Genomic DNA, 57,671 nt, shown 5'->3' with positions numbered 1-57,671 from the left:
GCCTTCAACCACGTAAATCACGTATTCGGCGATGTTTTTCGCATGGTCGCCGATCCGTTCGATGGCCTTGGCCACCCACAGGGTGTCGAGCGCCGCCGAAATCGTGCGCGGGTCTTCCATCATAAAGGTAATCAGGTTGCGCATGATAGACCGAAACTCATGGTCGATGATGGCATCTTGCGCAATTAATTGTAATGCCTGTTTGCCATCGTTGCGCGCGAATGCGTCGAGCGCGTCGTGCAGCATGTCGGTGGCCGTATTGGCAATGCCGCGCACCATCTCGTAGTGATTGACGACGCCGTTGCCCCGCTTGTGCAGATTCTTCGCCACGCGGGCGATTTTCGTCGCCTCGTCGCCTACGCGCTCGAGGTCGGTGATCACCTTGATGGTGGCCATGATGGTGCGCAAATCGTTGGCGGCCGGCTGGCGGCGCACGATCAGATGGCTGCACGCGTCGTCCAGCGACACTTCCAGCTGGTTGACGACGTCGTCTTCGCGCATCACGCGGTCGGCGCGTTCCGGATTGCCGATGCGAAAGCATGTCATCGCGTCGAGGAACTGGGTTTCAACGATGCCGCCCATCAGGAGCACTTTCGAGCGGATCGCTTCGAGTTCGTTGTCGTATTGCTTGGATGAATGTTCGCCTATCATGCTGTCTCTCCGTATTCAGTTGTCTTGTATATCGTTATTCCGGGCGGATCAGCCGAAGCGGCCCGTGATGTAATCCTGCGTTTCCTTGCGGGCCGGATTCATGAAGATCTGGTCCGTTTCGCCGAATTCCACCAGTTCGCCCAAATACATATACGCCGTGTAGTCGGAGCAGCGCGCCGCCTGCTGCATATTGTGCGTCACGATGGCGATCGTGTAATCCTGTTTCAGTTCGCTGATCAGCTCTTCCACCTTCGACGTCGAGATCGGGTCCAGCGCCGAGGTCGGCTCATCGAGCAGCAAGACGTCCGGTTTCACGGCCACGCCGCGCGCGATGCACAAACGCTGCTGCTGGCCGCCCGACAACGACAGGCCGCTCTTGGTCAGCTTGTCCTTGACTTCGCCCCACAGCGCGGCCTTTTTCAGGGCCCACTCGACGCGCTCGTCCATCTCGCCCTTCGACAGGTCTTCATACAGGCGCACGCCGAAGGCGATGTTGTCGTAGACGGACATGGGGAACGGCGTCGGCTTCTGGAACACCATGCCGACCTTGGCGCGCAGCATGTTGACGTCCTGGTCCGCGTCGAGCACGTTGCGGCCGCGGTACAGGATCGAGCCTTCCGCGCGCTGGCCCGGGTACAGGTCGTACATGCGGTTCAGGGTGCGCAGCAGGGTCGACTTGCCGCAACCGGACGGGCCGATGAAGGCCGTGACCTTCTTCTCGTGGATGTCCAGGTTGACGTTATGCAAGCTTTGCGTTTTGCCGTAAAAAAAGTTCAGGCCCGAAATCTCGATGGTTTTTTTCTTTGGTGCCAGGTCTTGTGCTGGATGCATTTGCGTATTCATATGGGTTCGCTTCGCTCGGTATCTGTTTAATTAGGGACTTTTTGGCTGAACACGGTGCGCGACAGGATATTCAAGGCCAGCACGCTGAAGGTGATCAGCAGTGCGCCGCCCCAGGCCAGCGAGCGCCAGTTGTCGTACGGGCTCATCGCAAACGATGCGATGACGGACGGCAAGTTGGCCATCGGCGCATTCATGTTGAAGCTTTGGAACTGGTTATTCAGGGCCGTGAACAGCAGCGGCGCCGTTTCGCCGGCGATGCGGGCCAATGCCAGCAGTACGCCGGTGATCACGCCAGCTTTCACGGCGCGCAAGCGCACGAGGGTGGCGACTTTCCAGCGCGGCGCGCCGAGGGCAAACGCGGCTTCCAGCAGACTGTTCGGCACCAGACGCAGCATATTGTCCGTCGTGCGCACGACCACGGGCACGGCGATCAGCGACAGCGCGATGGCGCCCGCATAACCGGAGAAGTGTTTCACATGCGCCACGTACAGCGCATACACGAACAGGCCGATGACGATCGATGGCGCCGACAGCATGATGTCGGTGACGAAACGCGTCACTTGCGCCAGCTTGTTTTCTTCACCGTATTCGGCCAGGTAGATGCCGGCCAGGATGCCGATCGGGGTGCTGACGACAGTCGCCAGGCCCACCATCAGGGCGCTGCCGACGATGGCGTTGATCAAGCCGCCGCCTTCGCTGCCGGGAGCCGGCGTCGTTTGCGTGAACAGGTCGATGGACAAGGCGCCAAAGCCCTTGATCACCAGGGTGAACAGAATCCACACGAGCACGGCCAGGCCCAGGGCCATGGCGGCCACCGACAGGGCGATGCCGACACGGTGCATCAGCAAGCGCTTGCGGTAGACGGGGTTCATGGCCGGCTTGGCCGGAACGTCGAGAGTGCTTACTTGGCTCATTTCGTGCCTTCCTTGCGGGACATGCCAGCCAGCATCAGCTTGGCGGCGGATAAGACGATAAAGGTGATGACGAACAGGATCAGGGCCAGCGAGAACAGCGAGGACACGTGCAGCGCCGATTGCGCTTCGCCAAATTCATTCGCCAGCAAGGAGGTGATGCTGTTACCGGCGGCAAACAGCGACCACGACAGTTTATTCGCGTTGCCGATGACGAAGGTCACGGCCATGGTTTCGCCCAGCGCGCGGCCCAGGCCCAGCATGACGCCGCCGACGACGCCGGTCTTGGTGTATGGCAAGACGATCTTGCGCACCACTTCCCAGCGCGTGCAGCCCAGGCCGTATGCGGATTCCTTCAGCACGGCAGGAACGATCTCGAACACGTCGCGCATCACGGAAGCGATGAAGGGGATGATCATGATGGCCAGCACCAGGCCGGCCGTCAGCAGGCCGATGCCCATCATGGGGCCGCTGAACAGCTGGCCGATGACGGGCACGTTGCCCAGGGTGGCTTTCAGGATGGGCTGGACGTGGTCCGCAAACAGGGGCGCGAACACGAACAGACCCCAGATGCCGTAGATGATCGATGGCACGCCGGCCAGCAGCTCGACAGCCGTGCCCAGCGGGCGGCGCAGCCAGGCCGGGCAGATTTCCGTGAGGAACAGGGCGATGCCGAAGCTGACGGGAAAGGCGATCAGCAAGGCGATGATCGACGTCACCAGGGTACCGATGATGGGGATCAGGGCGCCGTACTGGTCATTGACGGGATCCCATTCCGCGGACACGATGAAATGCAGGCCGAAAGTCTTGAAGGCCGGTATCGATTCCATGATCAGCGAAATGATGATGCCGACGAGGACGATCAGCACCGACAGGGCGAACAGCATCGTCACCTTGTGGAACATGAAATCCTGGAAGCGCTGCTTGCGCATGGTGGAAAGCATTTGCGCGTGACTGATGGAATCGGTCATGGTGCCGCCTGGCATGGGGATCGTGGAGGAGGTAGATTGTGCGCTCATAGTGTGCCATATGGGTGGTACTGCAGGTACTGCTATTTTTATCGTGCTCTTTTAGCCGGGAACGCCTGCAAGGGCTTGCGGGCGGTCCTGGCTAACTCCCTGCCCCGCCGTGCTGCTGGCGGGGCAAGGATGTCAGGTACTTACATGGTCAAGCTATCGAATTAATAGATGGCTTTGCCCGATGCGTCTTTCAGATTGGCTTTCCACGACTCTTGCACCAGTTTCACGACCGATGCCGGCATTGGCACGTAGTCCAGTTCAACGGCAGCGGCGCCACCGTTTTTGTAGGCCCAGTCGAAGAATTTCAGGACTTCTTTGGCCTTGGCTGCGTCAGCCTGGACTTTGTGCATCAGGATGAACGACACGCCGGTGATAGGCCAGCTGTTCTTGCCAGCCTGGTCGGTCAGGACCACGCCGAAGCCCGGGGTTTGCGTCCAAGGTGCCGAAGCGGCTGCCGCCTTGAAGTTTTCGTCGTCAGGTTGCAGGAAGTTGCCGTCCTTGTTTTGCAGCTGGGTGTGCGACATCTTGTTTTTCTTGGCGTAAGCCCACTCGACGTAGCCGATCGAACCTTTGATACGCTGCACATTGGCGGCGACGCCTTCGTTACCCTTGCCGCCCACGCCCACGGCCCATTTCACAGCCGAGCCAGCGCCGATTTTCGATTTGAATTCCGGATTGGTTTTCGACAGGAAGTCGGTGAACAGGAACGACGTGCCCGAACCGTCGGCGCGGTGCACCACGGTGATTTCCGAGTCAGGCAGCTTGACGCCACTGTTCAGTGCGGCGATTTCAGGCGCGCTCCACTTGGTGATCTTGCCCAGATAGATGTCGGCAACGACTTTACCCGTCATTTTCAGCTGGCCTGGGGCCACGCCGTCCAGGTTGACGATGGTGACCACGCCGCCCATGATGGCCGGGAACTGCATCAGGCCCGCTTCTTCCAGCTCTTCCGCCTTCAAAGGCATGTCCGAAGCGCCGAATTCAACAGTTTTGGCCTTGATTTGCTTGATGCCAGCGCCGGAACCGACGGACTGGTAGTTCAGGCCATTGCCCGTGTTGGCTTTGTACGTTTCAGCCCATTTGGCGTAGATCGGGTACGGGAAGGTTGCACCAGCACCTGTCATATCTGCCGCCATGACGGAAGCGGAAGAAAATGCCATCGCTGCCGAAGCACCCACGACGATAAATTTGAACATTTGCTTCATTTGCATATCAAGTCCTCAGGGTTGTTAGGGCTCAAAGTCCCGGTTGAATGCTGCGCAGTCTAGCAAGCGAATATGACAGCTTTATGACATGGGTAAAAAATCCTGAAATAATTGCCTACGCCCCGGGGATTGCCATTTTCGGCGCGAAAAATGACAGCGTGGGCGACGCTTTATGACAGCTTATGTCACGCTTACGTCATATTTCATGATTACACTCACAACGCGTCATACATGATGAAATACGGCTAGAATTAACTATCTGCAAAGACAAAAGAATATGAAACCTGAACTGCACACGGAAGTGACCAAATCGGGCATCCTGCTTGACCGCGAGCTGTCGCAACTGACTTTCAACCGGCGCGTGATGGCCCAGGCGGAAGACCCGAACATTCCGCTGCTCGAGCGCCTGCGCTACCTGTGCATCGTCAGCAGTAATATGGATGAGTTCTTCGAAGTGCGCGTGGCCAGCCTGCTGGCGGCCGGCAGCATTGGCGGCTCCCTGGCCGGCCACCCTGCCCTGGCGGCCAATCTGGAGCGCATCGGCAAGGAATGCCATGCGCTGGTGGAACGCCAGTACGAGATATTAAATAGCGAAGTCTTGCCGGCCCTGCGCGAAGCGGGCGTGCATTTGCTGCGCGACAGCGACCGCAACGAGGCGCAGCGCGCCTGGGTCAAGCAGTATTTCGACCGCGAAGTACGCCCCCTGCTGACGCCCATCGGCCTCGACCCGGCCCACCCATTCCCGCAGGTGGTCAATAAAAGTCTCAATTTCATCGTCTCGCTGAGCGGCAAGGATGCGTTCGGGCGCGGCACGGCGATCGCCATCGTCAAGGCGCCACGCGTCTTGCCGCGTGTCATCAAGTTGCCGGACGAGATTTCCGGCGATGGCGTGTCCTTCTGTTTATTGTCGTCCGTCATCCATGCGCACATTTCCGACCTGTTCGCCGGGCGCGAAGTGATTGCCTATTCGCAATTCCGCGTCACGCGCGACAGCGACCTGTGGGTGGACGAGGATGAAGTCAAGAATCTGCGCCAAGCCCTGAAAGGCGAGCTGGTCGGCCGCCAGTTCGGCACTTCCGTACGCCTGGAAGTGGCCCGCAATTGCCCGCCAGAATTATCGCAATTCCTGCTCGACCAGTTCAGCCTGGATCAAAGCCGGCTGTACCGTGTCAACGGCCCCGTCAATCTGGTGCGCCTGTCGGAAATGATCGACCACGTCAAGCAGCCCGAGCTGCGCTTCCCGCCGTTCTTCCCCGGCCTCGCCCATAAAGCCATCGGCAACGACATCTTTGCCGCGCTGAGCAAGCACGACATCCTGCTGCACCACCCGTACCAGTCGTTCCAGACGGTGATCGACTTCATCCGCAGCGCCGCCTACGATCCGTCCGTCGTCGCCATCAAGCAGACGATCTACCGCACGGGCATGAACTCGGACCTGATGGAGTCGCTGATCACGGCGGCCAAGATGGGCAAGGAAGTAACCGTCATCGTTGAATTGATGGCGCGTTTCGACGAAGAAGCCAATATCAACTGGGCCGACAAGCTGGAACAGGCGGGCGCACAAGTCGTGTACGGCGTCGTGGGATTGAAAACCCATGCCAAGGTGGCGCTCGTCATCCGCCGCGAAGAAGGCGCGCTGCGCTTCTATGCCCACTTGGGCACCGGCAACTATCACCCGACGACGACCAAGCTCTACACGGACTTCGGTTTGCTGACGGCCAACCAGGACCTGGCCGTGGAAGTCAATGAAGTCTTCATCCACCTGACGAGCCTGACCAAGCCGCACAACCTGAACCACTTGTGGCTGGCGCCGTTCGGCCTGCAAAGCGAGATCATCAAGGCCATCCGCAACGAGGCGAAGATCGCCCGTTCAGGCCGGCGCGGACGCATCATCGTGAAAGTCAACGCGCTGGTCGATGAATCCGTGATCCGCGCCCTGTATGCGGCCTCGACCGATGGAGTGAAGATCGACCTGATCGTGCGCGGCGCCTGCACCCTGAAGCCGGGCGTGCCTGGCCTGTCGGAAAACATCAAGGTGCGCTCCGTGATCGGCCGCTTCCTCGAGCACAGCCGCATTTACTACTTCCGCAACGACCTGGCGCACGATGTCTACCTGGCCAGCGCCGACTGGATGAGCCGTAATCTGTTCCGCAGGGTGGAAGTGGCGTTCCCCGTGCTGGACCGGGCGCTGAAACGGCGCGTGATCGCCGAGGGCTTGAATCCGTATTTGAAGGATAATACAAATGCATGGGAACTGGAGCCGACCGGCCATTACGCGCGCCGCAAGCCGCGCGGCAAGCAAACACCGTTCAGCGCCCAGCAATACCTGATGCACACACTGGGCACGCCGGGCGCGGAGGTCGGCGAATAGGCAATTCTACACAGAGGAGTACAGCATGGATCTCATCTTGTGGCGACACGCAGAAGCCGAGCCGGGCGTCCCCGACCTCGAACGCGCCCTGACCGTCAAAGGCCAGAAGCAGGCGCGCCGCATGGGGGAATGGCTGGCCTCGCAACTACCGGAAAATTGCCGCATCCTCGTCAGCCCCGCCCTGCGCACCCTGCAAACGGCGGAAGCGCTGGGGCGCAAGTTCAAGCTGATGCCGGAACTGGCGCCCGGCGCCGAGGCGGAAGACATCCTGAAGGCGGCCAACTGGCCCGGCGGCAAGGAAACCGTGCTCATCGTCGGTCACCAGCCGACCTTGGGCCAGGCCGCCGCGCTGCTGCTGACGGGCGAGGAACAGGAATGGGAAATGCGCAAGGCCAGCGCCTGGTGGTTTTCGCAGCGCGAGCCAGGCGACCCCGTCAGCGTTTATTTAAAAGCCGTGATGGCGCATGATTTGGTCGTGAAATAGGCCACGGGGTCAGACCCGCCGGGTCTGACCCCGGATTGAAATGCGCAAAAAGTGCGCTGGGACAAATACTAGTGGCGTTCGCAACTCAGCAGCCTTGTAAAGCGCTGCCGATCTGCTAGAGTTTAATTGCATCAACTACGTGCAAGAGCCCTGCTCCCGCACATTGAGCAACCCAGCGGACAGCCGTCCAACGGCGGCTGAAAGACCATGTTAATCACCTTCCTCGTTTTTCTCTTCATCGCCATCTTCGCCGCCATCATCGGCTTTGTCGCCTTTGAACTGGTCGAAGAAATGCGCGGCAGCCACCATAAGCTGATGGACCGCTATCACGAGTAGCGCTCACCCCGGCACTATCGCATGGCGCCAGCGACGGTCAAACAGGCCCGTCCCTCGCGCCATCATCGTTTTTATACTCCCGTTTTGAACTTCGTATAGATGCGCGTCATCAGCCGGCGGATATCGGCCGTGGTCGCTTCTGGCGCGGCCATGCGCTGCTTGTCCGCGTCCGACAGGAAGATGGCCTTGTTCTCGCCGATGTCCTTGCGCACATATTTGATGCTGGCCAGATTCGGATTCGCATAAAACACCTTGTTGCTCAGGCTGGCATGCACTTGCGGACGCAAAATGTAGTTGATGAACAGGTGCGCATTGTTCGGATGCGGTGCGTCGGCCGGGATGGCCATGGTGTCGAACATCAGCGCGGCCGTCTTCGGCACCAGCACCTGGATCACATTGCCGTTCTTCGCGTCGATGGCGCGCTGGCGCGCGATATTGATGTCGCCCGACCAGCCCAGCGCCACGCAGACGGAACCGTTGGCCATGTCATTGATGTAGCCTGAGGAGCTGAACAGCGTCACGTAGGGACGGATCGCCTGCAGCACCTTGCCCGCTTCCTGGTAATCGGCGGCCGTTTTCGAGTACGCGGGCTTGCCCAGGTATTGCAGGGCGGCCGGCAGCACTTCCGACGGCGAGTCGAGGAAGGACACGCCGCACGATTTCAGCTTGGCTGCATATTTCGGGTCGAAGATCAGTTCCCACGCGTTGTCGGGCATGGGCATGCCGCCCAGCGCGGCCTTGACCTTGTTGACGTTGATACCCACCGTCGTGTAGCCCCACAGCCAGTCGACCAGGTAATCGTTGTTCGGGTCGATCTTTGACAGCTTCGCCTGCAGGTTCGGGTCCAGGTTGCCCAGGTTCGTCAGCTTGCTCTTGTCGAGCTTGCGCAGCAGGCCCGCATCGATCTGCAGCCGCGCCCACTGGGCCGTCGGCACGACGATGTCGTAGCCGGACTTGCCCGCCACCAGTTTCGCATTGAGGATTTCGTTGTTGTCGAAAACGTCGTAGCGTACCTTGATGCCCGTTTCCTTCTCAAAATTCTTGATCGTATCGTCGGCGATATAGTCCGACCAGTTATAGATGTTCAGGACCTTCTCTTCCTGGGCCTGAGCCTGGGCAGACAAGGCCAGCATGGCCGCAGCCAAGGTCAGTCCCAGTCCAATGCGCCGTCCTGCTTGCCATGTGTTTGCCATCGTACCGCCTCCGGAATTAGTCAGAAAATAGTGACGATGATAGCAAGAAGGGCGCGATCAGGTCTAGCCCGATCGCGCCCTGCTTTCACCGCTGGGGTCAGACCCCCAATACCGCCAACGCAAAGTTCAGCGCTAACAATAACGAGGGTCTGACCCCGGCCTTTGCCAACATTACACCTTGTCCAGCCCCACTTGCGCACCCGTAAACACCAGGTTGCCGTTCTGGGCGTCGATGCGGATCTCGTCTTTCGGACCGAAGCGGCCTTCGAGGATCAGCTTCGACAGCGGATTTTCGATCTGCTGCTGGATCGCCCGCTTCAAAGGACGGGCGCCATACACCGGGTCGTAGCCCGCTTCGGCGATTTGCTGCAAGGCCGCGTCCGTCAGGCTCAGCTGCATGTCCATGCGCGCCAGGCGTTCTTCGAGAATCTTCAGCTGGATCTTCGCGATCGCGCCGATGTTTTTCTCGTCGAGGCCGTGGAACACGACGATTTCGTCGATGCGGTTGACGAACTCGGGACGGAAGTGCGAGCGTACTTCGGCCATCACGGCCAGCTTCACGACACCGGGATCATCGCTTTCCATCGCCTGGATTTTATGCGAGCCCAGGTTCGAGGTCATGATGATGACGGTATTCTTGAAGTCCACCGTGCGGCCCTGGCCATCCGTCATGCGTCCGTCGTCGAGCACCTGCAGCAGCACGTTGAAAACGTCGGCATGCGCCTTTTCCACTTCGTCCAGCAGAATCACGCTGTACGGCTTGCGGCGCACGGCTTCCGTCAGGTAGCCGCCCTCGTCGTAGCCCACGTAGCCCGGTGGCGCGCCGATCAGACGGGCCACGGAATGCTTCTCCATGAACTCGCTCATGTCGATGCGGATCATCGATTCTTCCGTATCGAACAGGAAGGTCGCCAGCGCCTTGCTCAGCTCCGTCTTGCCGACACCGGTCGGCCCCAGGAACATGAAGGAGCCATATGGACGGTTCGGATCGCTCAAGCCGGCGCGCGAGCGGCGGATGGCGTCGGCGACGGCCGTGATCGCTTCATCCTGGCCCACGACGCGCTCATGCAGCTTCTCTTCGATGTGCAGCAGCTTGTCGCGTTCGCCCTGCATCATGCGCGACACGGGTATGCCCGTCGCGCGCGACACCACTTCGGCGATTTCCTCGGCGCCCACTTCCGTGCGCAGCAGCTTCGGCTGATCGGGGTCGAGTTTCGGCATGCCGCTGTCAGCCTGCTTGAGCTGGGCTTCCAGCTGCGGCAGCTTGCCATACTGCAGCTCCGACACTTTCTGCCAGTTGCTCTCGCGCGTGGCCTGCTCCATCTGCAGCTTGACGTTCTCGATCTCTTCCTTGATGTGCGTGCTGCCCTGCACCACGGCTTTTTCCGCCTTCAGGATTTCCTCGAAGTCATTGTATTCGCGCTGCAGCTTGACGATCTCTTCCTCGATCAGGCCCAGGCGGCGCAACGATGCTTCGTCCTTTTCCTTCTTGACGGCTTCGCGCTCGATCTTGAGCTGGATCAGACGGCGTTCCAGCTTGTCCATCACTTCCGGCTTCGAATCGATCTCGATCTTGATCTTCGCCGCCGCCTCGTCGATCAGATCGATCGCCTTGTCGGGCAGGAAGCGGTCCGTGATGTAGCGGTGCGACAATTCCGCCGCGGCAATGATGGCCGCGTCCGTGATTTCCACCTTGTGGTGCAGCGCGTATTTATCCTGCAAACCGCGCAGGATGGCGATCGTCGCCTCCACGGTCGGTTCGTCGACGAGCACTTTCTGGAAGCGGCGTTCCAGCGCGGCATCCTTCTCGATGTACTTGCGGTACTCGTCGAGCGTGGTCGCGCCCACGCAGTGCAGCTCGCCGCGCGCCAGCGCGGGTTTCAGCATATTGCCCGCATCCATCGCGCCGTCGGCCTTGCCCGCGCCCACCATGGTGTGCATCTCGTCGATGAAGACGATGGTTTGCCCTTCATCCATGGCCAGTTCCTTCAGCACGGATTTCAGGCGCTCTTCGAACTCGCCGCGGAATTTCGCGCCGGCAACCAGGGCGGCCATGTCCAGCGCCAGCACGCGCTTGCCTTTCAGGGACTCGGGCACTTCGCCATTGACGATGCGCTGCGCCAGGCCTTCGACGATGGCCGTCTTGCCCACGCCCGGCTCGCCGATCAGCACGGGATTGTTCTTGCTGCGGCGCTGCAGGATCTGGATGGTGCGGCGGATTTCATCGTCGCGGCCGATCACGGGGTCGAGCTTGCCCTTGCGCGCCCGCTCCGTCAGGTCCAAGGTGTATTTTTTCAAGGCTTCGCGCTGGCCTTCGGCCTCTTGCGAATCGACCTTGTTGCCGCCGCGCACGGCGTCGATGGCCGCTTCCAGGGCCTTGCGGGTCAGGCCGTTTTCGCGCGCCAGCTTGCCGCAGTCGGACTTGTCGTCCGTCATCGCCAGCAAGACCATTTCGCTGGAGACGAACTGGTCGCCCGCCTTTTGCGATTCCTTGTCTGCCAGGTTCAGCAAGGCCACGAATTCGCGGCTGACCTGCACGTCGCCGCCCGTGCCCGATACCTTGGGCAAGCGTTCGATCGAGGCGCCCAGGGCTTTCGACAGGCCGCCCACGTTGACGCCGGCACGCTGCAACAGCGAGCGGGCGCCGCCGTCGTCCTGGTTCAACAGGGCCGTCAGCAAATGGACTGGTTCGATATAGGGGTTGTCATTGCCCACGGCCAAGCTTTGCGCATCGGCCAGGGCTTCCTGTAATTTGGTAGTGAGTTTGTCTTGTCGCATGAAAAGCGCTCCCGGTTAATTAGTTGTTAACCAAATTGGGGTGAGAGAGTACTTTTCAAGCATACACAAAGCAGAAAACCGATGCATTTGGGCAAAAGCTACGGTGCGGGGCAGGCACGCTTCAAATGGCGCTTGCTTTTGCGGCCCACTTGTTTAACGCCGTCTCATCGCTGTCGCGCGCATCGACCCAGCGCGCCCCTTCGGGCGTGTCTTCCTTCTTCCAGAATGGCGCTTCCGTCTTCAGGTAGTCGATGATGAACTCGCAGGCGGCGAAGGCCTCGCCCCTGTGGGCGGCCGAGACCGCCACCAGCACGATCTGCTCCTGCGGCAGCAGGGGGCCTACACGGTGGATCACCAGCGCGCCGGACAGGGGCCAGCGGCCCCGCGCCTGCTCGACGATGGCTACAATGGACTTTTCCGTCATGCCCGGATAGTGCTCGAGCTCCATGGCCGCCACGTCCAGTCCTTCGTTCATGTCGCGCACCGTGCCGACGAAGCCGACGACGGCGCCCACCTTGGGGTTGCCTGCACGCAATTGTGCGATTTCTTGACTCAAGTCAAAATCAGCTTGCTGGACGCGCACGGTGGTACTCATTTGACGTTGCCTCCGATACGGCGCAGCAAGGTTTCGATGCGGCTGGCCGTGCGCGCATCGGTGGCGGCCGCGATCGCGCACAGCTGCATCAGCTGCGACACTTGCGTGAGCGGCTTCTGGCCTGATTTCAGCGACGATTGCAGCACCTCCACCTGCATTTTCAGGCGGTCGCGGGCAAACTCGGCGCCGCTGTCGACGCCGGCGACGATTTCCAGGCGCAACACTTCGTCGAGCAAGCGCTCCTGGTTTGCCTGCAATTGCCGCACGTAGGCGGCGCTGCCCTCGCCCAGCGCGGCCTGGGCGGCGGCAAAGCGCTGCTGCAGGCTGCGTTCGTACTGGGTGTCGAGCGGCGGCAAGGCGCTCCAGCGCTCGCTCCATGCTTGCGCATCGGTGCCAGCGCCATCGGCCAGTGAACCTTCCAGCGATTGCACCAATCGCAGCTTGTCGCGCAGTGCATTGGCCTGAGCGGCGCCGGCCCGTTCGGCGATGGCGTCCGCCTGCGCCTGCACGCCGGCGACGGCCGCCTGGTAACGCTGCTCGATCTTCGCTTCGCTAGCGCGCGGCACGGGACCCGTGGCGTTCCAGGCGGCGCGCGTGTCGCGCAGCAAGTGGTTGATGAAGGTGGTGCGGCTCTTGTCGTCGCCCTCGGGCACGATGGCCGTTTCCAGCGCGGCGCACAGCGCTTCGCGCGCATGCAGGTGTTCGCGGCGCTCGTGGTCGGCCGCGTGGGCCGTTTCCTTGCGCTTGGCGAAGATGTCGTCGCAGGCGGCGCGGAAACGCTGCCACAACGCCTGTTCCGCGCGGCGTTCGAGCGGCAAGGCTTTCGCCAGTTCCTGCCATTTATCCTGCAAGGCTTTCAGCATGTCGACCGTGTTGCGCTCTGACGGCTTGAGCAAGCCCACTTCGACGATCAATTGTTCGCGGCGCGCCGTCTCGATCTGGCGCTGCGTATCGAGCGGCTTCGACAGGGCATCCAGCGCGGCGCCAAATTCCGCATCCAGACGTTTCTTTTCCTTGCGGTCGATGGTGCCCAGGCGCGTCCACGCCTGGCGCAAGCGCTGCGAGGCGGATGCGACGTGTTTCCAGTCGGTGCTCTCCTCGGCCGCCAGGGCCGCCGTTTCCGCGATCAATTCCTGGGCCTTGGCCGCATTGCCGTGGCGCTCTTCGGCCAGTTGCTTGAAATGCTGGGCCGCCGGCGCATAGGCCACGCTGCAGGCCGCGTCGAAACGTTCCCACAGGGACTTCGGTGCGGGGCCGGACAGGGTGTCGAGCGACTTCCAGCGCTCGCGCAAGCTGCCCACTTTCTTGGCCAGCTCGGCCATTGGGAGTTGCTGCGCCGGCAATTCCTCGCCCGCCTTGACCAGTTCCTCGCGCGACACGTTGCCGCCCCAGCGCGCCCAGTCGGCCAGGCGCTTGAACTCTGCGCGCACATGGGCCAGGCGGTCCGCTTGCGCCGGCGTCAAACGGCCGTGCTTGGTGTCGCGCAAAGTCTTGTCGTGTTCGGACGCCACGTGCAGCAAGCCATCCTGCAGGGCCGCTTCCATGGCGTCGAGCGTCTTGAAGAATTGCTCCGTCGCTTCTTTCGACACGGGCGCGTGTTCCTGGCGCGGCTTGCGTAATACAGGTATAGATACAGGCTCGGCATGGGCCGCTGCGGCCTCCGTCGTCGCTTGCACGGGCGCCGGCGCGCTGGCCAGCACGGCCGCAAATTGCTGCTGCAAGCTGTCGGACAATGGCGACTCGGGCAGGCGCGGCAAGGCTTGCCATGCGCGTTTCAAGACATCCACGTCGAGGGTGGCGGCGTCCTGCGCCTGCCATTCGGCCAGCGCGGCCTGGCGCGCGTCGAACACGGCCTGGTGCTGCTGCAGCGCCTGCAAGGCGGACTGCGCCTGCTCGCGCGCCTGCGTGAAATCGGTTTCCAGGTGTTTCGGCAAGGAGGCGCGCTCGGGCGATTGCGCATGCTGCGCATGTTCCGCGTCCAGGCGGGCCAGCGCCTGCGCCAGCTCGCCGGCGGACTGGCCGCTGGCAGCCAAGGCGCGCGCGGCGGCGACGGCGTCGATCACGGCACGCTGCAGCCCCACTTGCGCTTCCAGGCGGGCGGCCAGCGCGGCGCGCGCGGCGGCAAACGCCGTCGCCAGCTCGGGCGTGGCCTTGATGACTTGCCATTGGCGGTCCAGCTCGGCCACCTGGTTCGGGCTCAGTTTTTCATCGTTCAACAGGCGCTGGGCCGTGGCGATGCTGGCCTGGGCGCGTTGCGTCTCGGCTGCCTGGTGGCGGATCAAGTCGATGCGGCCCTGCATCAGTTTGGCAACGCGGCGGTCCGTGTTGCGCATGGCGTGGTGGACTTTTTCCAGCAAGGGCAAGGCGTGGACGTGTTCGGCCGCGATCAGACGGGCATCGGCAAATTCGCTGGACATGATGAAATCGGCAGCGGCGGCTTCGTCGCCGGCCACAGCATGGGCACGCGCAACCTGTTCGGCGCGGCGCGATGCGCTCTGCGCCGAGGCGGCGGCCTGTTCTGCCACGACAGGATCGGGTGCGGCAGTCTTGCTGGCAGAACGCTTGAAGAGAAATTCGAACATGACGGGTTTCGCGTGGATCAAAACCACCATCATAACAAAGCCCGGGGTATTGCATCGGACAGGTATGTACAAGTTACCAAATCAGTAACATAGTGAGCAAGCTGGCATTTCTCCTATGAGAGCGCCAGTGCAAAACCAGGGACGCGGCCCCGGCGCAAACGGGCGAACGGGGTGTGCGCTCGCTCCCCGTTCAAGCCTGTGCGCGCAGCGGCTGCGGTGGCACGGGCGACGCGGACTCTGTGCCATCCGCCATCGTTTCGGCGCTGCCGCCGGCTGCCGGCAAAACAAAGGGCAGCACCTGCGCCTTGCCACGGCGCGCTTCCTGCGCGCGCGCGTCATGGGCGAGGAACTGGTAGGCGATGGCAAACCACGTTTCACCGACGATGACCTTGCGCGCCAGCGCGAACAGTTCGCGCTCTTCTTTTTCCAGGCGCTGCAGCAAGGCCGCACAAAAGGCGTCGATGGCCGCGCACAGCTGCTCGGCCTGCGATTCGGAATGGTCGATGGCGGCGCCCGCGCGCTGCTGCACGACGTTGATGCTTTCCAGCGCCGCATGGTTCAAGCCGCTGAGCTCATTGAGCAAACCGTCCGCATGCGGCGCGGCCTGGCGGATGGCGGGGATCAGATACATCTCCACCTTGCGCCAGTAGCCCCCTTGGTACAGCCGGCTCAGCCAGTCGCCCGCATACTGCAACTGGGCCAGATTGAGCCTGCTCTGGTGGCGCAGCTGCACATGCATGTATTTCTGAAAAGCCAGCAGACTCATGCGGATGCTGGCCTGTTCCACCGACAGGGAAACCAATATATATGTTGCCGTAAGCATGCACTCACTCCCGAAAATGGGCTGGATGTCTGATCCTGGAAGTGAAAGTGTAAAGACTACCGACAGCGGCCGGTTTGATCCTGCACAAACCCGCGGCGGGCCAGCCGCGCTTTCTTTTACGGCGCGCGCAAGCCGATATGCAGATTGACAACGCCAGGCTCTTCCGATGGCGTGACGTCCCCGCCAAAGCTTTTCACCAGCCGCTGCATGCCCTTGTTGCGCGCCATGGCCTCGCCCACCAGCGCTTCCGTGCCACGGCTGCGGAAGTAGTCGACGAGCTTCTCAAACAGGATGTGGCCCAGTCCCTTGCCTTTCAGGGCCGAGCGCACGGCGATGGCGAAGTCGGCGTGGATGTTGTCCGGGTCGGCCACGGCGCGCACCACGCCCAGGGTTTCCGGCTTGCCGTCCGGGCCCGTGTGCGTGGCGATGAAGGCCATGGCGCGGTCGTAATCGATCTGCGTCAGGCGCGCCAGCTGCGACACGGGCAGCTCGCGCATGGACGTAAAGAAGCGCAGGCGCACGTCGTCCGGGTCCAGCGCGTGGAACAGGTCCAGGTGCTGCGGCGCGTCTTCGGGGCGGATGGGGCGCAGCAAAATCGGCTGGTCCATCCACGTCACCTGCTCTTCCAGTTCCTGCGGATACGGGCGGATGGCCAGACGGTCGCGCTGCTGGCCCGGTTGCAAGCGGATGCGCGCGTCGAGGGCGATCACGCCATCGGCGTCGGCCACCAGCGGGTTGATATCGAGTTCGGCCAGCTCGCCGATGTCGGCCACCAGTTCGGCCACCTGGATCAGGGTGTAGCAGATGGCGTCGATGTCGGCCGGCGGCTGGTTGCGGTAGCCGGCCAGCAGTTTCGACACGCGCGTGCGCGCCAGCATGTCGCGCGCCAGCACCATGTTCAGCGGCGGCAGGCCGATGGCGTGATCGGCCGTCACTTCCACGGCGATGCCGCCCTGCCCCACGAGGATCACGGGGCCGAAGGCGGCGTCGGTCGTCACGCCGACGATCAGTTCATGCGATTGCGGCCGGCGCGCCATCTGCTGCACCGTGAAGCCGTCGATCAGCGCGTCGGGCCGCATGCGGCGCACGCGCTTGAGCATGGCGGCGGCGGCCGTGCGCAGGATGTCGGGCGTGTCGAGGTCGAGCGCCACGCCGCCCACGTCGGATTTGTGGGCGATGTCGGGCGAATGGATCTTCAGCGCGACGGGATAGCCGATGTCGGCCGCCACGGCCAGCGCCTCTTCCACGTCGGCCGCCATGCGCGTGGTGGCGACGGGAATGCCGTAGGCGGCCAAAATCTCTTTCGAGCGGCATTCGCCGAGCACCGTCTGGCCGGCCGCCAGCGCGGCGGCGACGATTTCGCGCACGCGCGCGCGGCGCGGCGTGGCCGACATGGGCAACTGCGCCGGCACCTGCATCAGGGTTTCCTGGTTGCGCCGGTACTGCACGATCTGCATGAAGCCATGCACGGCCTTTTCCGGCGTGTCGTAGGTGGGAATGCCGGCCCGGTTGAAGACCTGGCGCGCGGGCGCCACGGTGGTGCCGCCCAGCAGGCATGACAGCACCGTGCGCGAGGTGGCCTTGATCAGCGGCGTGACGGCTTCGGCGATGTCGATCGACGAGACCATGGCCGTGGGCGCGTGCAGCAGCAGCAAGGCGTCCGCCTGCGGCTCGTCGAGCAGCGGCTTGATGGCGTCGGCATAGCGCTGCACGGCCGCGTCGCCGGGCAAGCCCACGGGGTTGTCGTGCGACCAGCCGCGTGGCAGCGCCTTTTCCAGCGCGATCACGGTGTCGGGCGACAGCTCGGCCAGCTTGCCGCCGCCGCTCACCAGCGCATCGGTCGCCATCACGCCCAGGCCGCCGCCGTTGCACAGGATCGCCAGGCGCTCGCCGCGCTGCGAGCGGATGTGCGTGAGGGTTTCCACGGCGTCGAACAGTTCTTCGGCCGAATACACGCGCAGCATGCCGGCGCGGCGGATGGCCGCGTCGTACACGGCGTCGGAACCCGCCAGCGCGCCCGTATGCCAGGCCGCCATGGCCGCGCCTTCCGCCTCGCGCCCCGCTTTCAGGACGATCACGGGTTTGCTGCGCGCGGCCGCCCGCGCGGCGGACATGAATTTGCGCGCCGCCTGGATATCTTCCATGTACAGCAGGATGGCGGCCGTGTCGATGTCGCCGGCCAGGTAGTCGAGCAGGTCGCCGAAATCGATGTCGTAGCTGGCGCCGAGCGAAATGAACTTGGAAAAGCCCACGCCGTGCGCGTTGGCCCAGTCAAGCACGCCCGACACGAGCGCGCCCGACTGCGACACGAAGGCGATCTTGCCGTTCGTCGCGCCGACATGGGCGAAGCTGGCGTTCAAGCCCAGTTTCGGCACCAGCAGCCCCATGCTGTTGGGCCCCAGGATGCGCAGCAAATGCGGTTTTGCCGCCTTCAGCATGGCCAGGCGCAGCGACTGCTCGCGCACGGGGTCGAGGCCCGACGTCATGACGATGGCCGCGCGCGTGCCCAGCGCGCCCAGTTCGCGGATCAGCGCCGTGATGGTGGCGGGCGGCGTGCAGATGATGGCCAGGTCCGGCGCCTTCGGCAAGTGCGCCAGCTTGCGGTAGCATTTCAGGCCCATCAGTTCGTCGTACTTGGGATTGACGGGCCAAAGATCACCTTTGTACTGCGCGCCTTGGTCGCCGCCGCCCAGCAGGTTGTACAGGGCGATGGCGCCCAGCTTGCGCTCGCGCGCCGTGGCGCCGATCAGGGCCACCGAGGCCGGCTTGAACAGCTTGTCGAGATTACGGATACTCATGTTCTGGCCTCATGGTTTGCCGGAGCGGCTTGGTCACGTCCCAGTGTATAGGATGCGTTGCCAAAAAAACTTGACCTTGTCGCGCGTTTCGCAAAAAATCACGCGCTTACCAGCGCGAGCGGTGGCTTTCCGTCACGCCCGCCAGCTGCGCCACGATGCGCTTGGGAGACTCCGCGCTGGTGCGCACCCAGCCGCTGAACGTGCCGATGGGCTGGATGTAGCGGCTGGCGGCGATCCACAGGTTTTTGTCTTCGCGCCGCGCGCCTTCCGGCTTGAAGTGCAGGTCGAGCAAATCGTCGTCCGTCCACACATGCCAGGGCGCCAGCGGATTGTCGGGATTGAAATCGAAATGCGCGCGGCCCAGCGGATACAGCTGGCCATCGAGCCACAGCGCGTTTTCATGCGCGCCGAAATAGCCGGCCTGCAGATTGAATCCGAGGTCCAGGCTGTGCGCCGAAGCCCAGCGCCATTCCGTCTCGCGCGCCAGCAGTCCGTTCGAATAATCGAAGCTGGCCACGCCATCGTCCAAACTGTAGCCGACGGCGCCGCAGCGCACGGTGCCCCACAAGGGCAGACCGCCCGACTTTTGCGTCGCGTGCACGCTGCCGCCCTCGCCCACGGGACCGATGGCCAGCAAGGTGGGCGCCACGGGCGGGCCCCATTCCGCATCGATGCCGAAATGGCCGCAATTGAGCCGCAAACGGTAGCGCTGCTGCGGCTGGGCCTCGATGCTGATTTTTTGCGACAAGAAACGGAAACGGCTGCTGGCGCCCGCATGCGGCGCCACCGATGCGCACAGGCCGGGGATGCCATCCTGCGAAAAGGTCGCCACGATCTTGCCCTTGTGGCGGTCGAAGGCATACGCGAAGGCCGTGCTGGTCCAGCCCAGGTCGACGATGGCCACGCCGCAAAATACGGCTGGTGTCGACAGGGCCACATAATGCCAGCGCTTGTGGTGGAACAAGCGCCAGAGGCCGCCGCGCGCATAGGGCGGCGCCAGCGCGGCCCAGTCGAAAGCGTCCAGCTGGCCCGTATAGCGGCCAAAACATGGCTGACCACCGGCGTCGAGCAGGTGGGAAGGAGCCGGCGGCAGCATCATGCGGCCCGCCTTGCGGCGGCGCCGCCGTCGTGCAGCGCCTCGGCCAGCAGCGCACCGAAGGCTGCCGGCTGCGCCTGGGCTATCTCAATATCCGGGCAGGCATGCCAGAGCGCCAGGCGCCGCACGGCGCCCGCCACGTCCTGCACCAGGCGGGGGCTGACGCGCACGCCGTCTTCCAGCGCCAGCGACTTGATTTCGAAGCGCCCCTGCGCGCGGTGCGCCTTGGCGTCCAGCCGTCCCACGAGCGCGCCACGGCGCAAGATCGGCAAGGTGAAGTAGCCGTAGCGGCGTTTTTCAGCGGGCGTATAGCATTCCAGCCGGTAGTCAAAGCCGAACAATTCCAGCGCGCGGCGCCGGTCCCAGACGACGGGATCGAACGGCGACAATATCGTCGTCAGGGTGGGCGCCAGCTTGCCGGCGGCGGCGGCGTGCGCCAATTCCGCGTGGTCGGCATGCACGTAAACCGCATCGTCCCAGCCAGCTACCGTGCAGCGCAGCAGCGCCCCCTCGTCCACCAGCGCCTGCAAATCGTGCGCCAGGCTGGCGCGCGGCTGTTTGGTGCGGAAGTAGTCGCTGATCCAGCTGGCGCGCGCCAGGCCCAGCGCCTTCACGCTGGCCAGCAGCAGGCGCCGGCGCACCTGTTCTTCGGGCGGCAGCAAGCCGTCGTGCCAGCCCGGCAGCACCCGTTCGGCCAGGTCGTAATAGCGCTGGAACTGATGGCGCTTGGCGATCATCAGCACGCCCGAGGTAAACAAGACTTCGAGCGAGCGCTTTTCCGGCTTCCAGCTCCACCAGCCGCCCGCCTGGCCATCCGTGCGCTCAAAATCGGCCGAACGCGCGGCGCCGTTGGCGCGGATATGTTCGAGCACCGAAGCGACGGCCTCGCCCTGCTCGGCCATCCATTTGACGGAATACTTCCAGCCCATGGCGGCCGGGTCCAGCATGCGGTGGCGGTACAAGCCATAGTCTTCGATGGGCACGAAGCACGCTTCATGCGCCCAGTATTCGAACAGCGCGCCCTCGGCCAGCAATTGCTCGAGCCACGGCTGCGGATAGTCGCCCAGCCGGCTCCACAGCACCAGGTAGGGACTGCGCGCCACCACGTGGATGGTGTCGATCTGCAGCACGCCCATCTGGCGCACGGCGGCCAGCACGTCGGCCTTCACGGCTTTCTTGCGGCGCGCCTGCAGCAAGCCCTGCGCGGCCAGGTGCAAGGCGCGCGCGGCGGCCAGGGAGAGCGGAGGGAGGTCGGAAGGCGGGTGCTTGTCTGGTCTGTGCATAACAGAAAGATACCGCATTCTGCCCGCGCATTGTGCGTTTTATCGCTATCGGATCGCGCAGCCGGCAGCCACGCTACGCGGCGGGAAGAGCAAGGTCACGGCCAGCCCCCTGCCCTGCAGCCCGGCGCCCAGGACAATGTCCGCGCCATGCCGTTCGGCGATGCGGCGCACGATGGACAGGCCCAGGCCGCTGCCGGGCAGCTGCGCGCCGCCCAGACGCACAAAACGCTCGAACACCCGCTCATGCAATTCCTGCGCGATGCCCGGCCCCGTATCGGCCACGCGCAGGTAGCTGCGCCCCGCCTCCACGCCGCAGCTGACGGCCACAACGCCCGGCGCAGGCGTGTAGCGCAGCGCATTCTCGACCAGGTTGCGCAGCAGCATGTGCAAGCTGTCCGCATGCAGCGCGCACGGCGCCGGCGCCATGTTCACGTTCAGCGACAACCGATACGGCGCGGCCAGCGCCTGCCATTGCCCGCCCTGCTGCGCCAGCAGGTGCGCCAGGTCGCCCGGCGCCAGCGCCAGTACAGTATCGTGCGCCTGCGACTGCGGATCGAGCCGCGCCAGCGCCAGCAACTGGTTGACGAGGCGCGTGGCGCGCTCCACGCTGGCGCCCAGGGCGGCGATGAATTCCTCGCGTTCGTCCGCGCTGCGGGCCCGCTGCAGCACTTGCAGATTGGTCTTGATGGCGGCCAGCGGCGTGCGCAATTCGTGCGCCGCATCGGCCGTAAAGCGCTGCTCGTTGTCGCGGCTTTGACGCACCCTGCCGAACAGGCGGTTAATTTCCAGCAGCAGCGGGTGCAGCTCGGCAGGGGCGCCAGCGAGCCTGACGTCGGCCAGTTCATCGGGTGTGCGCGCCGACACTTCATCGGCCGACGCCTGCAACACGCGAAACACGCGGTGGATGCTCCACCAGATGGCAATCGTGGCCAGCGCCACCAGCAACAGGCCGAACAGCGCGATACGGTAAAAAAAGCCGCGGCTGATGTCGTCGCGGTGGCTGGTCGGCTCGGCCACCAGCAGCTGCAGGCTGCGCTGCGGGTCCCACAGCGAAAACAGACGCCAGCGCTGGCCGGCTATGCTGGTCCAGGACAGGCCGTCCGGCGCGCTGCGCGACAGGGCGATGTCGGTCGCCGCGTCATTGCGGTACAGCACGCGCTGCTGCGCGTCGCGCACCTTGAACAGCAAATACTGGTGGGGATTCGGATGGCCTCGCAGCGGCACGTCGATGGGACCCGTCAAGCCGTGTTTGCGTGCATCCTTTTCCACCAGCGACAGCAGCAAATGGCCCGTCTCGATCAGCGACTGGTCGAACAATTCCTGGCTTTCACGGCGCGCTTCCACGTACACGATGGCGGCGCTGCCCACCCACAGGGCCAGGGTCAGGCCCAGCAGCACGGCCAGCAGGGTGCGCCGCAAGGACCAGGTTTTCACGCCACCGCCAGCCGTTAAGAATCTCTTAAGAACTTCTGCGCAAGATCCGGAGCGAAATATTTTTTGGGTAGCCATGGGCGCAATTGTAAATGATTCTTATTGCGTCAATGATTCCCATTAGCCGACACCAGCAACATACGCCAATAACTCATCCACCCTCAGGAGTTTGCATGTCCAACAGCACCCGCCGCGCGCGCCTGCCGCGTCCCACCACCCTGGCCCTGGCCGTGGCCGCCCTGTCCTGCCTGCCGGCGCACGCCCAGACGGGCGCGCCTGCCAGCATGCCGGAAGTGGTGGTCTCCGCCTCCGGTTTCGAGCAGGATATCAAGCAGGCGCCCGCCTCGATCACGGTGCTGACGCGCCAGGAACTGTCGAAGGAGCGCTTCGGCAACCTGACGCAGGCGCTGGAAAGCGTGGAAGGCATCGACGTGGGTGCGGCGGGCGACAAGACGGGCGGCATGAATATCAGCATCCGCGGCATGCCCAGCGACTACACCTTGGTGCTGATTGACGGACGGCGCCAGAACGCGGCCGGCAATGTCACGCCGAACGGCTTCGGTGGCACGCAAACGAGTTTCATGCCGCCGCTGGCCGCCATCGAGCGCATCGAGATCATCCGCGGCCCCATGTCGACCCTGTACGGCTCGGACGCCATGGGCGGCGTGATCAACATCATCACGCGCAAGGTGGGCAAGCAGTGGATGGGCTCCGTCTCGGCCGACTACACCGTGCAGCAGGAATCGGACTTCGGCGACGTGAAAAGCGGCCGCTTCTACCTGAGCGGTCCCATCGCCACCGACCTGCTGGGCCTGTCCCTGCGCGGCAGCAAGCAGCGCCGCGATGCGGCCGATATCCGCTCCCCGAATGCGGCCGGCGGGAGTACGGCAGCCAGCATGGGCGCCAACCCCGTGCGTGCGGACATTGAAAACTTTGGCGCGCGCCTGGCCTTTACGCCGAACCGCTACCACACCGTTATCCTCGACGCGGACGCGGGACGCCAGACCTACGACAATTCGAACGGCCAGCTCGGCACCAAGACCGTGCAAGGCGGCTACGGCCCGGAACAAAAATATAACCGCGACCAGTGGACCCTGTCGCACACGGGCCGCTTCGGCTTCGGCACCCTGGACAGCAGCTACATGGTGAACAAGACGGAAACCCTGGGCCGCACGATTCCGCCAGGCACGCCCGGCGCCGTCGCCGGCAGCGCGCGCACGCTGGAAGTGGAAAGCCAGGTGTTCGACACCAAGCTGGTCATGCCTTTGGGCAAGCACATGGCGACCGTCGGCGCGCAATGGTGGAAGGCGGAAATGACGGATGGCGTGGCACCGAAAAAATTCGAATTCACGCAAAAAGCCCTGTTCGTGGAAGACGAATGGCAAGTGCTGGAAAACGTCGCGTTGACCTTTGGCGCCCGTTATGACGACCACAGCATCTTCGGCGGCCAGACCAGCCCCCGCGCGTATGCCGTGTGGAACGCGACGCCGAGCTGGACCGTCAAAGGCGGCATCAGCAAGGGCTACAAGACGCCGCGCGTGGAGCAACTGTCGCCCGGCATCAACGGTTTCGGCGGCCAGGGCACGATCCCCCTCGTCGGCAGCCCGGACTTGAAGCCGGAAACGAGCACGACCACGGAAATCGGCGCGTATTTCGACAACCTGGCCGGCTGGACGGCCAGCGGCTCCCTGTTCAACAACGAATTCAAGGACAAGATCACGACGGGCACCGGCCTCGTCAACTGCGACTACCGTCCGTCGCCGAACCGTCCCGGCTGCGTCAGCTTCGGCAACTGGCCCAACGTCGACGCGTTTGGCCAGTCCGTCAACGTGGATGAGGCCGTCACACGCGGCGTCGAGCTGAACACGCGCTTCCCGCTGGGCAAGACCTTGTCGGCCAGCGCCAACTACACGTACACGGAAAGCGAACAGAAGAGTGGCAGCAACGCGGGCAAGCCCTTGAGCGACACGCCCAAGCACGCTGTCAATGCGCGCCTCTCGTGGGATATCTCGCGCGAATGGAACGGCTGGCTGCGCGCCGAGTACCGCAGCGAGCGCTTCCGCGATCCGGGCACCTCGGCTTCCACGCGCGCCGCCAAGGCTGCGCTGGGCGACTACAAGGGCTACACCATGCTGCACCTGGGCACCAGTTACCAGCTGAACAAGCGCGTGACCCTGAACGCGGCCGTGTACAACCTGCTCAACAAGGACTTCATCGACTACCAGCCGTACCGCGCACCGGCATTGACCTACGCCAACCGCTATGTCAACAGCCTGGACGGACGCCGTCTGTGGCTGTCGGCCACCGTCGATTTTTGATGAGTTGATGGCTGACCAGCCATAGAGCACAACGGGCTGCCTCAGGGCGGCCCGTTTTCTTTGTCAGGCCGCTTTCGGCTTGTCGATGCAATAACCGACCGCATGCACGGTGCGTATCAAGTCCCGCCCCAGCTTCTTGCGCAGGTGGTGGATATGCACTTGCACGGCGTTGCTTTCCACCTCGCCGCCCCAGCTGTACAGGTTTTTCTCCAGCTGTTCCCGGCTCAGCACCCGGCCGCCGTGTTCCAGCAGCAGTTGCAGGATGCGAAATTCCTTCACCGTCAGGGTCACGGGCACGCCCCGTTGCGTCACCTGCCGGTCCGCGATATCGAGCGCCAGGTCGCCGTGCACGAGGTTTTCGCGCAGGCGGCCGGCGGCGCGGCGGCAGGCGCTGCGGATGCGCGCGGCCAGCTCGTCGAGGTCGAACGGTTTCACGATGAAGTCGTCGGCGCCCGCGTCGAGGCCGGCGATGCGCTCGCCCACCTGGTCGCGCGCCGTGACGACCAGCACGGCGCCGCTGTAGCCGTTATCGCGCAGCACGCCCAGCGCCTGCATGCCGTCCTGCCCGGGCAGGCCCAGGTCGAGCAGGATGCAGCCATAGTCGTGCAGGCGCACGGCCGTGTGCGCGTGTTCGGCGCTCGTGACCCAGTCGACGGCGTAGCCGCCCTGTTCCAGGCCGATCTGCGTGGCGCGGCCCAACTGCGGGTCGTCTTCGGTCAGCAGGATGCGCATGGGGAAGCGGGCAGCCCGCTCAGTCCTTTTTCTTGATCAGGCCCGCCAGTGCGGCAAACGGATTGTGCGTGGCGGGCGCCACCTCGGCCGACAGCAGGCCGGCGCCACGGTCCGCTTCCAGGTAGCGCGAGTGTTCATTGTCGTGGCAATACAAGCACAGCAGTTCCCAGTTGCTGCCGTCGGGCGGATTGTTGTCGTGGTTGTGGTCGCGGTGGTGCACGGTCAGCTGCTGCACGTTGGCGCGCGTAAATTCGCGCATGCAGCGGCCGCATACCCACGGATACATCTTCAGCGAGCGCTCGCGGTAGCCGCTCTCGCGCTGGTCGGCGGCGCGGCGCGCTTCGGCCACGATCTTGTCCAGTCTTGCCGCGTCGGGCTTTTTACTCTGCATGACAACTTTCGATATGGGAGGAAGAAGCATCCATTTTAATGAGGATGGGGGCGCAATTGTACTTTTTCTGCCACGGCGCCAGCCCGTGCCGCCCCCGGCGTGCTTTTTTTAGCGTGCGCGGCACCACAGGTTCTTGATTTAACGCAAAATAAGCCCAGCGACAGACCACGAACAGACGCTAGGGCAGCAGGCAGCGCGCAAGTCAGCATATTTCGGCTATGATGCGCGCCACGCCGCCCTTCACCTTTCCATGACCCTAGCCTGCAAGCGCCCGTGATAGCGATAACAAGACCCCTGCAACGCCTTGCCCGCCGCCTGTACCGTCTCAGCCTGGTACCCCTGTTCGCGCTCATCTTGCTGCTGGCGCTGTGGGCGGCCGTCTTGTACCAGGTGGGCCAGGAACGGGCCAGCGCCGTGCGCGACGCCGTGGCCGTCAGCCAGTCGCTGGCGCGTACCCTGGCCGACCACACCAGTTTCACCTTGCGCCAGACCGATCACGCCACGCAATTGTTCAAGCTCAAATACGAGGAAACGGACGGCGCCCTGCGCCTCAATGAATTCACGCGCCGCCAGGGCTTGCTCGACAGCGTGCTGCCATCGAAGCTGGAACTGCCGATCGCCCTCATCGACGCGCAGGGCAATGTGGTCGACAGCGCCCATGCGTATCTGCCGGAAAACCTGGCCACGCAGCCATTTTTCAGGGCGCTGGCCGCCAATGCATCCGACACGGTCCTGGTCGACACGCCCATGCTTGACGCGGACGGCAAGCGCTGGACCATCCGCCTGGCGCGCCGCCTGAACGATGCGCGCGGCCGCTTCGCCGGCGCCATCGTCATCCACGTCGATCCCACGTATTTTGTCGACGACTACGACCGCCTGAACCTCGACGAGCATGGCGCGCTGATGCTGGTGGCGCGCGACAGCGGCCTGACGGTGGGGCGCATCGGCGAGCAATTGATCATCAGCGACCGCATCGACTTCCGCATGCCGGGTCCGCCGCGGCACGCCCCCGAGGAACTGCTGATCGAGCCGCCCGTAGACGCGACGCCGCGCATCTACAGCTACCACGAGCTGCCGCGCTACCCGCTGCTGGCCGTGGTGGGCGTGAGCCGCGCCGCCGCCCTGGCCCGCTTCGAACAGCGCCGCCTGTTGTATGTGGGCGCGCTGCTCGCCGCCAGCGTGCTCATCGCCGGCTTTACGGCCCTGCTGATGCGCCAGAGCGCGCGCCTGCGCCGCAGCATCCGCCAGGCCACGGAAACGCAGGCGCTGCTGCGCGCGGCGCACCACGGCAGCCTCGACTCCGTGCTGCTGCTGAAAGCCTGGCGCCCCGCCCAAGGCAAGCCGGTGGAAGACTTCATTTTCGCCGACGTCAATGAGCGGGCCGCCGACATGCTGGGCAAGCCGCGCTCCGAACTGCTGGGCCAGCGCGTGCTGGCGCACATGCCGCTGCTGCGCGGCGAACGTTTCTTCCAGCGCTTCGTGCAGGTGATGGAAACGCGCCAGCCGCTGGAAGATGAATTCGAACTGACCTTGGCCTCGGGCGCCACGCGCTGGCTGCGCCACCAGGTGGTGCCGATCACCGACGGCGTGGCCGTCACCTCGCGCGACATCAGCGCGCGCAAGCACGACGAACTGGCACTGCAGGACAACCGCAGCTTCCTGCAGTCGCTGATCGACCATTTGCCCGTGCTGGTCTACGTGAAAAGCGCGCGCCCGGAAAACTTCGGCCAGATGGAAGTGTGGAACAAGGCGGCCGAGGACATCACCGGCCACCTGGCCGCCGACGTCATCGGCAAGACCGATTGCCAGGCCTTCCCGCCCGACTTCGGCCTGCACGATGCCGAGGACGACCGCGCCATCCTGGCCGAGCACGGCGTCATCGACCATACGGAAAAGCCGCTGCGCCTGACGGACGGCAGCCTGCGCTACCTGCGCGCCGTCTCCGTGCCCGTGTTCGACGAGCGCCAGCAGATCGAACATATCCTGTGCATCGCCGAGGATATCTCGCAGCGCCGCCAGCAGGAACTGGAACTGCGCCAGAAACAGGCCGAGCTGGCCGCCGTCAACGACGCCTCGCCGCTGGGGCTCGTGCGCCTGGACCGCCAGCGCCGCTGCACCTATGTCAACCGCACCTTCGAATCGATCACGGGCCTCCCCCGCGCGGCCGCCCTGGGCGCCGGCTGGACCAGCGCCCTGCACCCGGACGATTATCCGCTGATGCACGTGGCGCTGGAACAGCTCACGCGCAGCCATGCGCCATTCCAGTCCACCTTGCGCTGCCTGCAGCGCGACGGCAGGCTGGTCTGGGTCTCCGTCAAAATTGCCCCCATCCTCATCGACGGCAAGATCGAAGGCTACGTGGGGACCCTGGACGACATCACCACCTTGCGCGAATCGGAAGTGGCGCTGCTGGAAAGCGAAGCGCGCCTGCGCACCATCGCCGACACCTTGCCGGCCATGATCGCCTACATCGACGCGGACCAGGTCTACCGCTTCCTGAACATCGCCTATGAACGCGAATTCGGCCTGACGGGCCGGCAGGCGCTGGGCAAGAGCGTGCGCGACACGGTGGGCGAGGCGCGCTACCGCACGGTGGCGCCGTATATCGAACGAGTGCTGGCCGGCGAAACCTTGAGCTTCGAGGAAGAAGACGAGAAGGAAGGCATCGAGCGCTGCATGGAAGTGATCTACATCCCGCAGATCGGCGAAGACAAGCTGCAGGTGGTGGGTTTTCACGTGATGCGCCAGGATATCACCGTGCAAAAGCGCGAGAAACAGCGCTTGCTGAAGCTGGCCCAGGTCGATGCGCTGACGGGCCTGTCGAACCGCGCCGGCTTCCAGCAAAAACTCAGCGACGCCATGCACGCGAGCCGCCGGCAGCAGCACCTGATGGCCGTCATGTACATGGATATCGACCGCTTCAAGCCCGTCAACGACACGCATGGCCACGGTACCGGCGACGCCCTGCTGCGCGCCTTCGCCCAGCGCCTGACGCAGACCATGCGCGCCACCGACATCATCGCCCGCCTGGGCGGCGACGAATTCACCATCATCATGGAGCAGATCGCCCGCCCCGACGACGCGGCCGTGCTGGCGGAAAAAATCGTCGCCGCCATGCGGCAGCCGTTCGAACTCGACGGCATCACCGTGCGCATTTCCGCCAGCATCGGCCTGGCCTTCTACCGCGACGAAGACATCCCCCCTGCCGTGCTGCTGCAGCGGGCCGACGTGCTGCTGTACCAGGCCAAGCAGGATGGGCGCAATACCTATCGCGCCGGCGCGCTGACAACTTGACATGGCCGCTGGCGCAGCGCGCGAGTCTGACCCCTGTCATTCCTGCTATATTGGCGCCTGTCCTCCCTACCCTTGCCACACCATGCGCCTGCTGCACACTTCCGACTGGCATCTGGGCCAGACCCTGCACAATTTTGAAAGGGGCTACGAACACCAGCGCTTCCTCGACTGGCTGCTCGACACGCTCGTGGCCGAACAGGCCGACGTGCTGCTGGTGGCGGGCGACGTATTCGACAACGCCAACCCATCGGCCGCCTCGCAAAAGCAGTTATATGTCTTCCTGCAGCAGGCGCGCGCGCGCCTGCCCGCGCTGCAACTGGTAGTCGTCGCCGGCAACCACGATTCGGCCGGCCGTCTCGAAGCACCCGGCCCCCTGCTGGCCGCGCATGGCACTCACGTGATCGGCCATCTGCTGCGCGACGAAGCAGGCAATATCGACCTGGAGCGCCTGCTGCTGCCGCTCACCGGCGGCGACGGGCAAGTGCAGGCCTGGTGCCTGGCCGTGCCCTTTTTGCGCCCTGGCGACGTGCCGAAACTGCCGACCGGCGACACGCAGGACGCCTACCTGGGCGGCATCGCCCTGCTGTACCGCCAGCTGGCGGACCTGGCGCTGGCGCGCCGCCAGCCCGGGCAAGCCATCCTTGCCATGGGCCACTGCCACATGGTGGGCGGCGAAATGTCGAACGATTCCGAGCGCCGCATCGTCATCGGCGGCACGGAAATGCTGCCGTCAGGTATTTTCGATACCGCCATCGCCTATGCGGCGCTGGGCCATTTGCACAAGGCGCAAGCCGTGGGTGGGCAGGATCACATCCGCTACTGCGGCAGCCCGATTCCCCTGTCGTTCGCCGAAGTGAACTACCGCCACCAGGTGCTGTGCCTCGATATCGACGGCGAAGCGCTGCAATCCGTGCGCGCCATCGAAGTGCCGCGCGCCGTGCCCCTGCTGCGCGTGCCAGGCACGCCGGCACCAATAGACGAGGTACTGGCGCAGCTGGCCGCCCTCGACGTGCCGGACGCGCCAGCCGAAGCGCAACCCTTCCTGGAGGTGCGCGTGCGCCTCGATGCGCCAGAGCCGGGCCTGCGCACGCGCATCGAAACGGCGCTCGACGGCAAGCCCGTGCGCCTGGCGAAGATCGAAACGTCGAGCGCCGCGCGCAGCAGCGCGCCCGAGAACCTGACGCTCGACCAGTTGGCCCAGCTGCAGCCCGACGACATCTTCCGCCGCCTGTACCTGCAAAAATACGGCCGGCCCGCGCCGCCCGAACAACTGTCGGCCCTGGCCGAACTGCTGCTGCCCGGCGCCTGACGTCCAGGGGCATTACGCCCACCATCCATTCTCCCACGGTACCATTTGAAAGGTTTTATGAAGAAAATCCGTCATTTCCCCCTGCTGGGCGTTTCGTTGCTCATATCGCTTGCCGGTTGCGGCCCAAGCGCCGAGTACCCGCCCCCGATGCCGGCCGAAAAGACAGCAGCGTCGCAACTGTCGAAACCCATCATGCTCAAGGACCTGAGCACCGGCATCAAGGCGGGGAAATCGGTGGCCGATGGCTATCTGGGTAAATGGAGCTATTTCGGCAAACCGCGCGTCGTCACCACCGAGCAGCTGGCTGACGGCACAGTGACGGCCATCACGGTCTTGCTGGAAGGGTCTGACTTATACCAGCTCCAGAAAGAGCTTGAGGAAAAATACAGCAAGGAAGAAGGGCATCCCGTCACATTCAGCTGCAACCGGGCGTACCGCCGCCTCCCCGCACTCGACAACTTGAGAATCGTCGATGAAAACTGCATTGTGTATCATGCCGATCAAATATTGCGCATTCATTCCCTCTCTCCGTATGACACAGAGATGATCAACAAATTGTGGTCCGCCAGAGCCCTGTTCTTCACCACCAAACTGACGCTGGTCGATGCCGGCCTTGAAACCAAACGCGAAGCCGCCATAGCGGCGGCGTCCGCCGAAAAGCACGCGGCCGAAGAAGCCAAGGCGAAAAAAGATCTGTAAGCGCACCCGTCGGGCGACTGCATCAGCATAAAGAACAGCATGAAAATCCTGAAAATCAGCGGCAAGAACCTAGCCTCGCTGGCCGGCGAATTTGAAGTCGACTTCCAGCAGGAGCCGCTGGCGTCTTCCGGCCTGTTCGCCATCAGCGGCCCCACGGGCGCGGGCAAGAGCACCTTGCTCGACGCCTTGTGCCTGGCCCTGTACGACGCCACGCCGCGTTTGCTGAAAGTGCTGGGCCGGGGCAGCGCCCTGCCCGACGTGGGCAAGGAAACCGTCAACGCCCAGGATACGCGCACCCTGCTGCGCCGCGGCACGCCCGACGGTTACGCGCAAGTCGATTTCGTCGGTAACGATGGCGGTCACTACCGCGCGCGCTGGAGCGTGCGCCGCTCGCGCACCAAGGCGGAAGGGGCGCTGCAGGCCACCGCCATGAGCTTGCACCAGCTGCCCGCGCTGCAGCCCATCGGCGGTACCAAGACGGAAGTCAAGGAAGAGATCGAAAAGCGCATCGGCCTGTCCTTCGACCAGTTTACGCGCGCCGTGCTGCTGGCGCAGAACGAGTTTTCCACCTTCCTCAAGACGGAAGACAATGAACGGGGCGAGTTGCTGGAAACCCTGACGGGCAGCAGCATCTATACCGATATCTCCATGCGCGCCTTCGAGCGGGCGAAAAAGGAAAAGCAGGTGCTTGAGCGCCTGGGCGAAAAACTGGCCGACCAGCGGCCCTTGTCGCCGGAAGAACGGGCGGAGACCGAAGCGCTGTGCAGCGCCGCCGAGACCAGCCTGCACACCATCGACTTGCGCAAGGCCGTGCTGGAACTGCAGCAGCGCTGGCATCAGGAAACGCACAAGCTGCAGGCCCAGGTGGCGTCCGCGCAGCAAGCACTGGACAGCGCGGATGCCGAACGGGCCGCCGCCGAAGAACGCCGTGCGGCGCTGGCGCAGTGGGAATTGCTGCAGCCGGCGCGGCCCCTGATCGACGACGTGGCGCGTCTGGCGAACGACATCGCCGGCACCGGCGCCGCGCTGGAAGCGTCGCGCATGCTGGCGGCGCAGGCCGTGGCCAGCGAAGCGCAACTGGCGCAGGCCGTGCAGCTGGCGGCAGCGGACTTGCTGGCGAAGGAAGCGGCGCAGCGCGATACCGCGCCCCTGCTCGACCAGGCCAAGGCGCTCGATGCCGGCATCCTGGCCCAGCTGCCCGCGCATGAGCAGGCAAAGCAAGCGGCGCAAGGTGCCGACCAGGCCAACGAGGCGGCGCGCGCCGCGCTGCACACGCTGCAGCAGCGCCAGCAGGCCGCGCAGGCGGAACAGGAAGCGGGCCGCCAGTGGCTGGCATCGCACCAGCAGTGGCAGGCGCTGGCGCAATCGTGGCAGTTGTGGGATCAATTGTTTGCCCAGGCCGGGCAAGCGGCCGCGCAAGCCGATGCGGCCGACGCCAGCATGGCCGAGTCAAGACAGCAGCTGCGCCAGGCCTTTGACGCCACGCAGGCGGCGCAAACGGCGCTGGCCAGCGCGGCCGCCGTCCTGGCCGTGCGCGATGCGGAAAGGCGCGAGGCGCAAGCGGCCGTGCAAGCCATCGATGGCCAGGGACTGCAGGAACAGCGCGGCCAGCTGGAGGCGCACGCGCGCATCTTGAGCAGCGCGGAAAAAACCTGGAGCGAACTGGCGCGCCAGCGGCAGGCGCTGGCGCACTGGCAAGCGAAGGCGGCCCAGCTGGCGCAGGCCGCGCAAACTGAAAGCACGGCATGGGCGGCGGAAGCGGCGCAAACGGCGCTGCTGGAAGCGCGCCTGGCGCAGGCGGAAAAGTCCTTGAAGGGCGCCGAAGCGGCATGCGCGGCCAGCGTCGAGCAGTTGCGGGCCAGTTTGCAGGATGACCTGCCCTGCCCCGTCTGCGGCGCGCTGGAACACCCGTACAGCCACGCCGACGACGCCTTGCAGGCGATGCTGGCCAGCTTGCAGGATGACGTGCTGGCCTGCCGCACGCAGGTGCGCGGCAATCTGGAACGGCTGGCCACGCACAAGGCGGCGCTGGCAGCGATGGCGCGCGAACAGGCGCAGACGGATGCCGAACTGGCGGCCCTGCCGCCCGCCATCGATAGCCTGAACGCACAGTGGCAACCGCATGCGGACACCCTGCCGCTGCCGCCGGAAGACGAGCGCGCGGACTGGTTCGCGCAGCAGCTGGCGGCCAATGCGGCGGGCTTGCAGGCGCTGGCGCAACAGGAAACGGCGCTGCGCCAGGCCGGCGCGCGGCGCGAGCAGGCGCAGGCGGCGCACGAACTGGCGTCCAGCGAGCACGCGCGCCGCACCAGCACCGTCGCCGAGGCGCAGGCGCGGCTGGCGCAGCTGCAGGCGCAGCAAGCCGGCAACGCGGACAAGGGCGAGACGGCGCGCGCCGCGCTCGACGCCTTGCTGGCGCAGCTCGATGGCGCCTTTGCCGACGCCGACGGCGCCGAGGACTGGAAAGACAGCTGGCGCGCCGGCCCGGCCGACTTCCGCGCCGCGCGTGAATCGGAGAGCCGGCAATGGCTGAAGCAGCAGGCGGACCAGGACAAGCGCGGCCACGCGCTGGCGACCCTGGCCGCGCAACTGGAAGCGGCGCTGCCGGCCGCCGCCAAGGCGCAGCACACGGCGCAGGAAGCCCATGCCGCCTTTGCCGCCGCCGACAAACAGCGCACGGCACTGCAAGCGCAGCGCAACGCGCTATGGCAGGGCCGGAGCGTGGCCGAGGTCGAGCGCGCGCTGGCGGGCGCCATCGCGCAGGCCAAAGAACAGCTGGCGCGGCAGCAAACGGCGGCGCAATCGGCCAGCCAGCAGCGCACGCGGCTGGAAGAAGCGTGCGCGCAGCTGTCGCAGCGCCTGGCCGCCTTGCGGGAACAGGAACGCGGCGCCACCGCCGCCCTGCACGACTGGCTACGCCAGTTCCAGGATGCTCATCCGGCCCGTGCGCCCGCCGACATGGACGCCTTGCGAGCGCGCCTGACCATCGCGCCGGACGCCATGCGCGCCGAACGCGACGCCCTGCAAGTGATCGCCGACCGCCACACGGCGGCCGTTTCCGTGCTGGCCGAACGGCGGCGGCAGCTGGCGGCGCACGTGCAGCAGCCGCCCGAAGCGCTGGAAATGGACGAGGCGGCGCTGCAGGATGCGCTCGACGCGCTGCTGCTGGAACGCCAGGCCGCGAACGAGGAAGCGACGCGCTTGCGCCTGGCCATCGCGCAGGACGACGCCCGGCGCCACAGCGCGCAAGCGATGCTGGCGCAAATCGAGGCGCAAGCCGTCATCGAACGGCGCTGGGCCAGCCTGAATGAATTGATCGGCTCGGCCGACGGCAAGAAATTCCGCAACTACGCGCAGCAATTCACCCTGGAAGTGCTGCTCGGCTATGCCAACGCGCACCTGAACCACCTGGCGCGCCGCTACCAGCTCGAACGCATCGACAATCCGAACAATCCGTCGCTGGGCCTGATGGTGCGCGACCAGGACATGGGCGGCGAACTGCGCTCCGTGCACTCGCTGTCGGGCGGCGAATCGTTCCTCGTCTCGCTGGCCCTGGCGCTGGGCCTGGCCTCGCTGTCCTCGAACCGCGTGCGCGTCGAATCGCTGTTCATCGACGAGGGCTTCGGCAGCCTCGATACGGAAACCCTGCGCGTGGCCATGGATGCGCTCGACGGCTTGCAAGCGATGGGCCGCAAGGTGGGCGTCATCTCGCACGTGCAGGAAATGACGGAGCGCATCGCCACCCGCATCCTCGTGCAGCCGGGCTCCGGCGGCAAGAGCGTGGTGACGGTGCGCTAAACCGCTAGCGGCTGGCCGGCTCCCGGCACAGCCTGAGCATATCCCAGCCCAGTTCGCGGCGGATCTGCTCGGGGTCGGGCGGGGGCCGGCGCTGTTCCAGCTCCGCTTTCAGCCACTTCCTGACCAGCTCCTTGGCGGGCTGTACAGGCTTTTCCTTGTCATGCTTGTCCATGGTGCTACCTCTTCAATGGCGGTCAGACGACCTCCTATATACGTTCAACGTCACGGCACGGATTCAGTTGACCTGCGCGTGGCGCAGATGCAACAACGTGTAACGATGGGCGGAGTGCGTTAAAATCGCCGCCTTCGCGTAACTACCCGCTACGCCCCGCAACAGTTCAAGGAAACCCATGAAAGCCGCCCGCAGCCTCACCTTCAAGTGCGTCAAATGTCACAAATCCATGCAGGTCTACCTGCAAAAAGTCTCCGCCTGCTCGCATATCCAGCCATACCAGGGCATTTGCGCATGCGGCGAACTCAAGCGCCACGCCACGGGCCAGGCCGATGCCGTCAAGTCCTATCTGGAGTCGGCGGACGGTAGCTGGTCGCACCACCACTAATGGTTAAAGAATGGGCGTAGAACGCCGTTAATAACGGTACTTCGCTCATTGAGAAACCGCCATGTCCCAGCTTCCCGCCCTTGCCAGCCGTCAACCCGCCTCGACTACGCTGGCTGGCCAGCAACCGTCCCGCACGGGCAGCGGCGCCACGGGCCTGGCCGGCTCGCCCCTGATGCAGCGCACGGCGCAAGACGTGGTGGCCCTGTCGAAAAATGGCCTGGACCTGTCGGCCAAGGGGCTGTCGCAACGGACCGATGCGCTGGGCAACGCGACCGTCGACGCGGCGCAGGATTTTCTCTCCACCATGACACGCCAGCTGTTCGGCGACGGCGCTACCGTCGCCTTCGATTCGGTCGATCTGCAAGCCGGTTCCAGCTTCAGCAGCGTCTCGGGCGCCGGTGGCGGCAGCCGCGCGGCCGCCTTCAGCCTCGATGAAAACGCGCATTTCATCGGCAAGGGCAAGATCACGACGGCCGATGGGCAAACCTTCGACTTCGAAGTGGAAGTGCAATATCAATCGAACATCAGCGCGGGCGTGCTTGAGAAAACGCAAGGTGAAGCGCCGGAAGCCACATCACCCGAAGACGACGCCCTGCCCGCCAAGGAGTTGCCCGCCACGCACTTCGGCGGCAATCTGCACGACCTGTTCAAGCTGCTGGGCCAGCAATTGCAAAGCAATCTCTATCAGGGCAAGTCCGATGGCGCCAGCGCCAGCGGCAACGATGGCGACCTGGCGGGCAGCCTGAGCTTGCGTTTGCTCAAGCTGGTACAGCCGGGCGCGGCGGTCAAAGCCGACCAGAAAGCCGTCGAAACGACGCCGGAAGAGCAGGCGCGCGCCCGCGCGCTGGCACTCGCCTATGGCACGCACACTGCTAACGGCACGGCCAGCGACGTATAATGGAAGACGGCCTGCGCAGGCGACCATGCCGCGCGCCCCCTTCTATCGATTGAAATCCATGTCCGACACTTCTTCCCCTACCGTTCATCCGCAGATCCACTGGAGCGAAAACGGCGCCGAGCATTCGGCCCGCTGGCGCTCGGAAAGCGGCATGCCGCCGCCCAGGCGCGTCGTCATCGCCGATGACCGCACGACGGCCGACCAGGCTTACCGCCTGGCCTGCGAAGGCACGGCCATGCTGTGGCGCGGCGACTTCCAGAACGCGCGCCAGCTGCTGCAGGCGCTGGCGCGGCGCGCCGACCACAAGAACGACAAGCCAAGCAAGAAGGCCAAGGCCGCCAAGCTGGCCAAGCCGGAACCGACCGCCACGGAAGCGTTCCATCTGCACCGCCAGGCGCAGTCGCAGCGCGCCCGCACCCTGGCCATGCTGCTGTTGCCGTTCGACGCCGACTACACGATCCCGCTGCGCCGCGCGCCGGACGTGAAACTGGCTTGCAATGAAGCGTATGGCCGTGGCGAGGAAGCGTTCGTCGCCTCGCTGCGCGAACTGCTGGGCCTGATCGGCGCGCACGAATGGCGCCGCACGGGCGTGGAACTGCCGGCCCTGGGCCAGCGCATCCACCCGCATTACGGCGTGTTCGCGCCGATCCGCGGCGAATACGTTGGCCTGGTGGCGGAAGCGCCGCTGCCCGCGCGCGCCAGCCTGGCCTTCGACATCGGCACCGGCACCGGCGTGCTGGCCGCCGTGCTGGCGCAGCGCGGCGTCCAACGCATCGTCGCCACCGACCAGGACCCGCGCGCCCTGTCCTGCGCGCGCGAAAACCTGGCCCGCCTCGATGTGGCCGACAAGGTCGACGTGGTGCAGGCCGATTTGTTCCCCGCCGGCCGCGCGCCGCTCGTCGTGTGCAATCCGCCCTGGCTGCCGGCCCGCCCGAGCTCGCCGATCGAATACGCCGTCTACGATCCGGACAGCCGCATGCTGCGCGGCTTCCTCGCCGGCCTGGCCGACCACCTGGAGCCAAACGGCGAAGGCTGGCTGATCCTGTCGGACCTGGCCGAGCACCTGGGCTTGCGCCCGCGCGCGCAACTGCTGGAATGGATAGAACAGGCGGGCTTGAAGGTCGTCGACCGCCTGGACGTGAAACCCACGCACCCGCGCGCACAGGACGCCACCGACAGCCTGCATGCGGCCCGCTCGCAGGAAGTCACGTCGCTGTGGCGCCTGGCGGCGGCGTAATCGAGGGTCTGAAACCCGGCCATTGCGCATTGCAGCAAACCCCGCTATAATTCGCCTGCGGGGTGGAGCAGTCTGGCAGCTCGTCGGGCTCATAACCCGAAGGTCACAGGTTCAAATCCTGTCCCCGCAACCAGATATATAAAAGCCGCTGATTCTTGCAAAGGGATCGGCGGCTTTTTCCATTGCGGCTCAGCATGCCCACTCCCCTCATGCAAGCCAAATGTCAATCCGCTCTTTCGCAATGCAACAAACTCGGTTATAATTCGTCCGCGGGGTGGAGCAGTCTGGCAGCTCGTCGGGCTCATAACCCGAAGGTCACAGGTTCAAATCCTGTCCCCGCAACCAATACATAAAAACCGCTGATTCCTGCAAGGGAGTCAGCGGTTTTTTCATTCCGGGTCAGGCCCACTTTTTACACGGCGACGCTGGCCCTGATCTGCCTGGCCGCCGCGTGCAGGCTGGCCGCTACCCGTTCCAGCTTGTCGGCTCCCGCCGTTTCGGCCAGGGCGGCGAACGCGCTGATATGAAACGTCGCCACCATCGCTGGCGACACTTCGAGCTCGAGCGCCGTCTTGCTCAGTTCCGTCGATGCCTCGAGATAGGGTTCGCTGCCCGCCTCGAACGCCTGCTTGGTTTCCAGCAATTCTTGGCCGCCTTCGGCCTTGGCCAGACAGGCATCGACTTTTTGCTGAAAGGCCGGCAAGGTGTCGCGCACGGGGCCGGCGTCCGGCGCCGGTTCCGGTTCCGGCTCCACTGGCGCAGGCGTAGCTGCGGCCGGCTTGCCCGCCGCCGGCATGTCGCGCATCGTCAGCCAGCGCTCGACAGCGAGGAAATCGGCAAACGGCTCGGCCACCTTGGGATTCATCAGCCAGACTTCGCCCGTGCGCCAGTCGATCCGGGCGCCGCGCTCATTTCTCGCCAACAGAATATCCTTGCCGCCATCGGGGTTCGACACCCGGCCGATATCGAGCCAGTTCATCAATTCCGCCTGGCGCGACATCGCGTTGACCCGATGAAAATAGGCCAGCCATAAAAATCTGGCGACCAATAGAATCAGGGCACCGCCAACCATCCACATCATTTTTCGCTCCGCTCCGCACCACATCGACAAGCCGCATTTTCTCACATGAAAGCTTGCGCCAAGGAAACTTTTACATCTGCCGTGCGCAGGCGCAAATCCGGCACCGCGCGGCCCGGGCGCGCAGTCGCATTTCAGCAACGCCGCGTTTTCCTGATTGCCTGGCGCGCGCCGCTGCGTTATTATGAGAACAATTCTCATTTAGATTAAGCTATCCCACCCTCTTCGCATGCTGTCCGCCCCGTCCCCGCCATCCGACTTCCAGGCCTTGTATGCCGAGCACCATTCCTGGCTGCTGCACTGGCTGAAGCGCCGCCTGCACGATGCGGGGCTGGCCGGCGACCTGGCGCAGGATACCTTCATCAAGATTTTCGTTGCGCGCAGCAGTGCGGGGATCGCGCAACCGCGCCCCTTCCTGGCCACCATCGCCAAGCGCCTGCTGGCCAATCACTGCCGGCGCGAAGAGCTGGAACGGACTTACCTCGACGCCCTGCTGCACCAGCCGCAAGCGTGTACGCCGTCGCCGGAAGCGATGTCCATCCTGCTCGAATCGCTGCAGCTGGTCGACCGCGCGCTGGACCAGCTGTCCGCCAAGGCCAGGGCCGCCTTCCTGCTGGCCCACCTGGACGGCATGACCTACGCCGAGATCGCCGCCGAACTGGGCACCACCACGCATTCCGTCAAAAAATACCTGAGCAAGGCCAACCTGCTGTGCTTTTTTGCCGTGCCCGATTTTGCCGCGTCCTGACATGCGCGGCGCCACCGTCTACGCACAGGGCCAGCCCATCGACCTGGCCATCGCCATGCAGGCGGCCGAATGGCTGGCCACCCTGATGAGCGGCGAAACGACGCCGACGGAAAAAACGGCCTGGCAGCAGTGGCGCCAGGCGCACCCCGACCATGAACGGGCGTGGAAACACATCGAAAGCGTCAGCGGCGGCTTGCGCGAACTCGATGGGCCAGCCAGTCGCCAGGCGCTGGCACGGCGTCCAGCCTCGCCCATCTCGCGGCGCGGCAGCCTGCGGCTGCTGGCGTGGGTATCGGCCATCGGCCTCACGGGCTGGTTCGGCGCGCGCTCGGAATATGCGCCCGGCATGGCCCGCGCCGCGCTGGCCGACCTGTCCACCGGCGTGGGCGAACGCCGCGAGCTGACCCTGGCGGACGGCAGCCGCCTGCATTTGAACAGCGGCAGCGCCGTCAACATCCGCTACACGGGCACGCAACGCCTGCTGCAACTGGTGCGGGGCGAAGTGTTCATCGCCACGGCCCGCGAAACGGGCATGCCCTACCGCCCCTTCCTCGTCGAAACGGCGCACGGCCACGCACAGGCGCTGGGCACGCGCTACTCGGTGCGCCAGGCGGACGGCAGCACCTTGGTCGCCGTCGAGGAAGGCGCCGTCCGGCTGATGCCGCGCCATGGCAACGCCAGCCCGGTGCTCCGCGCGGGCCAGGGCGGCGGCATGACGGCGCAGAATGCCTTGCCCGCGCACGCCGTCTCACCCGACATCTGGGCCTGGCGCCAGGGCTTGCTGCTGGCCGACGCCATGCCGCTGCGCGACTTCCTGCATGAACTGAGCCGCTACCGCCACGGCTTGCTGGGCTGCGACGACGCCGTCGCCGGCCTGCGCATCTCCGGCGTCTTCCCGCTGGCCGACCTGGATGCCGTGCTGCTGTCGCTGCCTGATTCCCTGCCGGTGGACGTGCGCCTGCGCACGCGCTACTGGGTGCAGGTCGAGGCGCGCCAGCCGCGCTGAAAATATATTTTGACGCTGGCGCAAAAAAAAGTACCCGCTTTCGATTCTCGCGTGACCTGTGTAGGCAACGTTCTTTTTGACGACTACACCACAAGGTAACCATGTCTCCTGCCATTCATTCCAAGCCGCGTATCAAACCCATGGCGTATGCCATCCAGCTCGTCTTCATCGGTTCGGCCCTGCTGCTGAACGTCCAGGCGCCAGCCCTGGCGCAGGAAAGCGCGGCCGCCGATGCGGCCAGCCTCGACTTCCAGGTGCCGGCCGGCGACCTGGCCACGGCGCTGCGCCAGGTCGCCAGCCAGTCCAGGGTCATCCTCAGTTTCACGCCGGAGCAGACGCGCGGCAAGACGTCGGCCGGCTTGAGCGGCCGCCACGACGTGCTGGCCGCTCTGAACGGCGTGCTGCGCGGCACGGGCCTGAAGGCCGAGCGCAGCGCCAACGGCAGCTATGTGCTGCGCCCGGCCGATCCGGCGGCGAGTGGCGAAGCGATGGCGATGATGCCGGAAGTGTCGGTCAAAGCGCAGCAGGATGCCACGGAAGGCTCGGGCGCGTATGTCTCCACCTTGCCGATCGCCACGGCCACGCCGCTGGGCCTGTCGGTCAGGGAAACGCCGCAGTCGGTCAGCGTCATCACGCAGCAGCGCATGCAGGACCAGGGCTTGAACACAATCGCGCAAGTGATGGCGCAAACGCCGGGCATCACCCTGTTCTCGCTGGGCAGCGAACGCTCCGGCTTTACTTCGCGCGGCTATTCAATCACCAATTACCAGCTCGATGGCGTCAGCACGCATTCGGAAAACCTGGGCCTCAATGCGATACCGTCGCAAAGCCTGGCCGACATGGCGCTGTACGACCGCATCGAAGTGCTGCGCGGCGCCTCGGGCCTGATGACGGGCGCGGGCGATGCCTCGGGCGCCATCAACATGGTGCGCAAGAAGCCGACGGCGCAGTTCCAGGCCGCGGTCGAGGGCGAGCTGGCTTCCTACGATGAGCGGCGCGCCATGGCCGACGTCTCGGGTCCGCTGAACGAGGCAGGCAGCGTGCGCGGCCGCCTGGTGACGGTGTACGAGGAAGGCGACAGCATCATCGACGGCTACAGCCGCGACAAGAAAGTGGTCTACGGCGTGGTCGAAGCGGACCTGTCACGCGACACGAAGCTGACGGCCGGCGTCACGCACCAGCGCAAGCGCTCGAACGGATCCTTGTCCTACCTGGGCTTCCCCCTGTTCTACAGCAATGGCGCCATGACGGACCTGCCCCGCTCTTTCAGCCCGGCCGCCAAGTCGAATCGCTTCGGCACCAATTCGACCGACCTTTTCGCCACCCTGGAACACGCGCTGACAAACGACTGGAAGCTGAAAATCTCGGCCAACCGCGTGCAATCGTCGCAGGAGGAGCGCGCCGTCTACATGAACGTGAGCGCTGGCTTCCCCGACCAGGCCACGGGCGATGGCCTGGGTTTGAGCGCCGATTACCGCGATTACCAGCTGAAGGTCAACAGCGTGGACGTCAACGTGCGCGGGCCGTTCAGCGCCTTCGGCCGCCAGCACGAGCTGGTGCTGGGCATGGACTACAGCCAATTCCAGAGCAAGACGGACGGGCGCTTCGACTGGAGCATCCAGGGCGGCGGCGTCAACCTGTACCGCTGGAATCGCCTGGCAACGCCCGTGTTTGGCGATACCTACGTCACCTACGACAGCACGCGCCGCCAGGCCAGCGCGTATGCCGCCACGCGCCTCAACCTTTCCGAGCGCCTGAAACTGATCGCCGGCGCAAAAGTGCTGCGCTACAGCGAGAACTACATCTCGGACGCGCCTTCCGTGCCGTTTTACAGCGCGTCGCCAGCCTCGGAAAGCCGCGTCTTCACGCCGTATGGCGGCCTGGTGTTCGACATCGACGCCACGCACAGCGCCTACGCCAGCTATTCCACCATCTACCAGCCGCAAGCCTCGCAAGACCGCTATGGCAAGCTGCTGGCGCCGCGCGAGGGCAAGACCTTTGAAGCGGGCATCAAGAGCGGCTGGCTCGATGGCCGCCTGAACACCTCCGCCGCGCTGTACCAGATCCGCCAGAGCAATCTGTCCGAATCGGACCCCGGCTACACCGTGCCCGGCACGAACAATCCCGCCAACCGCACCATCAAAGGCGCCAAGACCCAGGGCGTGGATGTGGAAGCGACAGGCGCCATCACGCCGGACTGGAACATCTCGGCATCGTGGTCTTACAGCCAGACGGAAAACAATGCCGGCAAGGCTATCCTGACCACCTTCCCGCGCCACCTGGTGAAACTGTGGACGACTTACCGCCTGCCCGGCGACCTCAATCGCCTGACCATCGGCGGCGGCGTGAACTGGCAAAGCCGCGTGCATTCCGACATCGACGCGTGGCAGATCAACAGCACTCTGCACTGGGAACAGAAGGCGTACTCGGTGGCCAGCCTGATGGCGCGCTACGACGTCAACGACAAGCTGTCTGCCACCGTCAACGTGGCCAATCTGTTCGACAAAAAATACACGGCTTCCGTGTCGGACTGGTGGTACTCGGGCATGTATGGTCCGGCGCGCAAGGTGGCGCTGAGCGTGCGTTACCAGTTCTAGCACCGGACTGAATAGTTCACACCGGCGCAGGGCCGGTGATACAATTTTCCCGCTTCACGGGCGTTGCCGGCCATTGCCGCCAACGCCCGTGCCCATAGAGACACCCAAGGAGAATGTGTGAAGGACCTCGCCCCCGCCCTGCCAGCCGATCCGGCCGACCAACCCGCCAATCCCTCGCGCCGGCGCATTTTCCAGGCTGCTTCCGCAGTCGGCCTGGCCGCCAGCCTGCCGGCGCTGGCCGACGCCGCGCCAGCCAAAAAAACCATCGCCAAGGGTTCGCTCGACGCGAAACTCAAGGCGCACGTCAAGAACGTGGTCGTGATCTACCTGGAAAACCGCAGCTTCAACAACCTGTTCGCCAACTTCCCCGGCACCAGCGCGCCCCTGTCCGCCGTCACGGCGGAACAGGCGCAGCAGCTGGACCGCGACGGCAAGCCGCTGGCCACCCTGCCGAAGATCTGGGGCGGCCTCGTGCCGAACCAGCAAAATATCGGCGGCACCGATTACCTGATCAAGGAAGACCAGATTTCCGGCCTGCCCAACGCGCCCTACAAATTGAGCGACGCGGCCGGCAAGCCCCTGCCCGAGAGCATCATCACGCGCGACCTCGTGCACCGCTTCTATAACAACCAGATGCAGATCAACGGCGGGAAGAACGACGGCTTTGCCGCGTGGGCCGACAGCGGCGGCCTGGTGATGGGCCACTACGGCGAAACGTCGAAAAACCTGAACCTGTGGCAGATCGCCGAGCAGTACACGCTGTGCGACAACTTCTTCATGGCGGCCTTCGGCGGCTCCTACATGAACCACCAGTTCCTCGTGACGGGCCGCGCCAACGAATACTTCAATGCATCCGAAACGGCGGCGAAGAAAAAGATCGCCGTGCTGTCCGACGGTCCGCAAGGCGTGCGCCTGGCGATCTCGCCCGATTGCCCCGCCTCGGCGCTCGATGGCAAGCCGAAATACGTCAATGACGGCGCCATCACGCCGGACGGCTATGCCGTCAACACCATGGCCCCGCCATATCAACCGAGCTACATCCGCCCCGCCTTCGACGGCGACCCGCTGCATGCCGACCCGGCCGACGCCAACACCCTGCCGCCGCAAACCTATGACACCATCGGTGACCTGCTGTCGCGCAAGGGCGTCAGCTGGGCGTGGTATGGCGGCGGCTGGCAAGCGGCGCTCGACCAAAAAGGCGGCGGCAGCAAGCCGAACTTCCAGTTCCACCACCAGCCGCTGAACTACTTCAAGCAGTTCGCGCCCGGCACGGCTGCGCGCGCCGAACACCTGCGCGACGGCGGCACGGGCGACAGCCCGATCTCGAACAAATTCCTCGCCGCCGCCGTGGCGGGCAAGCTGCCGGCCGTGACCTTCTACAAGCCGCAGGGCAATCTGAATCTGCACGCCGGCTATTCCGATATCGAATCGGGCGACCAGCACGTGGCCAACGTCATCCAGCACTTGAAGGAATCGCCGCAGTGGAAGGACATGATCGTCGTGATCACCTTCGATGAAAACGGCGGCTGGTGGGACCACGTGGCGCCGCCGAAAGGCGACCGCTGGGGTCCGGGCACGCGCATTCCCGCCATCGTCGTCTCGCCGTACGCGAAGAAAGGCGCCGTCGACCACAGTTTCTACGACACGACGTCGATCCTGCGCCTGATCACGCGCCTGCACGACCTGCCGCTGCTCGAAGGCCTGAAGGTGCGCAACGACGCATTCGCGGCACGGGGCGCGCTGCCGCCGGGCGACTTGACGGGCGCCCTGAGCTTCCGTTAATTGGGCAACGGCGCCCCACACGGTGCGGCACGCCTGTGATACACTGCGTGCCGCACTTAAATCCGCAGGACAGGTATTCCTGACGGTTGTTCCAACAATGAGCCCGACTCCAGTAGCCGGGCTTTTGTTTTGTGGACGAAGCGTACAGAGTATTCACACCGCGGACAGCTTTTTGCCCGCTCCCCGGCGCCATGTTTTCGCGGCCAGGGACCAGAGGTTCAGAAATGAGAGATAAAAAAGACAACGCCACCATCGACTTGCCCGGTTTCGGCCCGCCGCCAGCGCTCGAGGCGCCAGAGCCGGCGCCGGAGCCGCAGCGCCGCGCGCGCGCGCGCAAGGCGGCGCTGAAGCAGGTGCAGCTCGAATTGCTGGAGCCGACCGACGCCACGGGCCTGCCCGTATGGACGCGCGACGCCGGCCTCGACCTCACCGGCTTGCCCATCTGGGCGCCGGACAATTAGTACCCACGCCGGCGGCCGTTCGCCGCCGGCTTCCACACCACCATCCGCACAAGGGCGTAGAACGCCTGTAGACTGTGCCCATTCACCCGCTTTTTACCGGCTCCGCCCTTTATGAACACCACATCCGCCACCACTTCTTTTTCCAGCCTGCCGCTGACGCCCGCCTTTTTGGCCAACCTCGATTCGCTCGGCTACCACGAGATGACCACCATCCAGGCGCAAAGCCTGCCGGCGGTGCTCGATGGCCGCGACCTGATCGCCCAGGCGAAAACGGGCAGCGGCAAGACGGCCGCCTTCGGCATCGGCATCCTGCACAAGCTCAATCCGGCCTGGTTTGCCGTGCAGGGCCTGGTCCTGTGCCCCACGCGCGAACTGGCCGACCAGGTGGCCAATGAGCTGCGCCGCCTGGCCCGCGCGGCCGGCAACATCAAGATCCTGACCCTGACGGGCGGCGCGCCGATGCGCCCGCAAATCGCCTCGCTGGAACACGGCGCCCACATCGTCGTCGGCACGCCGGGCCGTTTGCGCGACCACCTGGGGCGCGGCACCATCAACCTGAACCACGTGCAGACCCTGGTGCTCGATGAAGCGGACCGCATGACGGACATGGGCTTTTACGAGGAAATCGCCGGCATCGTCAGCGCCTGCCCGGCGCGCCGCCAGACCCTGCTGTTCTCGGCCACGTACCCGGAAGACATCCGCCGCGCCACGGCGTCGTTCCTCGTCAATCCGCTGGAAGTGACGGTCGAAGCGCAGCACGACAACGACAAGATCGAGCAGCGCTTCTATGAAATCGGCTTCGACGAGCGCAATGGCGCCGTCGGCAAGCTGCTCAAGCACTTCAAGCCGGAATCGACCCTGGCCTTCTGCAACACCAAGGTGCATTGCCGCGAGCTGGCCGACGAACTGCGCCAGCAAGGCTTTTCCGCGCTGGCCCTGTATGGCGAACTGGAACAGCGCGAGCGCGATGAAATCCTCGTGCTGTTCGCCAACCGCAGCTGTTCCGTGCTGGTGGCCACCGACGTGGCCGCGCGCGGCCTCGATATTTCCGACCTGGGCGCCGTGATCAACGTCGACGTATCGAAGGACACGGAAGTGCACATCCACCGCATCGGCCGCACGGGCCGCGGCAGCAAGAAGGGCCTGGCCCTGTCGCTGTGCGCGCCGAACGAGAAAAAATGGGTCAAGCTGATCGAGCAATACCAGAACAGCGCCGCCGAATGGCACGACCTGAAGGAACTGGCGGAAGATGACGGTATGGAGGCGCTGCCGGCGCCGATGGTCACCCTGTGCATCATGGGCGGCAAGAAGGACAAGCTGCGCCCGGGCGACTTGCTGGGCGCGCTGACGGGCGACGCTGGCCTCACCAAGGAGCAGGTGGGCAAAATCAACGTATTCGAGTTCATGACCTACGTGGCGCTGGACCGCAAGGTGGCCGAAGCGGCCTTCAAGCGCCTGAACGCGGGCAATACCCTGGGCCGCGACTTCGGCAACATCAAGGGCCGCAGCTTCAAGATGCGCTTTATCGAAGCGTAAGCTGCTGCAATGCACGCAGGGCCGCCATGGTCCTGCGTCCCGGATAGTCGCCCCACACGGGGTAGCGCCCGCGGTGGTAGCAACTCCAGTAACTGATGCTGCGCCGCTCCAGCGTGTCCACATAGGCGGGGTTCTCCCGCAGGTAGCGCGCCAGCGCCGCCGCATTCCAGGCCGGCAGCGCCGCGCCAATTGCCTCGATAATCTCCAGCACGTATTCGCCGCACAGGTGCACGACGAAGGGCACCGTCCACGCCCGCTCCTGCAGCAGCAGCCGCCTTGCACACGCTTCGCGCACATGGCCGTCATGGTGGCGCGTGCCCAGGCACAGGGCGATCACGCCCGCGTCGCCTGCCAGCTTCATACAAGCCAACAATTGCTTGCTGTCGTAATACGTACGCACGGGGATGCGCAGCAGCCTGCCATCCTGATGCACGTCAAACGGTGCCGACGGTGCGTGTAGCTGGCCTGATGAAAGCACGGGCAGCAGCTGCGCCACAGTGCCTGCCAATGCGGCCGGAAAGGCATCCGCTTCAGCCATCGCGAGCTTCCTTGCACACCTTGCGCACGCCCAGCGCGGGCTTGTCGAGCTTTTCAAAGATCACATTCGAATACCATTCGGCAGGATCGCCTTCGGTAGGCTTGCCCAGCGAAATATAAAAGCCGCCATGCGTGAACAGGGCCGTGGTTTCCTTGCCCGGCCTGGCGGCTTGCAGGAAGGCGGGCCAGGCTGCCTTGTCCACCGGCGTGAAACGCGCGGCCAGCAGCGCCAGCAAGCGCGCATGCGTGGCCGGCGCATACGGGAACAGATACAGGTATTCGACCAGTTCACCGCCATCGGCCAGGCGCGTGACGGCGGATGTCGCTGCCTCCAGTTCACTGCCAAAACTGCACAGCACCCCGCCGCTGTAGGCGAAATCGATCACGGTCGCCGGCGCGCACGCCTGCCGTTCGCGGTCGATGCCGACGGGCGGCAGCGCGCGCACTTGCGCCAGCAACGCCTCGCCGGAGGTGGCAAGCGCGGGAAAGCCCGGACATTCGCTGGCCGCCCGGGCGGCAGAAAAGGCAAGGCAACAACTCAGTATCAGCAAACGGCGCTTCACGGCATCTCCAGTTTCATCAGGCGGCCATTATGCCGGACATCTTCACAAAGGCCGCGCCTGTTGCCCCTGCGGCGTATCGTCGATGTCATAGCCGGCCGCGCGCGCCAGTGCGCGCAAGCGGTCCGCCTCGGCCCACTGGCGCTGCGCGCGGGCAATGGCCCGTTCCGCCATCCACGCCTGCACGGGCTGCGGCACCTCTACCTGCGCCGGCTGCCAGGCCAGCAAGTCGAGCCCCAGGGCCGCATCGAAGCGGGCCATGGTGGCCTTTTTCACGGCGTCCGGCAGGCTGCTTTTCAGCAGTTCCCAGGCCACGGCCAGCGCGCGCGGAAAGTTCAGGTCATCGTTGACCTGCGCCGCAAAGCGCGCCAGCCATGCAGGATCAGGAGCGGCCTCACCCTGCGCTTCGCCAAGGCCATGCACGCTGACGCGCAGGCGCGCCAGGCCGCTGCTGGCGGCGCGCAACGCTTCGTCCGTGAAATTGAGGCTGCTGCGGTAGTGGGCGCCCAGGCACAGGTAGCGGTAGGCCAGCGGATCGATACCCTGCTCCACCAGGCTTTGCAGGCGTAAAAAGTCGCCCGACGATTTCGACATCTTCGCATCCTGTGTTTTCAGGAAGGCGCCATGCAGCCAGAAGTTGGCCAGGCGCGTGCCGTGGCGCGCTTCCGTTTGCGCGATCTCGTTGCTGTGGTGGACGGCCACGTGGTCTTCGCCGCCGCAATGGATGTCGAAGTACGTCCCAAGGTGCTTTTCCGCCATGGCCGAGCACTCGATATGCCAGCCGGGGAAACCCAGGCCCCACGGGCTGTCCCACTCCATCTGCCGCTGTCCCGGCACGCCGCTGAACTTCCACAGCGCGAAGTCGCAGATGTCGCGCTTTTCTCCGAGGTCCACCCTTTTCCCCGCCTGCAGGCCGTCGCGGTTCAGGCGCGCCAGTTTTCCATAGCTGTCCTGGCGCGTCGTGTCGAAATAGATGCCGTCGTCCGTGCGGTAGGTATAGCCCTTCGCTTCCAGGTCGAGGATGAAGGCGATCTGCTCGGCGATGTGGTCCGTGGCGCGGCACCAGACGGTGGGCGGCAGGATATTGAGCTGGCGCAGATCGTCCTCGAACGCGCGGGTAAATTCGAGGGCGATGTCCCAGGCCGACTTGCCGCTGCGGGCGCTGCGCGCCTCGATCTTGTCGTCGCCGCTGTCCGCATCCGACGTCAGATGACCGACGTCCGTGATGTTCATCACGTGGCGCACCTGCAAGCCGTTGAATTCGAGCGCGCGGCGCAAGCCGTCGACGAACAGATAGGTGCGCAGGTTGCCGATATGCGCGTAGTCGTAGACGGTGGGGCCGCAGGCGTACAGGCCCGCCTCGCCCGGGGCGATGGGTTCAAACGGGCGCAGGCTGCGCGCATAGGTATCGTACAGATGAAGTGTCATGCGGGGCTTTCATTAACGCTGCGGAAAAAGAAAATGGCCACAGGTTTTTCAACACTGTGGCCATCGAATGAGGAGTAAAACGTCAGCGGCGCGCAGCCGCATCCTCACGGGGCCAGGCGCACGGACACAGCGCAGCAGCGGCGCCGGATGCAGAAACTGGAGTGAGGGTGAAAGTGATCATGGGACGAATATCGCATGTACGCGGGCGGGCCGTCAAGCCCTCCCGCGTCACCCGCTTATTTTTTCGCCTGCTCGATCTGCGGCAGCAGCACCGTCAATATGCCCAGCAGCGGCAGGTAGGAGCAGATTTTGTACACATAGGCGATGCCGGAGATATCAGCCAGGTGCCCCATGGCGGCGGCCGCGATGCCGGAGACGCCAAACATCAGGCCAAAGAAAATCCCCGCGATCATGCCCACCTTGCCCGGCACCAGTTCCTGCGCGAAGACGACGATGGCGGAAAACGCGGATGAAATCACGAAGCCGATGATCACCGTCAGCACGGCCGTCCAGAACAGGTCGACATAGGGCAGCAGCAGGGTAAACGGCGCGGCGCCCAAGATGGAAATCCAGATCACGCGCTTGCGGCCGATGCGGTCGCCGATGGGGCCGCCCATGAAGGTGCCGGCCGCCACGGCGGCGAGGAACAGGAACAGGTAGAGCTGGGCATCGCCGAGCGACAGGTGGAACTTGTCGATCAGGTAAAACGTGTAGTAGCTCGACAGGCTGGCCATGTAGATGTACTTCGAAAACACCAGCAGGGCCAGCACGCCCAGCGCAGCCATCACCTTGTTGCGCGACAAGTTAGGTCCATGGCCGCCCGCCTTCGGCTTGAAGCTGGCCAGGTGGCCGCTATACCAGTGGCTGACCTTGTACAGCACGCCGATGGCCAGCACGGCAAGCAGGCCGAACCAGGCGATATTGCCGTGGCCACGGTTGACGATGACGGCGGCTGCCAGCAGCGGCCCCAGCGCGGAGCCGACATTGCCGCCCACCTGGAACAGCGACTGGGCAAAGCCGTAGCGTCCGCCCGAGGCCATGCGCGCCACGCGCGACGCTTCCGGGTGGAAGGTCGACGAGCCGACGCCGATCAGGCCCGAGGCGATCAGCAGGGTCGGGAAGGTCGAGACGATGGACAGCATCAGCACGCCGGCCAGGGTAAAGCACATGCCGACCGGCAGCAGGAATGGCAGCGGACGACGGTCCGTATACAAGCCGATCCATGGCTGCAGCAACGAGGCCGTGCACTGGAACGTCAGGGTTATGAGGCCGACCTGGGTAAAACTGAGTGAAAACTCGGCTTTCAGCATCGGATAAATCGACGGCAATAATGCCTGGATCAAGTCATTGAGCAAATGCACGAAGGCGACGGCGCCCAGGATGTGCATGGCCAGACCGGATTGTTGTTGGGAACTATGAAGCGAAGGAGCCGCCGGCACGGACTTGGCCAATGCTGGAGCAGTTGTGGTTGTGTGCATGTGTCATCCGCAATAATCGGGCTCGGCGGGCGGCCCGGCAAAGAAGCCAGTATAGTATGGCCACTGAACTGATAACTTCCAATAATCGTCGCCCAAGTGACAACCAAGTGACAATCCAACGACCAGCATGTACACCCAACCACTGATCCAGACTCACCCTGATGGGGTGCCGTTCAGCCGCAGCACCAGCTCGCACGATTACCAGCACGTGCCGCGCCCCGTGACGGCCATGTCCAGGCAATATGCGGCGGGCGACTATACGGCGCCGCACAGCCACGTGCGGGCGCAACTGCTGTATGCGACGGAAGGCGTGATGCGCGTGTCCACCGAGCATGGCGTCTGGATATTGCCGCCGCGGCGCGCCCTGCTGATTCCCGTGGGCGTCGTGCACGAAGTCCATATCTTGAGCGAACTGAGCATGCGCACCGTGTACATCGATGCGCAGGTGGCGGCCCGATATGGCGACGATTGCAAGGTGCTGGAAGTGAGCCGGCTGCTGCGCGAGCTGATCCTGGCCTTGCTGGCCGAACCGGTTGAATATGCACTGGCGGGGCGCGGCGACTGGCTGGCGCACCTGATCCTGTCGGAACTGGCGGCGGCCGATACCGTCCCCCTCGCCATCCCCTGGCCCCGCGACCGGCGCCTGGTGGCAGTCTGCTCGGCCATCATGGACGCCCCCGGCAGCCGGCGCAGCATCGAAGACTGGGCGCAGGACGCGGGCGCCAGCGCGCGCACCCTGATCCGCTTATTTCCCAAGGAAACGGGCTTGCATTACCGCCAATGGCTGCAGCAAGTCCACCTGGCCGAGGCCTTCTGCCGCCTGGACCGGGGCGAAGGCGTGGCGGCCATCGCCTATGCGCTGGGCTATGCCAGCCCCAGCGCCTTCAGCGCCATGTTCCGCCGCATCCTGGGCCGCACGCCGCAGCACTACCTGAGCGAATGGCGCGCCGCGTAGGTCGGCTTAGCGTGGCAACGCCGCGCGTAAGCCGACAAACTGCGTTGCCGGCAGTGTCGGCTTAGGCCCTCCGGGCCAAGCCGACCTACGACGATGCCTGCGCACCGGACAGGCGCCAATGACGGACGCCGCGTAGGTCGGCTTAGCGTGGCAACGCCGCGCGTAAGCCGACAAGCTGCGTTGCCGGCAGTGTCGGCTTAGGCCCTGCGGGCCAAGCCGTCCTACTCTTTTTCGCCGGCAATCAGGCGGTAGGCCAGCGCGCCCAGCAAGGCGCCGATGATCGGTGCCAGCCAGAACAGCCACAGCTGGCTCGTCGCCCAATCGCCCACGTACAGGGCCACGCCCGTGCTGCGGGCCGGGTTGACGGAGGTATTGGTGACGGGGATGCTGATCAGGTGGATCAGGGTCAGCGCCAGGCCGATCGGCAGCGGGGCGAAGCCGGCCGGCGCGCGCTTGTCGGTGGCGCCCAGGATGACGATCAGGAAGAACATCGTCAGCACGATTTCAATGACCAGCGCCGACAGCATCGAATAACCGCCCGGCGAATGAGCGCCGAAGCCGTTCGAGGCAAAGCCCTTGCTGACGTCGAAACCGGCCTGGCCACTGGCGATCACGTACAGTACGCCGCCGGCCACGATGGCGCCCAGTACTTGCGCGATGATGTAGGGCAACAGTTGGCTGGCGGGAAAGCGGCCGCCGGCCCACAGGCCGATCGAGACAGCGGGATTCAGATGGCAACCCGAGATGTGGCCGATGGCGTAAGCCATGGTCAGCACCGTCAAGCCAAACGCCAGCGCCACACCGGCAAAGCCGATACCAAGGCCGGGGAAGGCAGCTGCCAGCACGGCGCTGCCGCAACCGCCCAGTACCAGCCAGAACGTGCCGAGAAATTCGGCGCCATATTGTTTCATGATGTATTCCTTTACATTGTCGAAAAAACGTACCCAGGGGACGACCAGTCAGACCGCTCATTGAGCTCACCCTCACCGCGTGGCGATGGCAAGGCAAAACACCAGCAAAGTACGGCTGCGCAATCGCAGCAGAGCGCGCATAATGACATATTGTCATTATCAAGGCAATATTAATCTGATACGACAATATCAATAGTTTTTATGGAATCAACTATTATTTTGATAATTTTACTGGCGCCGGGCGGCGCATGTACTTTTGCGGTGCCTCCAACGGCGTAAAACCAAAGCCCGCATACAGGCCGTGCGCATCATCCGTCCCCAGCATCCAGGCGACATCGCGCAAGCGCTCATCGCCGAGCACGGCGGCCACCATCCGCTTGCAATATCCACGCCCCTGGTATGGCGGCAGCACAAACACGTCGCGCAGATAGGCGAAATCCGTGTAGTCGGTGATGACCCTGGCGAACGCCACTTGCTGGCCATCCACGTAGCCGCCAAAACACAGCGCGTTGGCGATGCCCTTGCGCACCGTTTCCAGCGCCACGCCACGTTTCCAGTATGACTGCTCGCTCAGGTAGCGGTGGATCATGGGCACGTCCAGCTCGTCGCGCTCGCTGGAAATGCGCAGTGGCGCGTGCATCAGTTCTTGTACAGCAGTTCGGCTTCGGCGATGCTGGGCTCGCCGAAATACACGGTGCGCAAGCCGCCCTTGGCATCGCTGCCCATGTACACGCCCGTCATGCTGCGCGCGGCCGGGTCGTACAGGATGGAATAGCGGTGGCCGCAATTGTGCGGTTCGCAGACACTGCTCAGCAGGCGCGCCTTGCCGTCGATCTCGACGGGCTTGAGCGGGCTGGCCACGCCATCGGGCACCCAGCGCTGCCGCTTCAGGCCCGCCTTTTTCAGGCCCACATTGAAAGCCTTGCGAAAGGCGTAGTCCGCCTTGTAGACGTCTGGGAAATACGGACAGGTATGGCCGCCGTCGCAGCTTTGCGCCTGCTCGATCAGCGACAGCCTGGGCGTACGCGCCTGCGCCGGCATGGCGGCCAGCGCCACGGCGGCGCCCAGGAACAGGGGCAAGAGCAAACGTGCGGACATGCAATCTCCTAAAAGCATCCAATAATGGGTGCAGCATAGCAGAATGGCATGCTTGTGCGCGCGCCTCAGGGAGAACAGCGGATGCCGACCACCCCGTTGACCTTGCCTTCCGGCCAGCCCGTCTCGCGCCAGCGGTACACGCCGGGCGCGACGATGATCAACTGCCATTCCACCAGCTTGCCAGCGGCATTGAGGCGGGTTTCATTGTCATAGCGTAACGTCAGGCTATGCTCCGTTTCCGCCACGACCGTCGCGGCAAAGCGGTTGGTTTCGCCCAGCTTGCTTTTCCACGTGCGGTCGTTGAAGATCGCCAGCCGCTGATGGTCGTCAGACAGCTGCATGCGCGTGAAGTGGCGTGCTTCTTCGCACACACTATTCGTATTCACGCTGTCGGACCAGCTGCCGGACAATTGCTCGGCATCGAAAGGAGTCGGGGTGGCGGCCACGGCGGCACTCAGCAGCAAGGTTGCAAGCATAATTTATCGAAAGAAAACGAAAGGAATCATCATGGTCGACGCAGCGCCAGGGTGATGCTCGATGGCAGTGCGGGCGTGCGCCGGTGCAAAGTCGCCTGCTCATAGGCATACGCCATCGCAATGAGCGGCTTCTCGCCGTGGGCAGGACCGATGAAGGACAAGCCGACCGGCAAGCCCCCGAGCGCGCCGGCAGGCACCGTGATGTGCGGCAAGTCGGACTGCGGCTGCGCTACGCCGTGGCAAGTCGGCCCCACCAGCGCATCGAGGCCATGCGAGCGCAGCAGCGTTTCAATGCCGCCCGGCCCGGGCGCGGGAGGCAATTCGATCAGTTCCGCGCCCTGCTCGCGCAGCACGTTCAGCGCCTGCTCGATCAGGGCATCGGTCCCGGCGCACACGCCGAACAGGCTGCGCGCCACGCCGATGCGGCGCCCCTGCAGGCCGGCGGCATCGAACACCATGCCATCGGCCAGGCGCTCGCCGCTCAAGGCGGCAAGCAGCCAGGCCGCCTCGCGCACGCTGGGCGCCATCGGTCCGGCAGTGGCTGGCTCACCGCCCTGCCCGCCAGCGGCCCTGCCCGTGGGTTTGATGGCGACCAGGCCGCAGTTTGAAGCAGGCGCGACGATGGAGCCGTCCGCCGCGCTGTCGACGGCCAGGATGGTGAGTCCGGCCCAGCTGGCACTGGCATGCGGCACGCTGACGGCCGCCCACTGGCGCAGATTGCTTTTGCCGATGATGACGGCGCCGGCCGCGCGCAAGCGCGCCGCCACGAAGGAATCGCAGCTGGCATGCGTGGCCAGGGGCGCCTGGGTGCGCGTCTTCATGCGGTCACCCGTGGCGATGTTGTCGCGCAAGACGACGGGGATGCCGTGCAAGGGGCCGCGCACCTTGTGCACCTGCCGCTCGCGGTCCATTTCCAGGGCAATTTTCAAGGCGTCGGGATTGATTTCAATGCCGGGATAGGCACGCGCGCCGATGCTGCACAGGGAGCGGATGCGGGCCAGGTATTGCGACGTCAGCGCATGCGAACTGAGTTTGCCTGCCTGCATCATCTGCTGTTGCGGCAAAACGCCGGCGTCGAGCAGATGGGCCATGGGACTGGCCGGCGCCGTGGCTCGGGCCAGTACGGGGCGCGACACGCTCCGGGACGCGCCACTGCGTAACATCTGACTGCGCTGCATCGTATCTCCAAGAAACTTCAATGTTTCTACCGCAATAATGTGCTAGCCATAGCATAGCAGTCCTTGCAAGCTAATAGTTATGATAAGGAATTATTTTCCAAGCAAAAAAAAACGCCGCCCGAAGGCAGCGTTTCTTGATGGTCCGGTACTGGAGAAATTAGTTGCGTACGACACGCTTGTATTCGTTGGTGCGGGTGTCGATTTCGATGACGTCGTCCTGTGCCACGAACAGCGGCACTTGCACGGTGTGGCGGTGCGCGTCGATGGCGTTTTCGATCTTGGCTTCTTTCAGGACGTTGCCAGAGGTATTGCCCTTGACCGCCGGCTCCGAGTACACCACTTGACGGGCGATGGTCGTAGGCAGTTCAACGGAGATAGCTTTGCCGTCGTAGAAAATGGCTTCGCATTCCATGCCATCTTTCAGGTAGTTCAGCGCTTCGCCCAGGTTTTCTTCTTCGATTTCGTACTGGTTGTACTCGGTGTCCATGAACACGAACAGCGGGTCGGCGAAGTACGAATACGTCACTGGCTTTTTATCCAGAACAACAACGTCGAACTTGTCGTCGCCGCGGAACACGTTTTCCATCGGGGTGTTCGTCAGAAGATTTTTCATCTTCCATTTGTAGGTGAAGCCCGTGCGGCTCGAACCGTTGACATCAGAACGCAACACGATCATTGGCTTGCTGTCGACCATGATGATATTGCCAACACGAATTTCTTTTGCGGGTTTCATAGGAATGTACGTAAAAAGTGGGTTGCATGAAGACCATCTGCCGCCTGTGCGCCATCAGCGCCGCAAGCTTGCGTTTGATCGGTTAAAAATACGTTAGAAATAACCGGGCATTTTACCTTAATTTTGGGCAAGCGCCTATCTCGTCGCGCCGGCGAACGCCAGCAAGTTACTTGCCAGATCGCCATTAGCCTGCATCTGCCGCTGCCAATCATGCGCGCGCGCCCGGATGCGCGGCAAATCGGCCTGCAATGCGGGCCACAGCTGGGCCCACGGCAAGGCGTCCGCGCTGGCGCCATTCCAGGCCAGCGCCGCCTGCACCAGGCTGTCGATGGGGCCGTCCGCATCCACGGCATAGCGCTGCAGGAAGGCGCGCAATTTCACGTGATGCAAGTTTTCATCCTGCAGATAGATATGCCAGAGAAACGGCTGGCCTGCCCATTGCGCGCGCACGAACGAATCTTCGCCACGCACCAGGTTCACGTCGCAAGCCCACAGCAGGCGGTCGTAATCGTCCTGCGGCACGAAAGGCAGCACGCGCACGGTAAGCGCGCCGCGCGTGCGCGCCGCCCCGACCACCGCCGCATCATCGCCGATAAACGCTTGAACGGCATCGAACGCGACGCCTTCCGGCACCAGGCACGTCACGGGTGCGCTGCCCGCCTGCCACGCCGCAAACAGCCCGGCGACGGGAGCGGATGGATAGCAGAACAGCGACACTTTCAAGTCGCGCATGTCCGCCGCCGTCACGCCGAACCGCCCGAGGAATGCCGCCATGGCGGGCGCATCGGACTGGAACGCCAGACGCCGCTCGTCGAGCGCCGCTTCGCGCAGCAAGCCACCCGTTTTATCCGTGAAGCCGGGGAAGAAGAAATGCTTGATCATGCCGTGGCGCGGCGACGTCAGCGCATGGCAGCCCTCGACCCACTCTTCCGCCGTCAACCCTTCCAGGTTCAGCCACACGGGCTGCGGCGCGCATTGCGCCATGGCGGCGATATAGCCGGGCGGAATGTCGCAGGCAAAGAATTCGATGACGATGTCGGCGATATCGGCCGGCGCAAACACGCCATCCTGGCCGCGCCAATGGCGTATCGTGACGCCGGAGACTTGCTGCGCTTCGGCTGCCACGTCGATCGCGGGGCTAATGCGCTGGAAGCTGACCAGATCATCTACCCACAGGGTGACGGCCACGCCGTGCTCGCCGCTCAACTGCCGCGCGAGGCGCCAGCAAATGCCGATATCGCCGTAGTTGTCGACGACTTTGCAGAAGATGGCGAGGGATGACGCGCGATCGGTAGCTAATGGCATATTCAAAGGAAAAGAGGAAAAGTGACATGGCAACCCATAACAAAAAAGCCGCACTGTTACCAGGCGGCTTTTTTGTTGGCTGATTCAGCCGGTCTGGCGTCCCCAAGGGGATTCGAACCCCTGTACTCACCGTGAAAGGGTGATGTCCTAGGCCTCTAGACGATGGGGA

47 protein-coding genes and 2 tRNA genes (1 of these 49 running past the window's edge) are annotated in these 57,671 nt (G+C 64.4%); 20 read left to right on the top strand and 29 right to left on the bottom strand.

Going from position 1 to position 57,671, the window contains the following annotated elements:
• The 5 genes from phoU to pstS form a co-directional block, all read right to left on the bottom strand.
• Positions 1-651, bottom strand: partial view of a phosphate signaling complex protein PhoU gene (gene phoU, locus IGS55_RS12515; protein WP_034778131.1) — the 5' portion only. 60 nt of this gene lie to the left of the window's left edge; the window shows 651 of its 711 coding nt (coding positions 1-651); the start codon lies at positions 649-651; its stop codon lies off the left edge, out of view.
• 48 nt (positions 652-699) lie between these two features.
• Positions 700-1,482: a phosphate ABC transporter ATP-binding protein PstB gene (gene pstB, locus IGS55_RS12510; protein ID WP_230518769.1), complete on the bottom strand. Its 783-nt coding sequence runs from the start codon at positions 1,480-1,482 to the stop codon at positions 700-702.
• A gap of 38 nt (positions 1,483-1,520) precedes the next feature.
• Entirely contained in the window at positions 1,521-2,408 is an 888-nt protein-coding gene (pstA, locus tag IGS55_RS12505; RefSeq protein ID WP_139091291.1) for a phosphate ABC transporter permease PstA, read from the bottom strand.
• Entirely contained in the window at positions 2,405-3,376 is a 972-nt protein-coding gene (gene pstC, locus IGS55_RS12500) for a phosphate ABC transporter permease subunit PstC (protein ID WP_223278949.1), read from the bottom strand. Before pstC ends, pstA begins: the two co-directional genes overlap by 4 nt.
• Before the next feature lie 209 nt (positions 3,377-3,585).
• On the bottom strand, positions 3,586-4,635 hold the full coding sequence (gene pstS / locus IGS55_RS12495) for a phosphate ABC transporter substrate-binding protein PstS (RefSeq protein ID WP_128139855.1): 1,050 nt from the start codon (positions 4,633-4,635) through the stop codon (positions 3,586-3,588).
• Positions 4,636-4,906: 271 nt separating this feature from the next.
• Here pstS and ppk1 point away from each other — a divergent pair, with 271 nt between their 5' ends.
• From ppk1 to IGS55_RS27880, 3 genes are all read left to right on the top strand, one after another.
• Positions 4,907-7,000 carry a polyphosphate kinase 1 gene (ppk1, locus tag IGS55_RS12490; RefSeq protein WP_034755061.1) on the top strand — a complete coding sequence of 698 codons (2,094 nt, stop codon included), beginning with the start codon at positions 4,907-4,909 and terminating at the stop codon, positions 6,998-7,000.
• 25 nt (positions 7,001-7,025) lie between these two features.
• Complete coding sequence (gene sixA, locus IGS55_RS12485; RefSeq protein ID WP_070304180.1) at positions 7,026-7,484, top strand: phosphohistidine phosphatase SixA; 459 nt, start codon at positions 7,026-7,028, stop codon at positions 7,482-7,484.
• 207 nt (positions 7,485-7,691) lie between these two features.
• Positions 7,692-7,820 (top strand): hypothetical protein, encoded by a 129-nt coding sequence (locus tag IGS55_RS27880; protein ID WP_256267160.1) that lies wholly within the window; start codon positions 7,692-7,694, stop codon positions 7,818-7,820.
• 71 nt (positions 7,821-7,891) lie between these two features.
• Here IGS55_RS27880 and IGS55_RS12480 read toward each other — a convergent pair whose 3' ends face one another.
• The 9 genes from IGS55_RS12480 to IGS55_RS12440 form a co-directional block, all read right to left on the bottom strand.
• The gene (locus IGS55_RS12480; RefSeq protein WP_230518768.1) at positions 7,892-9,013 is read right to left on the bottom strand and encodes a polyamine ABC transporter substrate-binding protein; all 1,122 of its coding nucleotides are present in this window, start codon (positions 9,011-9,013) and stop codon (positions 7,892-7,894) included.
• A 171-nt stretch (positions 9,014-9,184) separates the two neighbouring features.
• Complete coding sequence (gene clpB / locus IGS55_RS12475; RefSeq protein ID WP_230518767.1) at positions 9,185-11,791, bottom strand: ATP-dependent chaperone ClpB; 2,607 nt, start codon at positions 11,789-11,791, stop codon at positions 9,185-9,187.
• A gap of 121 nt (positions 11,792-11,912) precedes the next feature.
• Positions 11,913-12,386, bottom strand: a complete 474-nt coding sequence (gene moaE, locus IGS55_RS12470) for a molybdopterin synthase catalytic subunit MoaE (protein ID WP_230518766.1) — start codon at positions 12,384-12,386, stop codon at positions 11,913-11,915.
• Positions 12,383-14,968: a DUF349 domain-containing protein gene (locus tag IGS55_RS12465; RefSeq protein ID WP_230518765.1), complete on the bottom strand. Its 2,586-nt coding sequence runs from the start codon at positions 14,966-14,968 to the stop codon at positions 12,383-12,385. The genes moaE and IGS55_RS12465 overlap by 4 nt, the downstream gene beginning before the upstream one ends.
• A gap of 190 nt (positions 14,969-15,158) precedes the next feature.
• On the bottom strand, positions 15,159-15,791 hold the full coding sequence (locus IGS55_RS12460) for a hypothetical protein (protein WP_230518764.1): 633 nt from the start codon (positions 15,789-15,791) through the stop codon (positions 15,159-15,161).
• A 116-nt stretch (positions 15,792-15,907) separates the two neighbouring features.
• Positions 15,908-18,589, bottom strand: coding sequence for a bifunctional acetate--CoA ligase family protein/GNAT family N-acetyltransferase (locus IGS55_RS12455; RefSeq protein ID WP_230518763.1), 2,682 nt, complete (start codon positions 18,587-18,589; stop codon positions 15,908-15,910).
• 106 nt (positions 18,590-18,695) lie between these two features.
• Positions 18,696-19,688: a DUF2804 domain-containing protein gene (locus tag IGS55_RS12450; RefSeq protein WP_230518762.1), complete on the bottom strand. Its 993-nt coding sequence runs from the start codon at positions 19,686-19,688 to the stop codon at positions 18,696-18,698.
• Positions 19,685-20,968 carry a winged helix-turn-helix domain-containing protein gene (locus IGS55_RS12445; protein WP_230518761.1) on the bottom strand — a complete coding sequence of 428 codons (1,284 nt, stop codon included), beginning with the start codon at positions 20,966-20,968 and terminating at the stop codon, positions 19,685-19,687. Before IGS55_RS12445 ends, IGS55_RS12450 begins: the two co-directional genes overlap by 4 nt.
• 45 nt (positions 20,969-21,013) lie before the next feature.
• Positions 21,014-22,402 (bottom strand): sensor histidine kinase, encoded by a 1,389-nt coding sequence (locus IGS55_RS12440; RefSeq protein WP_230518760.1) that lies wholly within the window; start codon positions 22,400-22,402, stop codon positions 21,014-21,016.
• A gap of 170 nt (positions 22,403-22,572) precedes the next feature.
• On the opposite strand from IGS55_RS12440, the gene IGS55_RS12435 reads away from it, so the two are divergent.
• Positions 22,573-24,717 carry a TonB-dependent receptor domain-containing protein gene (locus tag IGS55_RS12435; protein WP_230518759.1) on the top strand — a complete coding sequence of 715 codons (2,145 nt, stop codon included), beginning with the start codon at positions 22,573-22,575 and terminating at the stop codon, positions 24,715-24,717.
• Positions 24,718-24,780: 63 nt separating this feature from the next.
• Here the strand turns inward: IGS55_RS12435 and IGS55_RS12430 are convergent, their stop codons facing one another.
• Both IGS55_RS12430 and IGS55_RS12425 read right to left on the bottom strand, forming a co-directional pair.
• Entirely contained in the window at positions 24,781-25,449 is a 669-nt protein-coding gene (locus tag IGS55_RS12430; protein ID WP_230518758.1) for a response regulator, read from the bottom strand.
• A 19-nt stretch (positions 25,450-25,468) separates the two neighbouring features.
• The gene (locus IGS55_RS12425) at positions 25,469-25,840 is read right to left on the bottom strand and encodes a YajD family HNH nuclease (RefSeq protein WP_034755042.1); all 372 of its coding nucleotides are present in this window, start codon (positions 25,838-25,840) and stop codon (positions 25,469-25,471) included.
• 273 nt (positions 25,841-26,113) lie between these two features.
• Between IGS55_RS12425 and IGS55_RS12420 the strand changes: the two genes are divergently transcribed.
• From IGS55_RS12420 to IGS55_RS12405, 4 genes are all read left to right on the top strand, one after another.
• Complete coding sequence (locus IGS55_RS12420) at positions 26,114-29,134, top strand: PAS domain-containing protein (RefSeq protein ID WP_230518757.1); 3,021 nt, start codon at positions 26,114-26,116, stop codon at positions 29,132-29,134.
• A gap of 82 nt (positions 29,135-29,216) precedes the next feature.
• On the top strand, positions 29,217-30,443 hold the full coding sequence (locus IGS55_RS12415) for an exonuclease SbcCD subunit D C-terminal domain-containing protein (RefSeq protein WP_230518756.1): 1,227 nt from the start codon (positions 29,217-29,219) through the stop codon (positions 30,441-30,443).
• Between the two features lie 57 nt (positions 30,444-30,500).
• The gene (locus IGS55_RS12410) at positions 30,501-31,142 is read left to right on the top strand and encodes a hypothetical protein (RefSeq protein ID WP_230518755.1); all 642 of its coding nucleotides are present in this window, start codon (positions 30,501-30,503) and stop codon (positions 31,140-31,142) included.
• A 39-nt stretch (positions 31,143-31,181) separates the two neighbouring features.
• Positions 31,182-34,940 (top strand): AAA family ATPase, encoded by a 3,759-nt coding sequence (locus IGS55_RS12405; protein WP_230518754.1) that lies wholly within the window; start codon positions 31,182-31,184, stop codon positions 34,938-34,940.
• A 4-nt stretch (positions 34,941-34,944) separates the two neighbouring features.
• Here the strand turns inward: IGS55_RS12405 and IGS55_RS12400 are convergent, their stop codons facing one another.
• Positions 34,945-35,112, bottom strand: a complete 168-nt coding sequence (locus tag IGS55_RS12400; protein ID WP_162835746.1) for a hypothetical protein — start codon at positions 35,110-35,112, stop codon at positions 34,945-34,947.
• Positions 35,113-35,290: 178 nt separating this feature from the next.
• Between IGS55_RS12400 and IGS55_RS12395 the strand changes: the two genes are divergently transcribed.
• From IGS55_RS12395 to IGS55_RS12375, 5 genes are all read left to right on the top strand, one after another.
• The gene (locus IGS55_RS12395; RefSeq protein ID WP_034755039.1) at positions 35,291-35,500 is read left to right on the top strand and encodes a hypothetical protein; all 210 of its coding nucleotides are present in this window, start codon (positions 35,291-35,293) and stop codon (positions 35,498-35,500) included.
• A 61-nt stretch (positions 35,501-35,561) separates the two neighbouring features.
• Positions 35,562-36,398 carry a hypothetical protein gene (locus IGS55_RS12390; RefSeq protein WP_230518753.1) on the top strand — a complete coding sequence of 279 codons (837 nt, stop codon included), beginning with the start codon at positions 35,562-35,564 and terminating at the stop codon, positions 36,396-36,398.
• A 58-nt stretch (positions 36,399-36,456) separates the two neighbouring features.
• Entirely contained in the window at positions 36,457-37,635 is a 1,179-nt protein-coding gene (locus IGS55_RS12385; RefSeq protein ID WP_230518752.1) for a methyltransferase, read from the top strand.
• Between the two features lie 56 nt (positions 37,636-37,691).
• Positions 37,692-37,768 (top strand) — tRNA-Met (locus IGS55_RS12380).
• 135 nt (positions 37,769-37,903) lie between these two features.
• Positions 37,904-37,980: transfer RNA gene (locus tag IGS55_RS12375), tRNA-Met, on the top strand.
• 67 nt (positions 37,981-38,047) lie between these two features.
• Here IGS55_RS12375 and IGS55_RS12370 read toward each other — a convergent pair.
• Positions 38,048-38,716 (bottom strand): hypothetical protein, encoded by a 669-nt coding sequence (locus IGS55_RS12370; protein WP_230518751.1) that lies wholly within the window; start codon positions 38,714-38,716, stop codon positions 38,048-38,050.
• Between the two features lie 226 nt (positions 38,717-38,942).
• Here IGS55_RS12370 and IGS55_RS12365 point away from each other — a divergent pair, with 226 nt between their 5' ends.
• From IGS55_RS12365 to dbpA, 6 genes are all read left to right on the top strand, one after another.
• Positions 38,943-39,461 carry a sigma-70 family RNA polymerase sigma factor gene (locus IGS55_RS12365; protein ID WP_230518750.1) on the top strand — a complete coding sequence of 173 codons (519 nt, stop codon included), beginning with the start codon at positions 38,943-38,945 and terminating at the stop codon, positions 39,459-39,461.
• A 1-nt stretch (position 39,462) separates the two neighbouring features.
• Positions 39,463-40,467 (top strand): FecR domain-containing protein, encoded by a 1,005-nt coding sequence (locus tag IGS55_RS12360; protein WP_230518749.1) that lies wholly within the window; start codon positions 39,463-39,465, stop codon positions 40,465-40,467.
• A gap of 140 nt (positions 40,468-40,607) precedes the next feature.
• Positions 40,608-43,064, top strand: coding sequence for a TonB-dependent siderophore receptor (locus IGS55_RS12355; protein ID WP_230518748.1), 2,457 nt, complete (start codon positions 40,608-40,610; stop codon positions 43,062-43,064).
• 117 nt (positions 43,065-43,181) lie between these two features.
• Positions 43,182-44,846 (top strand): acid phosphatase, encoded by a 1,665-nt coding sequence (locus tag IGS55_RS12350; protein ID WP_230518747.1) that lies wholly within the window; start codon positions 43,182-43,184, stop codon positions 44,844-44,846.
• Between the two features lie 224 nt (positions 44,847-45,070).
• On the top strand, positions 45,071-45,307 hold the full coding sequence (locus IGS55_RS12345; protein WP_099408811.1) for a hypothetical protein: 237 nt from the start codon (positions 45,071-45,073) through the stop codon (positions 45,305-45,307).
• Positions 45,308-45,418: 111 nt separating this feature from the next.
• Positions 45,419-46,843 (top strand): ATP-dependent RNA helicase DbpA, encoded by a 1,425-nt coding sequence (dbpA, locus tag IGS55_RS12340; RefSeq protein WP_139092542.1) that lies wholly within the window; start codon positions 45,419-45,421, stop codon positions 46,841-46,843.
• Here the strand turns inward: dbpA and IGS55_RS12335 are convergent.
• From IGS55_RS12335 to IGS55_RS12320, 4 genes are all read right to left on the bottom strand, one after another.
• Positions 46,830-47,381: a hypothetical protein gene (locus IGS55_RS12335; protein WP_230518746.1), complete on the bottom strand. Its 552-nt coding sequence runs from the start codon at positions 47,379-47,381 to the stop codon at positions 46,830-46,832. The genes dbpA and IGS55_RS12335 overlap by 14 nt on opposite strands.
• Positions 47,374-47,943 (bottom strand): hypothetical protein, encoded by a 570-nt coding sequence (locus IGS55_RS12330; protein WP_230518745.1) that lies wholly within the window; start codon positions 47,941-47,943, stop codon positions 47,374-47,376. The genes IGS55_RS12335 and IGS55_RS12330 overlap by 8 nt, the downstream gene beginning before the upstream one ends.
• Positions 47,944-47,985: 42 nt before the next feature.
• On the bottom strand, positions 47,986-49,368 hold the full coding sequence (gene cysS, locus IGS55_RS12325; protein ID WP_230518744.1) for a cysteine--tRNA ligase: 1,383 nt from the start codon (positions 49,366-49,368) through the stop codon (positions 47,986-47,988).
• Positions 49,369-49,604: 236 nt separating this feature from the next.
• Positions 49,605-50,756, bottom strand: coding sequence for an MFS transporter (locus IGS55_RS12320; RefSeq protein ID WP_230518743.1), 1,152 nt, complete (start codon positions 50,754-50,756; stop codon positions 49,605-49,607).
• A gap of 217 nt (positions 50,757-50,973) precedes the next feature.
• Between IGS55_RS12320 and IGS55_RS12315 the strand changes: the two genes are divergently transcribed.
• Positions 50,974-51,801 carry an AraC family transcriptional regulator gene (locus IGS55_RS12315; protein WP_230518742.1) on the top strand — a complete coding sequence of 276 codons (828 nt, stop codon included), beginning with the start codon at positions 50,974-50,976 and terminating at the stop codon, positions 51,799-51,801.
• 221 nt (positions 51,802-52,022) lie between these two features.
• Here IGS55_RS12315 and aqpZ read toward each other — a convergent pair whose 3' ends face one another.
• The 7 genes from aqpZ to earP form a co-directional block, all read right to left on the bottom strand.
• The gene (aqpZ, locus tag IGS55_RS12310) at positions 52,023-52,712 is read right to left on the bottom strand and encodes an aquaporin Z (RefSeq protein ID WP_070223703.1); all 690 of its coding nucleotides are present in this window, start codon (positions 52,710-52,712) and stop codon (positions 52,023-52,025) included.
• A 214-nt stretch (positions 52,713-52,926) separates the two neighbouring features.
• Entirely contained in the window at positions 52,927-53,352 is a 426-nt protein-coding gene (locus tag IGS55_RS12305) for a GNAT family N-acetyltransferase (RefSeq protein ID WP_230518741.1), read from the bottom strand.
• Entirely contained in the window at positions 53,352-53,810 is a 459-nt protein-coding gene (locus tag IGS55_RS12300) for an Ivy family c-type lysozyme inhibitor (RefSeq protein ID WP_230518740.1), read from the bottom strand. The genes IGS55_RS12305 and IGS55_RS12300 overlap by 1 nt, the downstream gene beginning before the upstream one ends.
• A gap of 65 nt (positions 53,811-53,875) precedes the next feature.
• Positions 53,876-54,286: a hypothetical protein gene (locus IGS55_RS12295; protein WP_219329826.1), complete on the bottom strand. Its 411-nt coding sequence runs from the start codon at positions 54,284-54,286 to the stop codon at positions 53,876-53,878.
• Positions 54,287-54,315: 29 nt separating this feature from the next.
• Entirely contained in the window at positions 54,316-55,377 is a 1,062-nt protein-coding gene (locus IGS55_RS12290; RefSeq protein ID WP_230518739.1) for an amidase family protein, read from the bottom strand.
• Positions 55,378-55,621: 244 nt separating this feature from the next.
• Positions 55,622-56,197, bottom strand: coding sequence for an elongation factor P (locus IGS55_RS12285; RefSeq protein ID WP_034758247.1), 576 nt, complete (start codon positions 56,195-56,197; stop codon positions 55,622-55,624).
• Between the two features lie 135 nt (positions 56,198-56,332).
• Positions 56,333-57,502, bottom strand: coding sequence for an elongation factor P maturation arginine rhamnosyltransferase EarP (earP, locus tag IGS55_RS12280; protein WP_230518738.1), 1,170 nt, complete (start codon positions 57,500-57,502; stop codon positions 56,333-56,335).
• Positions 57,503-57,671 lie beyond the last annotated feature (169 nt).

The organism is Janthinobacterium sp. EB271-G4-3-2, assembly GCF_020858035.1.
GTDB lineage: Bacteria > Pseudomonadota > Gammaproteobacteria > Burkholderiales > Burkholderiaceae_D > Janthinobacterium > Janthinobacterium aestuarii.
This window is presented reverse-complemented; position numbering and strand designations above follow the sequence as displayed.

Excerpts from the sequence above, each read along its gene's own strand:
- IGS55_RS12345 (WP_099408811.1), top strand. The coding sequence starts at position 45,071 with ATGAGAGATAAAAAAGACAACGCCACCATCGACTTGCCCGGTTTCGGC.
- moaE (WP_230518766.1), bottom strand. The coding sequence starts at position 12,386 with ATGAGTACCACCGTGCGCGTCCAGCAAGCTGATTTTGACTTGAGTCAA.
- IGS55_RS12460 (WP_230518764.1), bottom strand. The coding sequence starts at position 15,791 with ATGCTTACGGCAACATATATATTGGTTTCCCTGTCGGTGGAACAGGCC.
- IGS55_RS12300 (WP_230518740.1), bottom strand. The coding sequence starts at position 53,810 with ATGTCCGCACGTTTGCTCTTGCCCCTGTTCCTGGGCGCCGCCGTGGCG.
- ppk1 (WP_034755061.1), top strand. The coding sequence starts at position 4,907 with ATGAAACCTGAACTGCACACGGAAGTGACCAAATCGGGCATCCTGCTT.
- IGS55_RS12290 (WP_230518739.1), bottom strand. The coding sequence starts at position 55,377 with ATGGCCCATCTGCTCGACGCCGGCGTTTTGCCGCAACAGCAGATGATG.
- IGS55_RS12385 (WP_230518752.1), top strand. The coding sequence starts at position 36,457 with ATGTCCGACACTTCTTCCCCTACCGTTCATCCGCAGATCCACTGGAGC.
- IGS55_RS12315 (WP_230518742.1), top strand. The coding sequence starts at position 50,974 with ATGTACACCCAACCACTGATCCAGACTCACCCTGATGGGGTGCCGTTC.
- IGS55_RS12465 (WP_230518765.1), bottom strand. The coding sequence starts at position 14,968 with ATGTTCGAATTTCTCTTCAAGCGTTCTGCCAGCAAGACTGCCGCACCC.
- earP (WP_230518738.1), bottom strand. The coding sequence starts at position 57,502 with ATGCCATTAGCTACCGATCGCGCGTCATCCCTCGCCATCTTCTGCAAA.
- pstA (WP_139091291.1), bottom strand. The coding sequence starts at position 2,408 with ATGAGCCAAGTAAGCACTCTCGACGTTCCGGCCAAGCCGGCCATGAAC.
- IGS55_RS27880 (WP_256267160.1), top strand. The coding sequence starts at position 7,692 with ATGTTAATCACCTTCCTCGTTTTTCTCTTCATCGCCATCTTCGCCGCC.
- IGS55_RS12305 (WP_230518741.1), bottom strand. The coding sequence starts at position 53,352 with ATGCACGCGCCACTGCGCATTTCCAGCGAGCGCGACGAGCTGGACGTG.
- IGS55_RS12450 (WP_230518762.1), bottom strand. The coding sequence starts at position 19,688 with ATGATGCTGCCGCCGGCTCCTTCCCACCTGCTCGACGCCGGTGGTCAG.
- IGS55_RS12415 (WP_230518756.1), top strand. The coding sequence starts at position 29,217 with ATGCGCCTGCTGCACACTTCCGACTGGCATCTGGGCCAGACCCTGCAC.
- IGS55_RS12425 (WP_034755042.1), bottom strand. The coding sequence starts at position 25,840 with ATGCAGAGTAAAAAGCCCGACGCGGCAAGACTGGACAAGATCGTGGCC.
- IGS55_RS12410 (WP_230518755.1), top strand. The coding sequence starts at position 30,501 with ATGAAGAAAATCCGTCATTTCCCCCTGCTGGGCGTTTCGTTGCTCATA.
- clpB (WP_230518767.1), bottom strand. The coding sequence starts at position 11,791 with ATGCGACAAGACAAACTCACTACCAAATTACAGGAAGCCCTGGCCGAT.
- IGS55_RS12445 (WP_230518761.1), bottom strand. The coding sequence starts at position 20,968 with ATGCACAGACCAGACAAGCACCCGCCTTCCGACCTCCCTCCGCTCTCC.
- IGS55_RS12295 (WP_219329826.1), bottom strand. The coding sequence starts at position 54,286 with ATGCTTGCAACCTTGCTGCTGAGTGCCGCCGTGGCCGCCACCCCGACT.
- sixA (WP_070304180.1), top strand. The coding sequence starts at position 7,026 with ATGGATCTCATCTTGTGGCGACACGCAGAAGCCGAGCCGGGCGTCCCC.
- aqpZ (WP_070223703.1), bottom strand. The coding sequence starts at position 52,712 with ATGAAACAATATGGCGCCGAATTTCTCGGCACGTTCTGGCTGGTACTG.
- IGS55_RS12400 (WP_162835746.1), bottom strand. The coding sequence starts at position 35,112 with ATGGACAAGCATGACAAGGAAAAGCCTGTACAGCCCGCCAAGGAGCTG.
- IGS55_RS12285 (WP_034758247.1), bottom strand. The coding sequence starts at position 56,197 with ATGAAACCCGCAAAAGAAATTCGTGTTGGCAATATCATCATGGTCGAC.
- IGS55_RS12455 (WP_230518763.1), bottom strand. The coding sequence starts at position 18,589 with ATGAGTATCCGTAATCTCGACAAGCTGTTCAAGCCGGCCTCGGTGGCC.
- IGS55_RS12395 (WP_034755039.1), top strand. The coding sequence starts at position 35,291 with ATGAAAGCCGCCCGCAGCCTCACCTTCAAGTGCGTCAAATGTCACAAA.
- pstB (WP_230518769.1), bottom strand. The coding sequence starts at position 1,482 with ATGCATCCAGCACAAGACCTGGCACCAAAGAAAAAAACCATCGAGATT.
- pstS (WP_128139855.1), bottom strand. The coding sequence starts at position 4,635 with ATGCAAATGAAGCAAATGTTCAAATTTATCGTCGTGGGTGCTTCGGCA.
- IGS55_RS12480 (WP_230518768.1), bottom strand. The coding sequence starts at position 9,013 with ATGGCAAACACATGGCAAGCAGGACGGCGCATTGGACTGGGACTGACC.
- pstC (WP_223278949.1), bottom strand. The coding sequence starts at position 3,376 with ATGACCGATTCCATCAGTCACGCGCAAATGCTTTCCACCATGCGCAAG.
- IGS55_RS12390 (WP_230518753.1), top strand. The coding sequence starts at position 35,562 with ATGTCCCAGCTTCCCGCCCTTGCCAGCCGTCAACCCGCCTCGACTACG.
- cysS (WP_230518744.1), bottom strand. The coding sequence starts at position 49,368 with ATGACACTTCATCTGTACGATACCTATGCGCGCAGCCTGCGCCCGTTT.
- IGS55_RS12405 (WP_230518754.1), top strand. The coding sequence starts at position 31,182 with ATGAAAATCCTGAAAATCAGCGGCAAGAACCTAGCCTCGCTGGCCGGC.
- IGS55_RS12370 (WP_230518751.1), bottom strand. The coding sequence starts at position 38,716 with ATGATGTGGATGGTTGGCGGTGCCCTGATTCTATTGGTCGCCAGATTT.
- IGS55_RS12335 (WP_230518746.1), bottom strand. The coding sequence starts at position 47,381 with ATGGCTGAAGCGGATGCCTTTCCGGCCGCATTGGCAGGCACTGTGGCG.
- IGS55_RS12355 (WP_230518748.1), top strand. The coding sequence starts at position 40,608 with ATGGCGTATGCCATCCAGCTCGTCTTCATCGGTTCGGCCCTGCTGCTG.
- IGS55_RS12360 (WP_230518749.1), top strand. The coding sequence starts at position 39,463 with ATGCGCGGCGCCACCGTCTACGCACAGGGCCAGCCCATCGACCTGGCC.
- IGS55_RS12365 (WP_230518750.1), top strand. The coding sequence starts at position 38,943 with ATGCTGTCCGCCCCGTCCCCGCCATCCGACTTCCAGGCCTTGTATGCC.
- dbpA (WP_139092542.1), top strand. The coding sequence starts at position 45,419 with ATGAACACCACATCCGCCACCACTTCTTTTTCCAGCCTGCCGCTGACG.
- IGS55_RS12430 (WP_230518758.1), bottom strand. The coding sequence starts at position 25,449 with ATGCGCATCCTGCTGACCGAAGACGACCCGCAGTTGGGCCGCGCCACG.
- IGS55_RS12320 (WP_230518743.1), bottom strand. The coding sequence starts at position 50,756 with ATGCACATCCTGGGCGCCGTCGCCTTCGTGCATTTGCTCAATGACTTG.
- IGS55_RS12435 (WP_230518759.1), top strand. The coding sequence starts at position 22,573 with ATGTCCAACAGCACCCGCCGCGCGCGCCTGCCGCGTCCCACCACCCTG.